Source organism: Micromonospora sp. L32 (assembly GCF_052068055.1).
Taxonomy (GTDB): Bacteria; Actinomycetota; Actinomycetes; order Mycobacteriales; family Micromonosporaceae; genus Micromonospora; species Micromonospora purpureochromogenes.
Window position 1 is genome coordinate 564,214 of the sequence record NZ_JBQHDD010000004.1, and the last position, 55,103, is coordinate 619,316.

The 55,103-nt window shown below is 73.0% G+C and carries 56 protein-coding genes (2 of these 56 only partly in view); 17 read left to right on the top strand and 39 right to left on the bottom strand.

The genetic code is table 11. The annotated features are described in order from the left end of the window. On the bottom strand, positions 1–134 hold the beginning of the coding sequence (hemW, locus tag ACTMTB_RS14535) for a radical SAM family heme chaperone HemW (RefSeq protein ID WP_441145812.1). Its footprint begins 1,090 nt before the window's first position; 134 of the gene's 1,224 nt are visible here — the first part of the coding sequence; the start codon lies at positions 132–134; the stop codon falls past the left edge of the window. A 19-nt stretch (positions 135–153) separates the two neighbouring features. Here hemW and ACTMTB_RS14540 point away from each other — a divergent pair, with 19 nt between their 5' ends. Together ACTMTB_RS14540 and ACTMTB_RS14545 are read left to right on the top strand one after the other, a co-directional pair. Further along, complete coding sequence (locus ACTMTB_RS14540) at positions 154–963, top strand: enoyl-CoA hydratase-related protein (protein ID WP_441145814.1); 810 nt, start codon at positions 154–156, stop codon at positions 961–963. Positions 964–1,070: 107 nt separating this feature from the next. Further along, positions 1,071–1,934 (top strand): hypothetical protein, encoded by an 864-nt coding sequence (locus tag ACTMTB_RS14545; RefSeq protein ID WP_441145943.1) that lies wholly within the window; start codon positions 1,071–1,073, stop codon positions 1,932–1,934. A gap of 4 nt (positions 1,935–1,938) precedes the next feature. Here the strand turns inward: ACTMTB_RS14545 and ACTMTB_RS14550 are convergent, their stop codons facing one another. From ACTMTB_RS14550 to ACTMTB_RS14590, 9 genes are all read right to left on the bottom strand, one after another. After that, a complete protein-coding gene (locus ACTMTB_RS14550) occupies positions 1,939–2,583 on the bottom strand; it encodes an MOSC domain-containing protein (RefSeq protein ID WP_441145816.1) in 645 nt (214 codons plus the stop codon). A 100-nt stretch (positions 2,584–2,683) separates the two neighbouring features. Continuing rightward, a complete protein-coding gene (locus ACTMTB_RS14555; RefSeq protein ID WP_280838126.1) occupies positions 2,684–3,517 on the bottom strand; it encodes a carbohydrate ABC transporter permease in 834 nt (277 codons plus the stop codon). Between the two features lie 11 nt (positions 3,518–3,528). Then, positions 3,529–4,515, bottom strand: coding sequence for a carbohydrate ABC transporter permease (locus tag ACTMTB_RS14560; RefSeq protein ID WP_441145818.1), 987 nt, complete (start codon positions 4,513–4,515; stop codon positions 3,529–3,531). Continuing rightward, positions 4,512–5,801, bottom strand: coding sequence for a sugar ABC transporter substrate-binding protein (locus ACTMTB_RS14565; RefSeq protein WP_441145820.1), 1,290 nt, complete (start codon positions 5,799–5,801; stop codon positions 4,512–4,514). Before ACTMTB_RS14565 ends, ACTMTB_RS14560 begins: the two co-directional genes overlap by 4 nt. Before the next feature lie 195 nt (positions 5,802–5,996). Next, complete coding sequence (locus tag ACTMTB_RS14570) at positions 5,997–6,284, bottom strand: GlsB/YeaQ/YmgE family stress response membrane protein (protein ID WP_210778207.1); 288 nt, start codon at positions 6,282–6,284, stop codon at positions 5,997–5,999. 253 nt (positions 6,285–6,537) lie between these two features. Further along, positions 6,538–6,825: a GlsB/YeaQ/YmgE family stress response membrane protein gene (locus ACTMTB_RS14575; RefSeq protein WP_210778207.1), complete on the bottom strand. Its 288-nt coding sequence runs from the start codon at positions 6,823–6,825 to the stop codon at positions 6,538–6,540. Between the two features lie 294 nt (positions 6,826–7,119). Further along, positions 7,120–8,997 (bottom strand): translation elongation factor 4, encoded by a 1,878-nt coding sequence (gene lepA / locus ACTMTB_RS14580; RefSeq protein ID WP_441145823.1) that lies wholly within the window; start codon positions 8,995–8,997, stop codon positions 7,120–7,122. A gap of 377 nt (positions 8,998–9,374) precedes the next feature. Beyond that, a complete protein-coding gene (locus tag ACTMTB_RS14585) occupies positions 9,375–9,911 on the bottom strand; it encodes a DUF4240 domain-containing protein (protein ID WP_441145825.1) in 537 nt (178 codons plus the stop codon). Beyond that, positions 9,908–10,513, bottom strand: a complete 606-nt coding sequence (locus ACTMTB_RS14590) for a DUF4240 domain-containing protein (RefSeq protein ID WP_441145945.1) — start codon at positions 10,511–10,513, stop codon at positions 9,908–9,910. The genes ACTMTB_RS14585 and ACTMTB_RS14590 overlap by 4 nt, the downstream gene beginning before the upstream one ends. A gap of 87 nt (positions 10,514–10,600) precedes the next feature. On the opposite strand from ACTMTB_RS14590, the gene ACTMTB_RS14595 reads away from it, so the two are divergent. Then, positions 10,601–11,617, top strand: a complete 1,017-nt coding sequence (locus tag ACTMTB_RS14595) for a phosphotransferase (RefSeq protein WP_441145827.1) — start codon at positions 10,601–10,603, stop codon at positions 11,615–11,617. A 113-nt stretch (positions 11,618–11,730) separates the two neighbouring features. Then, positions 11,731–11,997 (top strand): 30S ribosomal protein S20, encoded by a 267-nt coding sequence (gene rpsT, locus ACTMTB_RS14600; protein WP_154942482.1) that lies wholly within the window; start codon positions 11,731–11,733, stop codon positions 11,995–11,997. Positions 11,998–12,531: 534 nt separating this feature from the next. Here the strand turns inward: rpsT and ACTMTB_RS14605 are convergent. The 4 genes from ACTMTB_RS14605 to ACTMTB_RS14620 form a co-directional block, all read right to left on the bottom strand. After that, positions 12,532–13,005 carry a hypothetical protein gene (locus ACTMTB_RS14605; RefSeq protein WP_441145829.1) on the bottom strand — a complete coding sequence of 158 codons (474 nt, stop codon included), beginning with the start codon at positions 13,003–13,005 and terminating at the stop codon, positions 12,532–12,534. Continuing rightward, positions 13,002–13,982: a DNA polymerase III subunit delta gene (gene holA / locus ACTMTB_RS14610; protein ID WP_346539767.1), complete on the bottom strand. Its 981-nt coding sequence runs from the start codon at positions 13,980–13,982 to the stop codon at positions 13,002–13,004. Before holA ends, ACTMTB_RS14605 begins: the two co-directional genes overlap by 4 nt. Positions 13,983–14,123: 141 nt before the next feature. Further along, complete coding sequence (locus ACTMTB_RS14615; RefSeq protein ID WP_441145948.1) at positions 14,124–16,532, bottom strand: ComEC/Rec2 family competence protein; 2,409 nt, start codon at positions 16,530–16,532, stop codon at positions 14,124–14,126. A gap of 98 nt (positions 16,533–16,630) precedes the next feature. Further along, complete coding sequence (locus tag ACTMTB_RS14620; protein ID WP_441145831.1) at positions 16,631–17,581, bottom strand: helix-hairpin-helix domain-containing protein; 951 nt, start codon at positions 17,579–17,581, stop codon at positions 16,631–16,633. A gap of 322 nt (positions 17,582–17,903) precedes the next feature. Between ACTMTB_RS14620 and ACTMTB_RS14625 the strand changes: the two genes are divergently transcribed. Continuing rightward, the gene (locus ACTMTB_RS14625) at positions 17,904–18,386 is read left to right on the top strand and encodes a hypothetical protein (RefSeq protein WP_441145833.1); all 483 of its coding nucleotides are present in this window, start codon (positions 17,904–17,906) and stop codon (positions 18,384–18,386) included. Between the two features lie 263 nt (positions 18,387–18,649). Continuing rightward, a complete protein-coding gene (locus ACTMTB_RS14630; RefSeq protein WP_441145835.1) occupies positions 18,650–19,186 on the top strand; it encodes a hypothetical protein in 537 nt (178 codons plus the stop codon). A gap of 190 nt (positions 19,187–19,376) precedes the next feature. Here ACTMTB_RS14630 and ACTMTB_RS14635 read toward each other — a convergent pair whose 3' ends face one another. Further along, positions 19,377–19,571 (bottom strand): DUF397 domain-containing protein, encoded by a 195-nt coding sequence (locus ACTMTB_RS14635; RefSeq protein WP_441145837.1) that lies wholly within the window; start codon positions 19,569–19,571, stop codon positions 19,377–19,379. Continuing rightward, positions 19,568–20,335, bottom strand: coding sequence for a DUF5753 domain-containing protein (locus ACTMTB_RS14640; RefSeq protein WP_441145839.1), 768 nt, complete (start codon positions 20,333–20,335; stop codon positions 19,568–19,570). The genes ACTMTB_RS14635 and ACTMTB_RS14640 overlap by 4 nt, the downstream gene beginning before the upstream one ends. Positions 20,336–20,527: 192 nt before the next feature. Between ACTMTB_RS14640 and ACTMTB_RS14645 the strand changes: the two genes are divergently transcribed. Continuing rightward, positions 20,528–20,896 (top strand): hypothetical protein, encoded by a 369-nt coding sequence (locus tag ACTMTB_RS14645; protein WP_441145841.1) that lies wholly within the window; start codon positions 20,528–20,530, stop codon positions 20,894–20,896. A gap of 54 nt (positions 20,897–20,950) precedes the next feature. Here ACTMTB_RS14645 and ACTMTB_RS14650 read toward each other — a convergent pair whose 3' ends face one another. From ACTMTB_RS14650 to pepN, 6 genes are all read right to left on the bottom strand, one after another. Next, positions 20,951–21,712 carry an SDR family NAD(P)-dependent oxidoreductase gene (locus ACTMTB_RS14650; RefSeq protein WP_441145843.1) on the bottom strand — a complete coding sequence of 254 codons (762 nt, stop codon included), beginning with the start codon at positions 21,710–21,712 and terminating at the stop codon, positions 20,951–20,953. A 17-nt stretch (positions 21,713–21,729) separates the two neighbouring features. Continuing rightward, positions 21,730–22,578, bottom strand: coding sequence for a DegV family protein (locus ACTMTB_RS14655; RefSeq protein ID WP_441145845.1), 849 nt, complete (start codon positions 22,576–22,578; stop codon positions 21,730–21,732). Positions 22,579–22,638: 60 nt separating this feature from the next. Beyond that, positions 22,639–23,268: a histidine phosphatase family protein gene (locus ACTMTB_RS14660; protein ID WP_441145847.1), complete on the bottom strand. Its 630-nt coding sequence runs from the start codon at positions 23,266–23,268 to the stop codon at positions 22,639–22,641. Then, positions 23,265–23,675 carry a ribosome silencing factor gene (gene rsfS / locus ACTMTB_RS14665; RefSeq protein ID WP_441145849.1) on the bottom strand — a complete coding sequence of 137 codons (411 nt, stop codon included), beginning with the start codon at positions 23,673–23,675 and terminating at the stop codon, positions 23,265–23,267. Before rsfS ends, ACTMTB_RS14660 begins: the two co-directional genes overlap by 4 nt. Before the next feature lie 110 nt (positions 23,676–23,785). Beyond that, positions 23,786–24,382, bottom strand: coding sequence for a nicotinate-nucleotide adenylyltransferase (nadD, locus tag ACTMTB_RS14670; protein WP_088960764.1), 597 nt, complete (start codon positions 24,380–24,382; stop codon positions 23,786–23,788). 71 nt (positions 24,383–24,453) lie between these two features. Further along, positions 24,454–26,970 carry an aminopeptidase N gene (gene pepN, locus ACTMTB_RS14675; RefSeq protein WP_441145851.1) on the bottom strand — a complete coding sequence of 839 codons (2,517 nt, stop codon included), beginning with the start codon at positions 26,968–26,970 and terminating at the stop codon, positions 24,454–24,456. Positions 26,971–27,036: 66 nt separating this feature from the next. On the opposite strand from pepN, the gene ACTMTB_RS14680 reads away from it, so the two are divergent. Next, positions 27,037–27,255 carry a DUF397 domain-containing protein gene (locus ACTMTB_RS14680; RefSeq protein ID WP_067312494.1) on the top strand — a complete coding sequence of 73 codons (219 nt, stop codon included), beginning with the start codon at positions 27,037–27,039 and terminating at the stop codon, positions 27,253–27,255. Between the two features lie 104 nt (positions 27,256–27,359). On the opposite strand, the gene ACTMTB_RS14685 is transcribed toward ACTMTB_RS14680, so the two are convergent. Further along, complete coding sequence (locus ACTMTB_RS14685; RefSeq protein ID WP_280841050.1) at positions 27,360–27,761, bottom strand: hypothetical protein; 402 nt, start codon at positions 27,759–27,761, stop codon at positions 27,360–27,362. Positions 27,762–27,987: 226 nt separating this feature from the next. Between ACTMTB_RS14685 and ACTMTB_RS14690 the strand changes: the two genes are divergently transcribed. After that, on the top strand, positions 27,988–29,235 hold the full coding sequence (locus tag ACTMTB_RS14690; protein WP_441145854.1) for a cytochrome P450: 1,248 nt from the start codon (positions 27,988–27,990) through the stop codon (positions 29,233–29,235). Positions 29,236–29,268: 33 nt separating this feature from the next. Here the strand turns inward: ACTMTB_RS14690 and ACTMTB_RS14695 are convergent, their stop codons facing one another. Then, complete coding sequence (locus ACTMTB_RS14695) at positions 29,269–30,447, bottom strand: zinc-dependent alcohol dehydrogenase (protein ID WP_334570183.1); 1,179 nt, start codon at positions 30,445–30,447, stop codon at positions 29,269–29,271. Further along, positions 30,444–31,085, bottom strand: coding sequence for an SRPBCC family protein (locus tag ACTMTB_RS14700; RefSeq protein WP_441145857.1), 642 nt, complete (start codon positions 31,083–31,085; stop codon positions 30,444–30,446). The genes ACTMTB_RS14695 and ACTMTB_RS14700 overlap by 4 nt, the downstream gene beginning before the upstream one ends. Positions 31,086–31,222: 137 nt before the next feature. Here ACTMTB_RS14700 and ACTMTB_RS14705 point away from each other — a divergent pair, with 137 nt between their 5' ends. Together ACTMTB_RS14705 and ACTMTB_RS14710 are read left to right on the top strand one after the other, a co-directional pair. After that, the gene (locus tag ACTMTB_RS14705) at positions 31,223–31,963 is read left to right on the top strand and encodes a class I SAM-dependent DNA methyltransferase (protein WP_441145859.1); all 741 of its coding nucleotides are present in this window, start codon (positions 31,223–31,225) and stop codon (positions 31,961–31,963) included. After that, the gene (locus tag ACTMTB_RS14710) at positions 31,960–33,069 is read left to right on the top strand and encodes a glycosyltransferase (protein WP_441145861.1); all 1,110 of its coding nucleotides are present in this window, start codon (positions 31,960–31,962) and stop codon (positions 33,067–33,069) included. Before ACTMTB_RS14705 ends, ACTMTB_RS14710 begins: the two co-directional genes overlap by 4 nt. A 121-nt stretch (positions 33,070–33,190) precedes the next feature. On the opposite strand, the gene ACTMTB_RS14715 is transcribed toward ACTMTB_RS14710, so the two are convergent. The 3 genes from ACTMTB_RS14715 to ACTMTB_RS14725 are packed head-to-tail and all read right to left on the bottom strand — an operon-like array spanning position 33,191 to position 35,146. Continuing rightward, on the bottom strand, positions 33,191–33,874 hold the full coding sequence (locus ACTMTB_RS14715) for a DUF3618 domain-containing protein (RefSeq protein WP_441145863.1): 684 nt from the start codon (positions 33,872–33,874) through the stop codon (positions 33,191–33,193). Continuing rightward, on the bottom strand, positions 33,871–34,335 hold the full coding sequence (locus ACTMTB_RS14720; RefSeq protein WP_441145865.1) for a phage holin family protein: 465 nt from the start codon (positions 34,333–34,335) through the stop codon (positions 33,871–33,873). The genes ACTMTB_RS14715 and ACTMTB_RS14720 overlap by 4 nt, the downstream gene beginning before the upstream one ends. A 31-nt stretch (positions 34,336–34,366) precedes the next feature. Beyond that, complete coding sequence (locus tag ACTMTB_RS14725) at positions 34,367–35,146, bottom strand: hypothetical protein (RefSeq protein WP_441145867.1); 780 nt, start codon at positions 35,144–35,146, stop codon at positions 34,367–34,369. A gap of 196 nt (positions 35,147–35,342) precedes the next feature. On the opposite strand from ACTMTB_RS14725, the gene ACTMTB_RS14730 reads away from it, so the two are divergent. Continuing rightward, positions 35,343–35,825 carry a DUF4383 domain-containing protein gene (locus tag ACTMTB_RS14730; protein ID WP_441145869.1) on the top strand — a complete coding sequence of 161 codons (483 nt, stop codon included), beginning with the start codon at positions 35,343–35,345 and terminating at the stop codon, positions 35,823–35,825. 91 nt (positions 35,826–35,916) lie between these two features. Next, positions 35,917–36,576, top strand: a complete 660-nt coding sequence (locus ACTMTB_RS14735; RefSeq protein WP_280841040.1) for a DUF6766 family protein — start codon at positions 35,917–35,919, stop codon at positions 36,574–36,576. 7 nt (positions 36,577–36,583) lie between these two features. Here the strand turns inward: ACTMTB_RS14735 and ACTMTB_RS14740 are convergent, their stop codons facing one another. The 8 genes from ACTMTB_RS14740 to ACTMTB_RS14775 all read right to left on the bottom strand — a co-directional run bounded on the left by ACTMTB_RS14740 (position 36,584) and on the right by ACTMTB_RS14775 (position 46,119). Beyond that, positions 36,584–37,033 carry a GNAT family N-acetyltransferase gene (locus tag ACTMTB_RS14740; RefSeq protein WP_441145871.1) on the bottom strand — a complete coding sequence of 150 codons (450 nt, stop codon included), beginning with the start codon at positions 37,031–37,033 and terminating at the stop codon, positions 36,584–36,586. Positions 37,034–37,103: 70 nt separating this feature from the next. Beyond that, positions 37,104–38,579: a GTPase ObgE gene (gene obgE, locus ACTMTB_RS14745; protein ID WP_441145873.1), complete on the bottom strand. Its 1,476-nt coding sequence runs from the start codon at positions 38,577–38,579 to the stop codon at positions 37,104–37,106. Positions 38,580–38,669: 90 nt separating this feature from the next. Then, positions 38,670–38,924, bottom strand: a complete 255-nt coding sequence (gene rpmA, locus ACTMTB_RS14750) for a 50S ribosomal protein L27 (RefSeq protein ID WP_088975624.1) — start codon at positions 38,922–38,924, stop codon at positions 38,670–38,672. A gap of 11 nt (positions 38,925–38,935) precedes the next feature. Continuing rightward, complete coding sequence (gene rplU, locus ACTMTB_RS14755) at positions 38,936–39,250, bottom strand: 50S ribosomal protein L21 (protein WP_088960746.1); 315 nt, start codon at positions 39,248–39,250, stop codon at positions 38,936–38,938. Positions 39,251–39,417: 167 nt separating this feature from the next. Beyond that, on the bottom strand, positions 39,418–39,918 hold the full coding sequence (locus tag ACTMTB_RS14760; protein WP_441145876.1) for a hypothetical protein: 501 nt from the start codon (positions 39,916–39,918) through the stop codon (positions 39,418–39,420). 120 nt (positions 39,919–40,038) lie between these two features. Further along, a complete protein-coding gene (locus tag ACTMTB_RS14765; RefSeq protein WP_441145878.1) occupies positions 40,039–43,098 on the bottom strand; it encodes an Rne/Rng family ribonuclease in 3,060 nt (1,019 codons plus the stop codon). A gap of 131 nt (positions 43,099–43,229) precedes the next feature. Next, the gene (locus ACTMTB_RS14770) at positions 43,230–43,949 is read right to left on the bottom strand and encodes a TIGR03936 family radical SAM-associated protein (protein ID WP_441145950.1); all 720 of its coding nucleotides are present in this window, start codon (positions 43,947–43,949) and stop codon (positions 43,230–43,232) included. Positions 43,950–44,133: 184 nt separating this feature from the next. Next, complete coding sequence (locus ACTMTB_RS14775; protein WP_441145880.1) at positions 44,134–46,119, bottom strand: TIGR03960 family B12-binding radical SAM protein; 1,986 nt, start codon at positions 46,117–46,119, stop codon at positions 44,134–44,136. Between the two features lie 357 nt (positions 46,120–46,476). Between ACTMTB_RS14775 and ACTMTB_RS14780 the strand changes: the two genes are divergently transcribed. Further along, positions 46,477–48,060 carry a hypothetical protein gene (locus tag ACTMTB_RS14780; protein ID WP_441145882.1) on the top strand — a complete coding sequence of 528 codons (1,584 nt, stop codon included), beginning with the start codon at positions 46,477–46,479 and terminating at the stop codon, positions 48,058–48,060. 52 nt (positions 48,061–48,112) lie between these two features. Here ACTMTB_RS14780 and ACTMTB_RS14785 read toward each other — a convergent pair whose 3' ends face one another. After that, positions 48,113–48,811, bottom strand: coding sequence for a lysophospholipid acyltransferase family protein (locus ACTMTB_RS14785; RefSeq protein WP_154942445.1), 699 nt, complete (start codon positions 48,809–48,811; stop codon positions 48,113–48,115). A 171-nt stretch (positions 48,812–48,982) separates the two neighbouring features. Beyond that, the gene (ileS, locus tag ACTMTB_RS14790; protein ID WP_441145884.1) at positions 48,983–52,129 is read right to left on the bottom strand and encodes an isoleucine--tRNA ligase; all 3,147 of its coding nucleotides are present in this window, start codon (positions 52,127–52,129) and stop codon (positions 48,983–48,985) included. A 392-nt stretch (positions 52,130–52,521) separates the two neighbouring features. Between ileS and ACTMTB_RS14795 the strand changes: the two genes are divergently transcribed. After that, entirely contained in the window at positions 52,522–52,962 is a 441-nt protein-coding gene (locus ACTMTB_RS14795; RefSeq protein ID WP_154942443.1) for a carboxymuconolactone decarboxylase family protein, read from the top strand. Then, positions 52,959–53,840: an RNA polymerase sigma factor SigJ gene (sigJ, locus tag ACTMTB_RS14800; RefSeq protein ID WP_441145886.1), complete on the top strand. Its 882-nt coding sequence runs from the start codon at positions 52,959–52,961 to the stop codon at positions 53,838–53,840. The genes ACTMTB_RS14795 and sigJ overlap by 4 nt, the downstream gene beginning before the upstream one ends. 50 nt (positions 53,841–53,890) lie before the next feature. Here the strand turns inward: sigJ and ndk are convergent, their stop codons facing one another. Further along, the gene (gene ndk, locus ACTMTB_RS14805) at positions 53,891–54,316 is read right to left on the bottom strand and encodes a nucleoside-diphosphate kinase (RefSeq protein WP_441145888.1); all 426 of its coding nucleotides are present in this window, start codon (positions 54,314–54,316) and stop codon (positions 53,891–53,893) included. Between the two features lie 142 nt (positions 54,317–54,458). Between ndk and ACTMTB_RS14810 the strand changes: the two genes are divergently transcribed. Beyond that, positions 54,459–55,103 carry the 5' portion of a VOC family protein gene (locus ACTMTB_RS14810; protein WP_441145890.1) on the top strand. Its footprint extends 627 nt past the window's final position, so the window shows 645 of its 1,272 coding nt (coding positions 1–645); the start codon lies at positions 54,459–54,461; the stop codon falls past the right edge of the window.

A 55,103-nucleotide genomic window follows, 5' to 3' on the forward strand; every position in this document is an offset into this window, starting at 1 on the left:
TAGCCGCAGCGGCTGGCACAGAACGGCACGTGGACGTACACGCCGAAGCCGCGCGCGCCGACCGCGCTCAGGGCGGTGGCGGGCAGCGACCCGTCGACGGGGACGGTCTCGCCTTCTGGAAGGACGCCGGGCATGGCCACTAGTGTGCCCGGCATGACCTCTCCCGACCGCCTCGTGCGGGTCGCCACGGCCCGTGGGGTGACCACCCTCACCCTGGACAGCCCGCACAACCGCAACGCGCTCTCCACGGCCCTGATGACCGAGCTGCTGGCCGGGATCGCCGCGGCGGTCGCCGACGACGCCGTACGGGTGATCGTGCTGGACCACACCGGGCCGGTCTTCTGCTCCGGCGCGGACCTGAAGGAGACGGCCGCCGCGTACGCCAGCGGGAGCGTGCCGGCCGGGATGCTCGGCGACGTGCTGGCGGCGGTCTGGGAGTGCCCGAAGCCGGTGCTGGCGAAGGTGGCCGGGCCGGCGCGGGCCGGCGGGCTGGGCCTGATCGCGGCGGCGGACCTGGCGGTCTGCGCCGAGGAGGCGACGTTCGCCTTCACCGAGGTGCGGATCGGGGTGATCCCGGCGGTCATCTCCGCCACGGTGCTGCCCCGGCTGCACCCGCGCGCGGCGGCCGAGCTGTACCTGACCGGGGACACCTTCGACGGCCGGCGGGCCGCCGAGATCGGCCTGGTGACCGCGGCGGTGCCGGCGGACGGGCTGGACGCGGCGGTGGAGCGCTACTGCGCCTCGCTGGTGCGCGGCGCGCCGGGGGCGCTGGCCGGGGCGAAGGGCCTGCTGCGCCGCCCGGCCCCCACCGACCTGCGCGGCGAGATCGCCGAGCTGTCCGCCCTCTCCACCGGCTACTTCCTCTCCGAGGAGGGCCGCGAAGGCGTGCTCGCCTTCCGCGAGAAAAGATTGGCTCGATGGGTGGCCGCTCTGGACGGTGGTCCGGCAGACGGGGCGCGGTAGCACCGGTTCGGGGCCTTTCTTTCGTTTGCTCCCGGAAAGGTGAACCGGTCGGCCGACCCGGCTCGCCTTTTCGGGCACGTACGCTGGGGATGACCGTGAAACAGGAGGTGCGGGTGCGAAGTCGGGCAATTGTCGCAGTCGGTGTCGTCTTCGCGGTCGTCGCTCTCCTCGGGGTCTGGGTCGTCGTCCGTCAGCTTGGCGGCCAACTCCGGCTCCCCGTGGCCAGCCGCAGCTGCACCGTCAAGGCCGACGGCACGGTGCTGCTCGACGCCGACCAGATGGCGAACGCGGCGACGATCGCGGCGATCGGTATCCAGCGGCAGATGCCCGAGCGGGCGGTGGTGGTCGCGCTGGCCACCGCGTACCAGGAGTCGGGCCTGCGCAACCTCTCCGGCGGCGACCGGGACTCGATCGGCCTGTTCCAGCAGCGGCCGAGCCAGGGCTGGGGCAGCCCGCAGCAGATCCGCGACCAGCGCTACGCGGCCAACCGCTTCTACGCCGCGCTGAAGAAGGTGCGCGGCTGGGAGGAGATGCGGGTCACCGACGCGGCCCAGGCGGTCCAGCGGTCGGCCTTCCCGACGGCGTACCAGAAGTGGGCGGACGAGTCCGAGGTGCTGACCCGCGCCCTGCTCGGCGAGGCGACCGGCGCGGTGGCCTGCACGGTGAGCCGGACGCCGGTGATGCGGGGCGAGGCGGCCGCGGCGGCGCTGACCCGCGGTCTGACCCTGGACTGGGGGCTGCCGGGCACCGGCACGGTGGCCGCGCTGAGCGGGCTCACCGTGCCCGCCGCCGACCGTCGCGACGGCTGGCGGTACGCCCACTGGCTGGTGTCGCACGCGCCCGACCACGGGGTGAAGCGGGTGCGCTTCGCCGGCCTGGAGTGGACCGCCGAGGACGGCACCTGGGCCAAGGTCTCCGACGGCCGCCCGGCCGACGGCCAGGTGCTGGCGGAGGTCTTCGCCGAGGGCTGACGGGTCAGGGGCGGGTGCCGGCCACCCGGCGACGGACCTTCTTCAGGACCGGCTCCGGCAGCTCGGCGGCGTCCAGCAGCCGGGGCAGCAGTTCCGGTTCGAGGTTCATCGCCCGGAACACCTCGCCGATGGTGACCCCGTGCGCGGGCCGGTCCACCACCTCGACCGGGTCGCCCGCGCCGACCTCCCCCTCGCGCAGCACCCGCAGGTACGCCCCGGGCGCCGCCCGCACCGTGAACCGCTTGATCAGGTCGGGTACGCCCCAGAAACCGGCGAAGGTGGTGCAGGGGGTACGCGGCTTGGTCACCTGGAGCACCGCCGAGCCGATCGCCCACAGCTCGCCGATGACCGCCCCGGTCACGTCCACCGCCGAGGTGGTCAGGTTCTCGCCGAACCCGCCGGGCGGGACGCTGCGCCCCAGCTCCGCCGACCACCACTCGGCGTCCTCCCCCGCGTACGCGTAGACCGCCTGGTCGGGGCCGCCGTGGTGGGCCCGCTCGCCGATGAAGTCTCCGGCCACCCCGTCGGCGCGCAGCAGCACCGGACCGTCGACCGGTCGCTTGTCGATGCCGGTGCGGCCGCTCGCGTCGCCCGCCCACTCCGCCTCGGTCACCACGCCGAGGTTCACCGCCGCCAGCCTGCCCGTCATGGCGCAGAGCCTAGCCGTGGACGCCGGGGCCGGGGCACCCGCCGATCCGCCGTCGGCTCAGCCCTTGACGGCGCCGGCCGGCCCTCGACGGGCGCGCAGCTCAGCCCTTGACGGCGCCGGCGACCAGCCCGGAGACCATCCGGCGCTGCACCAGCAGGAAGAAGACGATCACCGGCAGGGTGAACAGCGTCGAGGCGGCCATCACGGATCCCCACGCGGTGTCGTCCCGGCCGAAGAAGAAGGTCATCGCCACCGGCAGGGTGTACTTGTCCTGGTCGTTGACGAAGGTCAACGCGAAGATCAGCTCGTTCCAGGCGGTGATGAAGGAGAAGATGCTGGTCGCGACCAAGCCCGGCGCCACCAACGGGAAGAGGATCCGGCGGAAGATCTGGGCCCGGCTGGCCCCGTCGATCGCCGCGGCCTCCTCCAGCTCCTTGGGCACCGCGGCCACGAAGCCGCGCAGCATCCAGACCGCGAACGGCAGCGAGAAGCCGAGGTAGGTCAGGATCAGGCTGGGCAGGGTGTTGTAGAGACCGAGCCGCTGGATCATCAGGAACAGCGGGATGACCAGCGCCTCCAGCGGGATCATCTGCACCACCAGCAGCATGATCAGGAAGCTGGTCCGGAGCGTGAAGCGGAACCGGGCCACCGCGGTGGCCGCGAGCAGCGCGACCAGGCCGCTGAGCAGCACCGTGCTCACCGCCACCAGAGCGCTGTTGAGGAAGAAGTCGGCGAACGTCACGCCCGGGATCAGGTTGCCGGTGAGGATCTCCCGGTAATGCTCCAGGGTCGGTTCGGCCGGCACCGGCCGGGGCGTCGACGAGAAGATCTCCCGGTTGGGCTTCAGCGACGTGGCGACCATCCAGTAGACGGGGAAGGCGGCGAAGAGCGCCACCAGCAGGCCCGCGCCGTTGAGGGCGACCCGCTTCACCATCGCGCCGCGCCTCACGCGTCCTCCTCCTGCTTGAGCACCATGCGGACGTAGAGACCGGTCACCACCAGCAGGATCAGGGTGAGGATGACCGCGATCGCGGAGCCCACGCCGTACTTGGGCGGCGGCGAGAATGCCTCGGCGTACGAGTAGATGGAGAGCATGAACGTCGGCCGGTCCTGGGTGCCGCCGGCCAGCACGAACTGCTGGGTGAAGACCTTGAAGTCCCAGATGGTGCTGAGCACGATCAGGATCCCGAAGACCGGCCGCAGCAACGGGAAGGTGATCTTCCAGAACACCTTCCACGGCCCGGCCCCGTCGACCCGGGCCGCCTCGTGCAGCTCGCTCGGCACGCTCTTGAGCCCGGCGAGCACGCTCACCGCGATGAACGGGAACGAGTGCCAGACCACCACCAGGGTGAGGATGGCGAAGAAGAGCAGCGGCGAGTTGAACCAGCCGTACCCGGTCCAGTCGCTGCGGCCGAAGAGCGCGGTCGACAGCCCGTCGGGCAACTTGTTGAACAGCCAGGTGACCAGCCCGCTGGTGTCGTCGAAGATCCACTTCCAGACGATCGTGCCGGTCAGTGCCGGGGTGGCCCAGGCGAGCATGACGCAGCTCGCCACGAAGGTGGCCATCCGCCGGCCGAGCCGGTGGAGCAGCAGCCCGACCAGGGTGCCGAGGATCATCGTCAGCACCACGTTCGCGGCGGCGAAGAGCACCGTGTTGCGCAGCACCGTACGGAAGAACGGGTCACCGAGGATCTGGGTGTAGTTGCCCAGCCCCACCCACGGCCACTCGCGGTCGCCGCGCAGCTGCCGGACGCTGTCCAGCTTGTAGAACGACATCGCCACCACCTGGCCGAGCGGCCAGAGCAGCAGCACCCCGATGACCACCAGGCAGGGCAGCAGGAGCAGGTACGGCAGGCGGTCCACGCGGGGCCGCCGCCGTGCGGAGGTCTTCCGCACGGCGGCAGTCCCGGTGTTCTTGGTCAGTAAGCTCACTTCTTGTTCAAAATGCCTTCCATCTCGGCGGCGGCGTCAGCGGTGGCCTGCTCGACCGTCTTCTGCCCCTTCATGACCGAGCTGTTCATCGCCTGGGTCACCGTCTTGGTGCGGCTGACCTCCACCCACTTCGGGGTCAGCGGGGTGACCTTCGTGTTCTGCATGGTGGTGGCGAACGCGGCCATGACCTTGTCGTTGGCGTACTCACCGCCACTGACCAGGTCGGAGTAGACCGGGAAGAAGTTCAGGCTGCTGGCGAAGGTCTTCGCGTTCTTCTTGTTCAGCAGGACGGTGAGGTAGTCCCACGCCAGGTCCTGCTTCTTGCTGTCCTTCCAGAGGGCGACGTCCGAGCCGCCGGCGAACGCCGGGGCCGGCTTGCCGTCCGGGCCGGGGATCGGGAAGGTGCCCCAGACCTTCTCGATGTCGGGGTTGTCCTTCTTGATGGCGGCGCCCTGCCAGCTACCGGCGAAGGCCATCGCCGCCTTGCCGGTGGCGAACTGGGTGCGGGCGTCGATCTCGTTCCAGCCGGCGGCGGCCGGCGGGGCGACCTTGTGCACGGTGACCAGGTCGGTCCAGAACTTGACCGCCTTCTGCGCCTCGGGGGTGGTGTAACCGGACTTCCAGGTGCCGCCCTGGTTGGTGGCGATCTCGCCGCCGGCGCCCCAGAGGAACGAGTAGAAGGGCAGCTCGGAGTTGCCCGGCAGCGCGATGCCGTAGGTGTTCGGCTTCTTGGCCTGCACGGTCTTGGCGGCGGCGACCAGCTCGTCCCAGTTGGTCGGCGTCTTCACGCCGGCCTCGGCGAACCAGTCGGTGCGGTAGTAGATGCCGCGGACGCCGGCGTACCACGGGACGCCGTACTGCTTGCCGTCGAGCTGGGCGTTCTTCACCAGGTCCGGCAGGATGTCCTTGCTCTCCGCCCAGCCGGACATCTTCCCGGTGATGTCGGCGAGCGCCTCCTGGGCCGCCCAGCCCTGGGTCTCGGTGTTGCCCAGCTCGGTGACGTCCGGCCCCTCACCGCCGGCGAGCGCCGCCTGGAACTTCTTCGGCGCCTCCAGCCAGGGGATGTACTGGACGACCACGTCGGTGTCGGGGTGCTTCTGCCGGAACTCGGTCTCGACGCCGTCGAGGAACTTCGTCTGGGCGTCGCTGCCCTCGCCCATCATCCAGACCGTGAGCTTGCTCTTGTCGGCCGCTTCGTCGTCGCCAGAGCCCCCGCAACCGGCGAGCACCATCGCGGCCGAGGCCACGACGGCGGTGACCGGAGCCAGCCGCTTCCACCTGTTCACGCCACTTCTCCCTCGCGCCGTCTGGCAGTAACCTTCTCTGCCGCACCCTAGTAGGAAAAATTCCTTTACGACAGGGGCGGGTTCCGGGCGAGGCGACGGTACCGCAGCCGGCGGGTCGGGGAGCAGACCCGTTCCGGGTACGCGGACGGGCGCCCGACCTCAGGTCGGGCGCCCGTCGAAGAGCGTTGTCGCTGCTTACCGGTGGGTGACGCTGCGGCGGCGACCCACGCCGGCCACCAGGGCCACGGCGATGGCGGCGAGCACGACCTGCACCAGCAACTCCATCCAGTCGATGCCGGCGGTCTCGGTCGCGATGCCCATGGCCCGCGCCAGCACGGTGCCCAGCAGGGCCGCGCCGATACCGATCAGCATGTGCAGCCAGATCGGCATGTTCTGACGGCCCGGCACGACCAGGCGGCCCAGCGCGCCGACGATGAGACCGACGACGATGGCGGTGATGATGCCCCAGACGGTGAGCTCCACGACCGTCCTCCTTCGGTAGGTATGGCACACGATGTGTGATTCTTGGCGTGATCGATAGGTTCCCGATCCCGCGATTCCCCAAACCGACTCCGGGGACGACCTGGTCGAGGCTCGCCGTGACCTGCACTTTCGTGGCGGCCGTCGCTGGGGAGTGGAGGTGAGCGGGCGGTCGGCCGGGATTCCGGGCGCGGACGCGAGCGGGCGCCCGCCCCCGAGGGGTACGGGCGCCCGCTGAGCGTGCGCTGTGCTGGATCTACCGGTGGGTGACGCTGCGGCGACGACCCACGCCGGCCACCAGGGCCACGGCGATGGCGGCCAGCACGACCTGCACCAGCAGTTCCATCCAGTCGATGCCGGCGGTCTCGGTCGCGATGCCCATGGCCCGCGCCAGCACGGTGCCCAGCAGGGCCGCGCCGATACCGATCAGCATGTGCAGCCAGATCGGCATGTTCTGACGGCCCGGCACGACCAGGCGGCCAAGAGCGCCGACGATGAGACCAACAACGATCGCGGTGATGATGCCCCAAACGGTGAGCTCCACGGTCGCCCTCCTTCTGAAGATTGAGTCACACGGTGTGTGTGGTTCCTGTCGTGACCGCTAGATTCCCGACCGTCCGAAAATCCAAACCGACTCAGCGAAACGGCTGTCGCCCCCGGTCGATACGCAACCCCCGCGTCGATTGCCGAGCAGCACGGCAAACCCGCAGCTCAGGCCGCATCGGTCGACACCGGGCGGGGCCGCGGCGGCCACCGGAAATTTCCCGGGTACGACCCGGCGGCACGCACGCGAAACGGCCGGCACCCCCGCGGGGGGATGCCGGCCGTCAGCGTGGCGCTACTTCTTGCCGGGCGCCTTGGCGTCACCGGAGTCGGAGGAGAGGGCGGCGATGAAGGCCTCCTGGGGGACCTCCACCCGGCCGACCATCTTCATCCGCTTCTTGCCTTCCTTCTGCTTCTCCAGCAGCTTGCGCTTACGGCTGATGTCACCGCCGTAGCACTTGGCGAGCACGTCCTTGCGGATCGCCCGGATGGTCTCCCGCGCGATCACCCGGCTGCCGATGGCGGCCTGGATCGGCACCTCGAACTGCTGGCGCGGGATCAGGTTGCGCAGCTTGGCCGCGATGGTGACCCCGTAGTTGTACGCCTTGTCCTTGTGCACGATCGCGCTGAACGCGTCCACCGGCTCGCCGTGCAGCAGGATGTCGACCTTGACCAGGTCGGACGCCTGCTCGCCGGAGGGCTCGTAGTCCAACGAGGCGTAGCCCTTGGTGCGGCTCTTCAACTGGTCGAAGAAGTCGAAGATGATCTCCGCGAGCGGCAGCGTGTAGCGCAGTTCCACCCGGTCGGCGGAGAGGTAGTCCATGCCGAGCAGGCTGCCCCGGCGGCCCTGGCAGAGCTCCATCACCGCGCCGACGTAGTCGTTCGGGGTCAGCACGGTGGCGCGCACGACCGGCTCGTACACCTCGGCGATCTTGCCGGTGGGGTACTCGCTCGGGTTGGTCACCACGATCTCCTGGCCGTCCTCGGTGATGGCCCGGTAGACCACGTTCGGCGCGGTGGAGATCAGGTCGAGGTTGTACTCCCGCTCCAGCCGCTCCTGGATGATCTCCATGTGCAGCAGGCCGAGGAAGCCGCAGCGGAAGCCGAAGCCGAGCGCCCCCGAGGTCTCCGGCTCGTAGTCGAGCGCGGCGTCGTTGAGCTTGAGCTTGTCCAGCGCCTCACGCAGGTTGGGGTAGTCCGAGCCGTCGATCGGGTAGAGGCCGGAGTAGACCATCGGCTTCGGGTCCTTGTAACCGCCCAGCGCCTCGGTCGCCGGCCGCGAGTTGATGGTGACCGTGTCACCGACCCGGGACTGGCGGACGTCCTTCACACCGGTGATCAGGTAACCCACCTCGCCGACGCCCAGGGCGTCGGCCTTCACCATCTCCGGCGAGATGACGCCGATCTCCAGCAGCTCGTGCACCGCGGCGGTGGACATCATCTTGATCCGGTCGCGGGCGCTGATCCGCCCGTCGATCACCCGGACGTAGGTGACCACGCCCCGGTAGACGTCGTACACCGAGTCGAAGATCATCGCCCGGGCGGGCGCGTCGGCGTTGCCGACCGGCGGCTTGAACTGCCGGACGATCTCGTCGAGCAGGTACGGCACGCCCTCGCCGGTCTTGCCGGAGACCTTGATGCAGTCCGCCGGGTCGCCACCGATCAGGTGGGCCAGTTCCTCGGCGTACTTCTCCGGCTGGGCGGCCGGCAGGTCGATCTTGTTGAGCACCGGGATGATGTGCAGGTCGTTCTCGAGCGCCAGGTAGAGGTTGGCCAGCGTCTGCGCCTCGATACCCTGCGCGGCGTCGACCAGCAGGACGGCGCCCTCGCAGGCGGCCAGCGAGCGGGACACCTCGTAGGTGAAGTCGACGTGGCCCGGGGTGTCGATCATGTTGAGCACGGCGTGCTCGCCGGTCCGGTCGCCCTCCCGGATGGTCCACGGCATGCGGACGGCCTGGCTCTTGATGGTGATGCCGCGCTCGCGCTCGATGTCCATCCGGTCGAGGTACTGCGCGCGCATCTGCCGGGGGTCGACCACGCCGGTGAGCTGCAACATCCGGTCGGCCAGGGTCGACTTCCCGTGGTCGATGTGGGCGATGATGCAGAAGTTCCGGATGCGCGCCGGGTCGGTGGAACCAGGAGCGTTCGCGCCGGGATCGAGCTTCGGTGGCACAGCGGTCCGTTCTGGTCGGCTGACGTGAGCGGGCCGGCGCGCCGCCGGCCCCCTCTATGCTCCCACGTCGCTCGGGACGCGGTCCGATCACACCTGGGTGCCGCGGCTCACCGCCGGGCGGCCCACCCCCCGGCCTTCCCCGGCTGGGCCGGGTCACTCCTCCCACGGCCCGGCCGGCCCGTGCCGGCGCTCGACCCGGCCGCCTCCGAACCCCCCTGTGGAAAACCCCCTCCCCTCCTCTCCGCCCTCGCCCCGCCCCTCCCGCGATCTTGCACTTATGGCCCTCGATGTGCGCCTTATGACCGAAAAGTCAGGGCAGAAAGTGCAAGATCGCGGGAGGGGCGGGGTGGGGCGGGGCGGGGCGGGGGGCCAGCGGGTCACTCCTCCGGCGGCTCGACGAAGAGCGCGGCCAGCCGGGGCAGCCGGCGCCGAGCCTCGTCCTCGTCGTCGAAGTCCCAGAAGTCGTTGAGGTCGGGCACCGCGACCGGGTCCCGCTCCGCCGGCAGCTCGGTCGCGGTCGCTTTCCGGTACGCCTCCCACGGCACCGTGAGCATGTCCTCGCACTCGAACTCCTCGCCGCTGAGCGCGGCGGCCCGCACCCGGGGCAGCTCCGCCAGGGAGTCCGGGTCGCCCACCGCCCGGGCGAACACCGCCCGGCCCTGCGTCATCAGCCAGCCCCGGAAGTACTCGAAACCGTCGTCCGAGGCGCCCCCGTTGATCAGGTAGGCCGCGCCCCAGAGGTCGACCCGGTAGGAGGCGGACAGCACCCGCTGCTGGTGGCGCGCGTACCCGACGATGTCCTCCGGGTCCCGCTCGGCCAGCAGGGCGACCGCGCGGGCGGCGACCGCGTCGCCCTCTCCCCCGGCGCCGGCCCGCGCCTCGTCGATCAGCTGCCAGAAGTCGTCGGTCCTCATGGCCTGGCAGTCTCCCAGACCCGCTCCCGGGCACGATCCGGCAGCGGGAACATGGCGGCGAGTCGCGGGTACCGGCGGGCCAGTTCGGCCCGGTCGCCGAGATCCCACCGCTCGTCGACGCGGTCGGGCGAAGAGCTCAGCTCCCGCCCCCGGGCCTCGACGGCCTCGTCCAGGCCCTCCTCCTCGCCGGTGACCCGCTCGTACGCCTCGTCCGCGACGTAGTCCAGGCACTCCCACTCCGGCCACTCGTCCTCCGCCCACTCGCGCGGGTGCCGCCCGGCCAGGCGACGTACCTGCGGGAGGTCGGCGAGCGCGTCCGGGTCGTCGGCGACCCGCTCGAAGGCCGCCCGGCCGAGCCCGACCAGCCAGGCCTGGAAGTAGTGGAAGCCGTCGTCGGGGCAGAGGCCACCGCAGATCAGCAGCGCCGCGCCCCAGTGCCGCCAGGTGTCGACCCGGCCCCGCAGCTCGTCGAGCCGGACGGCGAAGTCCACCGCCTCGCCGGCGGGCCGCTCCGCCAGGCGGTCGGTGAGCCAGGCCAGCCGCTCGTCGGGGATGGCAGTGACGGCGGCGGACCGCTCGATCAACGCCCAGAACTCGTCCATGCGCACGGGGCGGATGCTGCCAGCGCGGTACGACAGGAAGCCGGGACGGGCCGCGCGGCTGGGCGGGGGCACACCGGCACGGGCAGCATGGTGGGCGTGCCCGCGCTCCCGGTGCCGTACCACGCCACCGCCGTCCGGCCGGACTGGTCGGCGCTGCCCGCCGGGCTGCGCGCCGCGGTGGCGGACCGGCTCGGCGCGCCGGTGATGTCGGCGCGTACCGCGACAGCGGGCTTCACCGGCGGGTTCGCCGCCCTGCTGACCGGCGCGGACGGCCGCCGGATCTTCGTCAAGGCCGCCGACCTGACCCACCAGCGGCACCTGGCCGACTGGTACGCCCGGGAGTCGGCAGTCCTCGCCCGACTCCCGGCCGGCCTGCCGGTCCCCCGCCCACGCTGGGCGCTGACCGCGTCCGGCTGGTACGCGCTCGCCCTGGACGCCGTCGACGGCCGCACGCCCCGGCTGCCCTGGGACCGGACCGAGCTGGACGCCGTCCTCGCCGGGTACGCCGAGCTGGCCGCCGCGCTGGCCGACCCGCCCGCCGCGCTGGTCGCCCTCGACCTGCCCCGCCTGGCCGACCTGGCCCGCGACGACATCCTGTGGTGGGGCGAGGTGGCCGCCGGGCGCGAACCGGCGCCACCGATGCCGGCCGCCGCGCACGGCCGCCTGCCCGAGCTGGTCGCGCTGGAGTCCCGGCTGCCCGGGTACGCCGCCGCCGGCCGCGGCCTGGTCCACGGCGACCTGCGGGTGGACAACGTGCTGCTCGACGCCGGCGGGCGGGCCTGGTTCTGCGACTGGAACTGGGTCTGCCACGGCCCCGCCTGGTTCGACCTGGCCGGCTTGCTGATCACCGGGTACGCCGACGGGCTGCCCGTGGACGCGATCTTCGCCGGCCATCCGGCCACAGCCGGCGCCCCGCCGGACGCCCTCGACGTGACGCTGGCCGCACTGGCCGGCTACTACCTCACCTCCGCCGCCGCCGGCCCACCACCGGCCCCACCTGTCCCGCACCCCGCACCGGCGGTCTCTCCGCACCTGGGCGCGCACCAGCGGTTCAGCGGGGAGCAGGCGCTGCGCTGGCTGGCCGTTCGGCAGGGCTGGAGCTGAGTCGTTTTGGCTCGTCCCGGCCGACCTGGTAACCTGGCTCTTCGCGCAGCGATGACGCCTGCTTGTCGCGCGCAGAAGCAGACCAAACCGAGCTATCAAGACGAGGCTGTCGCGTGGCGAACATCAAGTCCCAGATCAAGCGCAACCGGCAGAACGAGAAGCGCCGGCTGCGTAACAAGTCGGTCAAGTCGTCGCTGAAGACCGCCATCCGGAAGTTCAACGAGGCTGCGGAGGCCGGTGACGCCGAGAAGGCCACCGTTCTCATGCGTGATGCGGCCCGCAAGCTGGACCAGGCCGCCAGCAAGGGCGTCATCCACGCCAACCAGGCGGCGAACCGGAAGTCGGCGATCGCGAAGCGCGTCGGCTCGCTCTCGGCCTGACCGAGCGACCTCAGACCTGACCTGAAGCCCCGGGCTATGCCCGGGGCTTCAGGCTGTCCGCCCTCCGGCACCTCACGCGCCCTGGCCTGCGTCCGCCCGCCGGGCTGGGTGTTGGCGCCGCGCTCGGGCGTCGGTGCCGCGTGGACTCTTCCCACCGCCGTCACGCCTCGATTGACCTCGCCTGATCCACTCCGTTTGCGGCGTGTCGCGCCATCCCCGCACTCGGACACCGCAACACGCCGCAACCGGAGACAATCACAGCCGCCCACCGCTCCGTGCGCGTCGGCGTCCCCTGCCCGCACCGGGTGACGCGGCATTGGTCCACTCCGTTTGCGGCGTGTCGCGGTATCGCCGCGCTCGGACACCGCGACACGCCGCAACCGGAGACGATCACAGGTGCCCACCACTCCGTGCGCCTCGGTGCCCTCTCGCCCGCACCGGGTGACGCGACGTTCACCAGCCGACTGCGCCGCGAGTGGGCGGGCGGCCGGCAGCGACCACGGCAGAGATGCCGCGCAGACGGGGTCGATCAGGTCAGGGTCGGTCGGCGGGGTGGCCGTCCGGGCCGGCGGGCCGGCGCAGCTCCGGCGACCAGTGCGCCTGCTGCCGCTGCCACACCGGAGCGCGCGGGGGCTCGGTGGCGACCACCATGCCGGGCAGGGTGCGGGGCACCCGCGCCCGCCCGATGACCGGCTCCATCTGCCGCCGGAACCGGTCCCGTTCCTGCTCCGGCACGAGCGCCGCCGAGCGGACGACCCGCTCGGCCACCATGTCGTTGAGCTTGACCATCAGGGCCACGGCGGCGGGCAGCACCACCACCGCCCACCAACTCACCAGCTCGGCCAGGGCGAGCAGCACGGCGAGCGCCACCGCGCCTTCGAAGAAGAGGAAGCAGAGCACCCCACCCGGGTTGACGACGCGCAGCCCGAGCGCCCGGGCGTAGAGCGGGCGGTACCGCTCGTCCTCGCCGGGCACGGTGCTCCACGCCGTCCGGGTGGGGCCGGTCACCGGGCGCCGCCTCGCCGGGCGGCCGCGACGGAGAAGACCGCCTTCTCCAGCGCGTACGCCCGGTCGTCCGCGCCGCCCTTGACCGCCGCGTTGCACTCGGCGGCGGCCCGCATCGCCTCGACCAGGCCCTCCGGGGTCCAGCCCCGGGCCCGTTGCTGCGCGTTCTTGATCTTCCAGGCGGGCATGCCGAGGGTGCTGGCGAGCTGGTACGGGTCGCCCCGGCCGGCGGCGGCGACCCGGGCCACGGTGCGCACCCCGTCGGCGAGGGCATCGGCGATCGGCACCGGGTCGACCCCGACGTGCAGGGCCCAGCGCAGTGCCTCCAGCGCCCCCGGGACGTCGCCGATCATGGTCGCGTCGGCGACCGTGAAGCCGGTCACCTCGACCCGGCCCCGGTAGTACCGGGCCACCGTGTCGGCGCCGATCCGCCCGTCGGTGTCGGCGATCAGCTGGGAGCAGGCTGCGGCCAGGTCCCGCAGGTCCCCGCCGACGGCGGCGATCAGCGCCTCGGCGGCGTCCTCGGTGCACTTCCCGCCGCTGCGGCGGATCTCGTCCCGGACGAACGCCACCCGCTCCCGGTGACCCTTGAGCTTCATCGCGGGCACCACGGTGGCGCCGGCCGCCTTGAGCCCGTCGGCGAACGCCTTGCCCTTCGCCCCGCCCAGGTGCAGCACCACCAGCTGCACGTCCGGGTCGGGGTTCTTCGCGTACGCGAGCAGCGCGGTCGCGAGATCCTTCCGGGCGTCCTGGCCGGCCCGGAGCACCAGCACCCGCCGCCCCCCGAAGAGCGAAGGGCTGAGCATCTCGGCGATCTCGCCGACCGTCAGCGACCCGGCCTGGTACTCGCGGACGTCCACGTCGGGGTCGACGCTGCGGACCTTCGCCACCGCTTCCGTCACCGCGCGCGTGGCGAGCAGCTCCTCGTCGCCGAGGACGAGCAGAATGGGAGGGAGGCTGGCGGCGGTCACGCCGCCCATCTTGGCACGGTCCACCGGGGGATCGTGCCTGGTCATCGGCGGCTGTGACGGCGGACCCCGCACTCAGCGCAAATCCAGACATTTACGTTAATGCGGGCCCACCCCCACAATGCGCCTCGATCCGGCGATCCCTCGATGCGGTCACCGTCGTCCCGGCGCGACGCCCCGCGTCACCACCGCCAGTCCGTGCCGGCCGGTCACCACCGCCACGTCCCCGTCCGTGTCGGTACGCAGCACCCGGACGCCACCCCGGGCCAGCCGGGCCAGCACGGTTGGGCTGGGGTGCCCGTAGTCGTTGTCGACACCGACCTCGACCAGCGCGACGGCGGGCCGGACCGCGTCGAGGAACGCCGGATCCTGGTACGCGCTGCCGTGGTGGGCGACCTTGAGCACCTCGGCCCGCAGGCCGTCGGGCGGCACCCGGTCCAGCAGGGCGCGCTGCTCCTCGGTCTCGGCGTCCCCGGCGAGCAGGATGCGCACCCCGGCCACGGTGGCGCGCAGCACCAGGGAGTTGTTGTTCGGGTCGGACCGGGTCCCGTGCAGCGGGTACGGCGGACCCAACGCGACCAGCTCCACATCGCCCGCCCGGTACGACCAGCCGGCCGCAGCGGCTCCGAGTACGGCGGCGCCGGCCGCCGCGCCGGCGACCAGGGCCCGCCCGGCCGCCGGCTCGGCGAGCCCCGGAGTGCGTACCTCGACCACGCGCCGCCCCCGGAAGACCCCGGCGACACCGCCCACGTGGTCGGCGTGGAAGTGGCTCACCACCAGCAGCGTCACCTCCCGTACGCCGAGCCGGCGCAGGCACCCGTCCACGACGGACGGTTCCGGGCCGGCGTCGACCACCACGGCCCGCCCGGCCGCCACTGGCAGCACCAACGCGTCGCCCTGGCCCACCGCGCAGCCGACGATCACCCAGCCGGCCGGCGGCCACCCGCTGGCGAGGATCCGGACGGGCAGGGTCCCGAGGATCACCGCGGCGATACCGACCGCCACCAGCCGGCGCACCACCGGCCGCCGGGTGGCGAGCAGCAGCGCCACGGTCAGACCGGCCAGCAGCAGCGCACCCGGCACCCCGCCGGGCCACGGCAGCGTGCCCGCCGGCAACCGCGCGCCGACCCGGGCGACGGTCACCAGCCACCAGGCCGGCCAGCTCGCCAGCCAGGCGGCGAACTCGGCGCCGGCCGGCCAGATCGGCGAGACGGCGGCGGCCAGCACCCCGAGCACCGTGGCGGGCGCGATAGCGGGCACCACCAGCAGGTTCGCCGGCACCGCGACCAGGCTGACCGTGCCGGAGATGCCGGCCACCACCGGTCCGCAGGCGAGCTGCGCCGCCGCCGGTACGGCCAGCGCCTCGGCCAGCCCCGCCGGTACGCCCCGCCGCCGCAACGCGTCCCGCCACCTCGGCGCCAGCAGCAGCAGCCCGCCGGTGGCCAGCACGGAGAGCGCGAAGCCGGCGTCCCCGGCCAGTTCGGGGTCCACCAAAATCAGGACAGCCACCGCGGCGCTCAGCGCGGGCAGCGCCGCCCGGGGCCGCCCGGCGGCCAGCGCGGCCAGCCCGATCGCCCCCATGGTCGCGGCCCGTACCACGCTCGGCGAGGGACGGACCAGGATCACGAAGCCGACCAGGGCCAGCCCGCAGAGCACGGCCGCCACGCCCGGGCCGGCCCGGGCCCAGCGGACCAGCAGCAGTACCGCACCCACCACGATCGCCACATTGGAGCCGGAGACGGCGTTGAGGTGTGTCATTCCGGTGGCCCGGAAGTCCTCCTCCACGGTGGCCGGCAACTGGCTGGTGTCCCCCACCACCAGCCCAGGAAGCAGGCCGCCCTGGTCGTCCGGGAGCGGGGCGCAGGCCCGTTGCAGGCCAACGCGGAGCGTACCGGCGGCCCGCTGGAGCCACGGCGGTGGACCGTGCGTCACCGGCGGGCCCGGCACGATCAGCACGGCGGCGGTCAGGTCTCCCCCGCGCGGCGGGGTCAGCCGCCCCTCGGCGGTGAGCCGCTGCCCCGGCAGCCGCCCGCGCCAGGCTGAGTCGGTGGCCAGCACCAGTACCCGTACCGGGGCGCTGACCCGCCGGCCGTCGGCAGCGGCGAGGCGGATCAGCTCGGCGGTCACCAGCAGGGTCGCCGGCCGACCGGGAGCGCCCCGGATCGGGCGGGGATCGTCGCGGAGCACCAGCTCGGCGGTGACCCGGACCCGGTCGTCGGCCAGGGCGCGCAGCGGGGCGGCGTCCCGGACGTGCAGGCGGGCGGCGGTGGCGCTGGCGCCGCAGACCACCCCGATCAGCACCGCGACGACGATCCAGCCGTACCGGCGGACGGGCCTGGCCGGACGGCCGAGCACGCCGAGCAGATGGGCGGTGACCAGGACGGCGAGACCGGCGGCGGTGGCGGCGAGCAGCGCCGCCGACGGCGCGGTGAGGTGCAGGCAGGCCAGCGCCGCGAGCCACGCGGCCACCGCCAGGCCGGCGAGCCGCAGGTCCGGCGGCTCGCCGGACGACTCCACCCCGAGGGACGAGCCACCGCCCCGATCCGGCCGACCACCCACCACACCGGACACCGACCCATCGCCACGGACCGGCCCAGCCGCCGCCACCTGGCCGTGCGCAGGTCCACGAATCTGCTTCGCCCCGCCTTCCGCCGTCGGCCTCACACCGTCACCAGGTCCTTGAGCTGCTCGTAGCGGGCGTCGCCGATGCCGTCGACCTGGCGCAGGTCACCGACCGAGCGGAAGCCGCCGTGCTGGTCCCGGTGGGTCAGGATGCGCTGGGCGAGCACCGGACCGACCCCGGGCAGCCCGTCGAGCTGCGCCAACGTCGCGGTGTTGAGGTTGACCAGCCCGCCCGGTACAGCCGGGCCACCGGCGGCCGGGGGCGCGGCGGCGCCGGGCTGGCCGGGCGGCGCGGCGACCCCGACCAGGATCAGCTCCCCGTCGGCCACCTTGCGGGCCGGGTTGAGCAGGGCCACGTCCACACCGGGGAGCGCACCGCCGGCCGCCTGCACCGCGTCGGCCACCCGCGCGCCGGCCGGCACCCGGACCAGGCCGGGGCGGCGTACCTTGCCGGCGACCGCGACGACCAGCTCGCCGGTGCCGGTCGCGGTGGCCTCGGGTGCGGTGGAGACCTCGGGTGCGGACACCGACGCCACCGGGCGGACCGGTTCGGCCTGCGGCCGGGACCGCCAGGCCCAGAAGCCGGCCCCGAGCACCACGAGCACCGCTACGGCGGCGAGCGCCCGCACGCCACGTCGCCCGGGGTCGAAGGCACCCGGCCCGGGCAACCGCGACGCCGGGGCGACGGTGGGAACGTGCTCGTCGGGTAGCGGCACCCCGTAGTCGGCCTCGTCAACGGCCGCCAAGGGAGTCGATGTCGTCGGGGCGGAACGTCGCGGCCGGCCGGACGGAGACGACGCGGCGAGGTCGGCGGACGGGCCGAGCGGGGATGCGGAAGCCGAATCGGCGGCCGGACCGGACTGGGACACCGGAGCCGGTTCGGCGGGTGGCGGGGCGGGCGGGAGGTGCGACGCCTCGCCCCCGGACGGCACCGCCCGGACCAGCCGGAACAGCCGCTGCCGCACCATCGTCTCCTCGTCGTGTGACACGCGGCGAGGCTAGGGAGGAAAGGACCGGCGCCACCGGCCGACGGTCACCACCTGTGGACGAGGCAGAGCCCTGTGGACAACGGCCTGATCATGCGAGGCCGTGCTATGTGAAGCCCGCGGATCAGCAGGCCCCCGGTCGAGGCCCAACACCGCCCGTACCGTCGCCCGGCCGGCATCCGCGCGCCGACCCTGGGCGACGACTAAGGCTGGCGTCAGCGAGTCGACCGCCCGCCGCTACATGCCCAGGAACAAGCCCGAGGTGGCGTCACCATCCGGTGCTCTACCTGCCCAGATCCTGTTGACCGCGTGAGAGGATCTTGCTGTGAGTGAAGACGAGCCGAAGAAGCTCAACCTGACCATTGAGGACTGGTTGGCGATTCGCCACATGCTCACCTGCCCGGAGAGGACCGAGATGGACCCCGTCACCAAGCAAGCCTGGCAGATCATCCAAGCTGCGCCGGCCTTCGGCGCTGCCCTCGTGCGTCGGGTGCGGGACGCCATCTTCCCCGGGCAGCTTGACGTTACGTACGAGGGTCAGACGTGGATCGTGGTGGTGGAGTACCCCGCCGTGCCGGTCGAGCCGTACGAGGAGCCTGACGGCCCGATGCCTGACGAGCGCAGGGGTCGGATGATCAGCGCCACCATCGACGGCACCAGCAGGACGAGAATGACCGCCGAGGTCGTGGCTGACGACAACGCGGTGGCCGAGCGGATCGCCCTCGGTGTCGTCCGATGGCGGGCGCACATTCTCCGGCTGCCCGAGCCCGATCGGGTACACGTCATGGACAACGAGCCCCCAGCGTAGGCGGGATACCCGAAGTGGCACCGCGGGCCCGACTCTCTCCATCACGAGGGGTCGGGCCTTTGCCGTATCCGGCTCTTCTGGCTGGTGAGCACGGCTCACCCGGGGTCCGGCGCCGCCCGTCCCACCTCAACCGGTCCGCCGCAGCAGGACCCGAGCCCCCGCCCAGACGGAATCTGTTGGCGAATCCGTCCCGCCGCCAGCGTCTCTGGCTCCGGACCCGAGTCGATCTACGGTAGCCTCCCGGCATGGGTTCAATCCGGTCGATGGCCAAGCGGCTCGGCCTGTTGTGGATCGTCGCAGTGCTACTCCTTGTTCTGTTTGCGCACGGAGCACGTGCCGAGTATCTGCCGATCGAGGCGCTCACCGCCGGCGTCTGGGCGGCGCTCCTCGGCATGGGCACATTCCTGGCGAACTGGCTGACGAGGTGGGGGCACGCCACAGGTGCCGTCGTGCTGCTGGGCGTCGCGACCCTGGTTGCCTGCGATGTGGCGGTCGTCGTCGACAGTGCGTTGATCTACCACGTGGCCGGTTACTGGACGCTCAACGATGGTGTCGGCCTGCCGTACTCATACGCGCCGCTGTGGTACCCGGCCTCGCTGCTGCCGTCGTCGGTGGACATCTTTGGCGTCGATCGAACGACTATCACCGCAGGCGATTCCGAGTGGCAGACGGAGCACATCGCTCCTGTGGCCGTGGTGCTGACCATCGCATCAGCCGTCTTCATCGCTCCCGTGGTGCGGGCGCTGTTCAGAAGCCGGCAGGCCGGCCCGGAACTTCGGCCTGGACCGGCCAATTCATAACTCTGTCGACGGTCACCCGAGAACCGCCGGGTGTGCCATGCGGGGCGGCGGATCTCCGCGTCGTCGCCCGCGTGAAACTGCCCGCCCCGGCCAATTGAGACCCGGCCCGGAGGTCAGCACACGGGGATCCGGGTAACGCAAAGCCCCGGCACCCATCAGTGGTGGCCGGGGCTCGCCGTCCGCATCCGAGTCAGCCCACAGGGCCGACCGACTTCGCCAGGTTCACGAAGCTCTGCCAGGATGCCGGCCCGAAGCTCAGCGTGCCGCCATCGCGGTCCTTCGTGTCCCGGACGAGGACGACGCCCGGAAGGTTGTCGGCGACCTCGACGCACGCGCCGCCGTTGTTGCCGCTCTTCGTGCTCTTGCGCCACTGCGCGCCGGTCATGTCCATGATGCTGCCGCCTTCTTGATGAGGTCGAGGGACTGGGCCCGAGGTAGAGCCTCACCCACAATGCGCGCCCACCGTCGTTCGAGGGTAGCAATTTCCGGCCCCTGCTCGATGATCTGCGCACGGGCCTGGCCGTCCACATGCGCCACCCGTAGCCCGTCGGGCAGGTCGGCCAGGATGAACGGTCCGCCGAGCCCGGCGTACATGCCGACGTTTCTCGGCACGACGTGGATCTGCACGGAGGGCAGCGTGGCGCACTCGATCAGGTAGCCGAGCTGGTCGGCCATGAGCGCAGCGTCTCCATAGGCTGAGCGGTACAACACCGTCTCGTCGACGACGGCGATGAGCAGGGGCGGGCGCTCACGTCGCAGGACGGCCTGCCGGCTGATGCGCGCGGCGACGAGTTGGTCCACCTCGTCGGCGGTCAGCGCCTCGCCGGCCAGCGTTGCTTGCGCGTAAGCCTGGGTCTGGAACAGGCCGGGCACCCACGCCAACTCGAACCACCGCAGCGCGACCGCCTCGCGCTCGATGTCCGTCCAGGGTCGGAACCATGCCGGCTCACGTCGTTTGAGTACGTCCGGCCAAAGGTCCTCCATCTCGCGCCCAAGGATCGCGGCGACCTGGGCTCGGTGGCGCGTCTGTGGGATCCGTCCCGGGTTCGCCCACTTGGCTGCCGTCTTCGGGTCGACCCCGATCTGAGCAGCGAGGCTGTCAGCCGTCTCGCCCGCCGCCGACATCGCTTCGATGACCGCGTGATTCATCCACAGCCTCCCCGGAACGATCCGAACGTCTGAAAAGGATAGTGCAACGCAGTGTATTCATCCCAACACGAGCGGCAAGGCTGGTCGAAACGGCGTGGTCGGTGGAGGCGAAGCCCGGCGACCGCGTTCGTGGGGGTCGCCTCGGAGGGGATGGCGAGGCGGCCCCGCCCGACCTCGACCGCGGAGAGCGATGTGCCGGAAGAGAAGAAGTCGGGGCGGCCGCCCCACAACCGCATCCCGGAGTCGCGCTGGTCCAGCCGGGCGACGCCGCCGGTCGGATCGCGGCCCGCGCCGACGTTCCGGACCGGCGACCTGCTGCACCTGACCCGCGCCGCGAGCGTGCAGTTCAGCCGACCGATCGTGGTGCGGGTGATCCGCGAGCTGACCGACCGGCATCCGTACCACGGCTGGTCGTGGATCGAGGGTTACGAGCTGAACGCGCGCGGCACGGCGGTGGCGAAGCGGGAGCTGTTCGTGCTGCTGAACGGCGTGCGCTGGCTGTCCAGAGCCCCGGCCAGGCGCGCTGCTCCGCCGGGTCGCGCTGCTCCGCGTGACCGGTGACGGCGGACACTCAGGCGCGGTGCACGACGTCGGCCGGGGCCGGCCCGGCGAGGGTCAGCGGGCCTCCGGGTCCAGCCCCAGCACCGCCCGCCCCCCGTCGACCGGCAGGGTCACCCCGTTCACGAAGGTCGCCGACAGCAGGTACGCCACCGCCTCCGCCACCTCGTCGACGCGACCGGCCCGGCCGACCGGATGCAGCCGGGCCAGCTCCGCCTCAATCCACTCCACCTCGGCGGGCTCCCGTTCGGCCAGGAACGCGGCATGCCGCTCGGTGTGGATCGAGCCGAGCGCGACGGCGTTGGTGCGCACTCCCCGGAGCCCGTACTCCACGGCCAGCGCCCGGGTCAGCCCCTCGACCGCCGCCTTGGCGGTGGCGTACGGCAGGCAGCCCGGCACCGGCCGGCGGGCCTGGTGCGAGGAGACGTTGACGATCGCGCCTCCGGTGCCGGCGGCGAGGAACCGCCGCACCGCCGTCGTCGCGCCGACCAGGGCCGGGCGCACGTTCAGTCCGATGAGGTCCCACACCTGCGCCGGCGGCGCGGAGTGCACCGAGGCGTCCCGGAACACCGCCGCGTTGTTGACCCAGCCGACCAGCGGCGCGGCCCGCTCGGCCAGGTCGGCGGCGTGTGCGGCGACGGCTTCGTCCGCCGCGTCGCCGACCACCGGCACCAGCCGGTCGGCGGCGTGGTGCGCCGGCAGCCACGCCAGGGCGTCCGGGTCCCGCTCGACGACGACCACCGTGCCTCCGGAGTCGAGCAGCCGTTCCGTCACGGCACGGCCGACACCCCGGCCACCGCCGGTCACCACGTAAGACATCGTCCACCCACCCGAGATCAGGGCCGGCGGTGCACGACCACGCTGGCCAGGCCCGGCCCGGCGTGGGCGGCGACCACCGCGCCGGCCTCGGAGACGTACGTGTCGTGCAGCCGGTCGCCGAGCCGCTCGGTGAGCGCTTCGAGGAGCTGTTCGGCTCGCTGCGGCGCGGCGAGGTGGTGCACCCCGAGGTCCACCTCGGCGTCGCCGGCCGCCTCGACCGCCAGGTCGACCAGGCGGGCCACGCCCCGGCTGGCGGTGCGCACCTTGTCCCGGACCACGATCGCGCCGTCCGGCATGTGCATGATCGGCTTGACCGAGAGGGCGGTGCCGAGCAGCGCCTCGGCGGCGTTGATCCGGCCGCCCCGGCGGAGGAACTCCAGCGTGTCGACGTAGAAGTAGATGGTGGTGCGGTCGACGGTGGCCTGGGCGGCCTGCCGTACCTCGGAAAGGTCGGCGCCGGCCGCGGCGGCGGTGGCGGCGGCGAGCACCGGGAAGCCGAGGCCCATGCCGGTGGCGCGGCTGTCGACCACCTCGACCCGGTCGCCCAGCCCGGCGGCGGCCAACCGGGCCGCCTCGACGGTGCCGGAGAGTTCCGCCGACAGGTGCACCGACACCACGCCGTCCGCGCCGGCGTCCAGCAGTTCCCGGTACGTCCGCGCGAACTGCTCCGGGGCCGGGCGGGAGGTGCTGACCGAGACCCGCCGGCCGCCGAGCACCCGGGTGGCGTCGGCGGGGAAGGTCTCGATCCCCTCCAGCCCCTCCGCGCCGTTGAGCACGACGGTCAGGGGCACCACGGTGAGCCGGTGCGCCCGCACCAGCTCGGGCGGGAGGTAGGCGGTGGAGTCGGTGACGACCGCGACGGGCATGCCCGGCACGCTAGCCGATGTCGCGACCGAGTGCCCGGGCCGGATGACCAGGAAGCTGCCTCAGACCGCTTCGCCGGGTGTCGGCCGGGCGATCAGCCCGACATTGTGGGCGCGCAGGTGCCAACCCCGGACGTCGTCGTGGCGCAGCTCGGTCCAGTGGCAGTTGGCCAGGGAGCCGATGGTGCGCAGCACGGTGTGGTCCCAGCCGAGCAGGTGACCGACGCCCTGCCGGGCCGCGCCGCCGTGGGTGGCCACCACGATGGTGCCGCCGGATCCGAGGTCGGCCGCGTCCTGGAGCGCCGACCCGACCCGCTTGCCGAGGTCGTCGAGGGTCTCGATCTCCGCGCCCGGGTCCGGGTCGCCGGCCCGCCAGCGCGCGTACTCCTCGGGGAAGCGGGCAGCGGCGTCGGTGAGGGCCAGTCCCTGCCAGCGGCCGAAGTGGCGCTCGCGCAGCCGGGCGTCGGCGCGTACCGGAAGGCCGGTGAGCGCGGCGAGCGCGGCGGCGGTGGCGGTGGCCCGGCTGAGGTCGGAGGCGACGATGGCGTCCGGACGCAGGGCCGCGAGCAGCGGCGCGGCGGTGCGCGCCTGCTCGTGGCCCAGGTCGTTCAGCGCCACGTCGGTCTGCCCCTGGACGCGGCTGGCGGCGTTCCAGTCGGTGTTTCCGTGCCGCCAGACGATCAGGCGGGTCATTCCGCGCTGGAGGTGCCGGTGGAGGCGTCCGCCTCGACCAGGTCCCGATCCACGAACGGGATCTGGGGGCAGTCCTTCCAGAGCCGGTCGAGGGCGTAGAACTCGCGCTCCTCGGTGTGCTGCACGTGCACGACGATGTCGACGTAGTCGAGCAGCACCCAGCGGCCGCCCCGCTCGCCCTCGCGGCGCACCGGCTTGGCCTTCTCCGGCAGCTCGAGCAGCCGCTCCTCGATGGCGTCGACGATGGCCAGCACCTGACGCTCGTTGGGGGCCGCGGCGAGGACGAACGCGTCGGTGATGGCGAGCTGGTCGCCCACGTCGATGATGACGATGTCCTGCGCCTTCTTGTCGGCCGCGGCCTGGGCGGCGGCCATCGCCAGCTCGTGAGCGCGTTCGGAAACTGTCACCGTTCTCCTTCGATCAACCGTACGACCCTCCAAGCGTCTCATACCCGGGGGCGCGACGACTTGTCAGTTCTGGTCGATTATCCGGACAGACGCTCACATACCAGGGCGGTTCACCGCTGGTAGAGCCGGCGTTTCGCGATGTACTGCACCACACCGTCCGGCAGCAGGTACCAGACCGGCTCCCCCCGGGCCACCCGCTCGCGGCAGTCGGTGGAGGAGATCGCCATCGCCGGGACCTGCACCAGGCTCACCGTGTCGGCGGGCAGGTGCTTGTCGGTGAGCTCGAACCCGGGGCGGGTCACGCCGATGAAGTGGGCCAGCTCGAAGATCTCGTCCAGGTCCTTCCAGGAGAGGATCTTGTCCAGCGCGTCCGCGCCGGTGATGAAGTAGAGCTGCACCTTCGGGCCGTACTCGGCGTGCAGGTCGCGCAGGGTGTCGACGGTGTAGGTGGGGCCACTGCGGTCGATGTCCACCCGGCTGACCTGGAAGCGGGGGTTGGAGGCGGTGGCGATCACCGTCATCAGGTAGCGGTCCTCGGCGGGGCTGACCGGCTCGTCCGCCTTCTGCCACGGCTGACCGGTCGGGACGAAGACCACCTCGTCCAGGCCGAACCGGTCGGCCACCTCGCTCGCCGCCACCAGGTGCCCGTGGTGGATCGGGTCGAAGGTGCCGCCCATGATGCCGATCCGCCGGATGTCTTCCTCCACCCGACGATCGTAGGCCGGGGACGGCCGGCGGCCCGTCGGGGCCGCCGGACCGTCCCAACCTCCGGCTTGACTCAGGCCGACGCGGCGGCCACCGCCGTCCGCGCGACCAGCGCGCGGCGCAGGTCGTCGTCCAGGTCGGTGACCCAGCGGCGCAGCCCGGGCGTCAGGTCGTCGCGGGCCAGCAGCGCCGCGGCCAGCTCCCGGGTGGGCTGCGCCACGGCGTACCGGGGGAACGCCAGGGTGGTCACCCGGTCGGCCGTCCAGGCGGTACGCAGCCGCGCGGCCGCCGGCATGTCGGCGAAGTACCGCTCGACGTACGGCGCCGTCAGCTCGGCCTGCTCGGGCTGCCAGAAGCCCTCGGCGGTCGCCTCGACCAGCCGGTTGGACAGTTCGGTGCTGCTGGTCACGATCTCCCAGGCGACCCGCTTGGCCTCGGCGTCCGGCAGCGCCGCCCGGCAGCACGCGGCCCGTTCCGCCCCGGTGGCGCTGCGGTCGGCGGCCGCCTGCGCGGCGATCTCCGGCTCGCCCGCCGCACCCAGCACCACCAGCCGCAGCAGCAGCGCCCAGCGCAGGTCGGTGTCCACCGCCAGCCCTTCCGGCACCCCGTCCCCGGCCAGCCACCCGGCGAGCAGCCCGGTGTCGGTGCTGGCGGCGATCAGGCCCCGCGCGGCGGCGAGCTGCAACGAGCCGCCGGCCGGCGCCCCGGCGAGCAGCGCGGCGCACGCCCCGGCGACCCGCAGCAGCGCGGCGTCGCGGGCCAGCGGGTCGAGGTAGCGGTCGATCAGGCCGCGGCTCAGCGTGAGCACGTCCTCGGCGATGATCACCTCGGTCTCGGCGGGCAGCGCCGCGGCGATCAGCGCGACCACGGCGGCGACCGGGCGCTCCCCGTCCCGGGCGGCGTCCAGCGCCTCACCCCAGAGCAGCGCCCGGGCGAGCGGGTCAGCCAGCCCCGGCAGCACCAGCGGCACCGCGTCGACGGAGGCGGCGTCGAGGCGGATCTTGGCGAAGGTCAGGTCGCCGTCGTTGGGCAGCAGCAGGCCGGTGGCGGGCTCGCCGATCAGCGCGGTCAGCTCGGTGCGGCCCTTGTCGGTGTCCGGGTCGAGGTCCACCTCGACGCGGCGCACCGTGCCGTCGGGGGCGTACCGGCCCACGCCGACCCGGTGCGGGCGCAGCACGGGGTGGGCGTCCGGGGCGGTCTGCACCAGGGCGGCGTCGACCCAGCGACCGTCGGCGTCCACCGCCGTCTCCATCCGCAGCGTGTTGACCTGGGGGCGGCGCAGCCAGCGCTCCGCCCAGTCGGTGAGGTCCCGGCCGCTGGCCGAGCTGAGGCTGGCCAGCAGGTCGGCCAGGGTGGCGTTGCCGAACCGGTGGGCGGCGAAGTGGGCGTTCAGGCCGGCCAGGAAGGCCTCGTCGCCCAGCCAGGCGACCAGCTGCCGGAGCACGCTGGCGCCCTTGGCGTACGAGATGCCGTCGAAGTTGAGCAGGCCCTGGGCGGCGTCGCGGACCTCCTGCGGAGCCACCGGGTGGGTGGAGGGACGTTGGTCGGCGGTGTACCCCCACGCCTTGCGGCGCATCGCGAAGGTCGTCCAGGCCCGGTCGAAGCGGGTCGCCTCGGCGGTCACCCGGGTGCCCAGGTACTCCGCGAACGACTCGTTGAGCCACAGGTCGTCCCACCACCGCATGGTCACCAGGTCGCCGAACCACATGTGCGCCATCTCGTGGGCGATGGTGGTGGCCCGCAGCTCCCGCTGGGTGTCGGTGACCGCCGACCGGAAGACGTAGTCGTCGCGGAGGGTGACCAGACCCGGGTTCTCCATCGCGCCGGCGTTGAACTCCGGCACGAACGCCTGGTCGTACTTGGCGAACGGATAGCGCTCGGCGAAGAGCTGGTGGAAGCGGTCGAGGCACTGCCGGGTGACGGTGAGGATCTCGTCGATGTCGGCGTCCAGGTGCTCAGCCAGGGAACGCCGGCAGTAGACACCGAGCGGGATGCCGTCGTGCTCGGCGCGGCGCACGTGCCAGGGGCCGGCGATCAGCGAGACGAAGTACGTGGCCAGCGGCGCGGTCGGGGCGAACTCCCAGCGCCCCGGCCAGGGGTTGGCGGCGAGCTGCCCGTTGGCGGCGACCGTCCACTCCGGCGGGGCGGTGACCGACAGGGTCACCGGCGCCTTCAGGTCGGGCTGGTCGAAGGCGGCGAAGAGCCGCTGCACGTCGTCCAGGAAGGACATCGCGTAGAGGTAGGTCTCGCCGTCGGCCGGGTCGACGAAGCGGTGCATCCCCTCGCCGGTGTTCGAGTACGCCATCTCGGCGGTGACCGTCAGCGTGTTCTCCCCGGCCAGCCCGGTCAGCGGCAGCCGGTTGTCGGCCAGCGCCTCCGGGTCGAGGTCCCGGTCGTTGAGGCGCGCCCCGAGCAGTCGGGCGGGTTTGACCTCGACGAAGGTGTCGGCTCCGGGGGTGGCCCGGAACCGGATGGTGGCGGTGGAGCGGAACCGCTCGCCGCCGCCGGTCAGGTCGAGGTCCACGTCGTAGGACTCGACGGTGATCAGCGCGCGACGCGCGGTCGCCTCTACACGGGTCAGGCTCGGCATCCGCTTATCCTGCCCGACGGGGAACCGGACGGGCTCCCCATGACGCGTGGTGATGGAGGACGAACAATGGGTCAGCACCCCAAGGGCGATTTCGACCTGTCCCGGGCGGTCTGGCAGCGAGCCGAGGGCGACACCTCCGACAGCGCGGTCGAGGTGGCCTTCGTCGACGACCTGATCGGCATGCGCAACTCCGCCGAGCCGGACGGGCCGGTGCTGGTCTTCACCCAGGCCGAGTGGGACGCCTTCGTCGCGGGCGCGCAGGACGGCGAGTTCGACCTGGACTGAGCGCCGCGCGCCGCGGGGCCGGGGCACGCCCGGTCGACGTCGGGCCGGCGGCCCGGCGGTGTCGCCCGCCATCGGGACACCGCCGGTCGCCGGCCCGCCGCGGCTCACCCATCACCCTCGCCCCAGCCGAGGCCACCTGGGCCTGCGGCGTGGTGGAAGCCGGGATGACCGGCCACGTCGGCGCAGCGCTCGCCGTCCGGCCCCGGCGCGCCGCAGAAGAGCCGCTCGGCCCGGTGCCAGGCGTCGGCCGGTGAGAGGGCTGCCGCGCCGAGCACCAGCTCCGGACGGAGCAGGCTCAACGCCTCGGCGTACGCGACGGCGAGGTCGCGGGCGTGCTCCGGCCCGTCCGCCTCGAAGCCGAGGTGGGCGGTGAAGCGCCGGGGCGGCCGGGGCGCCCGCCGGGCGGCGGTGATCAGCGGTGGACCGTCGGCTCCGCCGGACCGGCCGCTCCCGAACGCCTCGACCACCCGCCGCTGCCGCCAGTACGGCGGCCTGTTGTCCCGCATCGGCCCTCCCCGTCGTCACGCCGGCCGTACACCGTGGCCGGCCCGGAGACGAGGAAACCAGGTTTCCGGCGTCCTGGGAGGGGCCAGCGGACGGCTCCTCGACTGGCCCACACCCCCGGAGGTGTCCCCGACGCCGGTCCGGGTGGGATTCAGCGGCCCCGACCTGGGTAACGCCATCCGGTCGACCAGTGCGGCCGGCCGCTGTCACCCGCGTCAGGAGAGTCCGATGGTCACCACTCCCGTCGACCGCAGCCCGGAGGGCTCCCTGGCGTTCCTGCGCGAGGGATACCGGTACATCGGCTCCCGCTGCGACCGCTACGGCAGCGACATCTTCCAGACCCGGCTGCTGCTGGAACGGACGATCTGCCTGCGCGGCCGGCCGGCGGCGGTGCTCTTCTACGACCCGGAGCGGTTCCAGCGCGAGGGCGCGATGCCCATGCGGGGCCAGTGGACGCTGACCGGCCGGGGCGGCGTACAGGGGTTGGACGGATCGGCGCACACCGACCGCAAGGCCATGCTGTTGTCGATCATGACGCCCGGCGCGGTCCGGCAGCTCGGGCAGCTCTTCGCCGACGAGTGGACCACCCGCATCCCGGTCTGGGAGCAGTCCGGTCGGGTAGTCCTCTACGACGAGGTCGCCCGGATGCTGACCCGGGCGGTCTGCGCCTGGGCGGGCATCCCGCTGGCCTCGAGCCAGGTCGCCCGCCGCACCGACGAGCTGCACGCGATGATCGACGCTCCGGCGGCGCTCGGGCCCCGGCACTGGCGCGGACTGCTCGGCCGCCGCCGGGGCCAACGGTGGGCCGGCGACGTGGTGGAGCGGGCCCGGGTCGGCACGCTGCCCGCGCCCGAGGGCAGCGCGCTGCGGGCGATCGCCGAGCACCGGGACGCCCAGGGCCGGCTGCTGCCCCGCCGGGTCGCCGCGGTGGAGCTGCTCAACGTGCTGCGCCCCACCGTCGCCATCGACCGGTACGTGGTCTTCGCCGCCCTGGCCCTGCACGACCACCCGACCTGGCGGGAGCGGGTCCGGGCCGGCGACGAGGCCACCGAGTGCTTCGTGCAGGAGGTCCGCCGCTACTACCCGTTCTTCCCGGTGGTCGCCGCCCGGGTCCGGCGCTCCTTCGACTGGCAGGGCCACCACTTCCCGCGCGGCCGGCGGGTGCTGCTCGACCTGTACGGCACCAACCACCACCCCGACCTCTGGCCGGAACCGGAACGGTTCCGTCCGGAACGCTTCGCCGGCTGGCGCGACGACCCGTACGGCTTCGTGCCGCAGGGCGGCGGCGAGCACCTGGGCGGACACCGCTGCGCCGGCGAGTGGATCACCATTGAGCTGATGAAGCGGGCGGTCACGATGCTGACCACCGCCATGCGGTACGAGGTGCCACCGCAGAACCTGGCGCTGAACCTGGGCCGGATGCCGACCCTGCCGCCCAGCGGCTTCGTCATCGACGACGTGCGCCGCACCGGCTGAGCCCCGGCCCGGCGCGACGCACGCGCCCGCCGGTCAGGCCATCGCCGGGTGCAGGACGCTGCGCAGGCAGGCGTCCTGCTTCTTCTCGAAGATCTCGTAGCCGCGCACGCCCTCCTCCAACGACATCGGGTGGGTGGCCAGGTAGCCCGGGTCGATCTCGCCGGCGGCGAGGCGGTCCAGCAGCATCGGGATGTAGCGCTGGGCGTGCATCTGCCCCATCCGCAGCACCAGGGCCTTGTTCATCGCCGCGCCGAGAGGGAACTTGTCGACCAGCCCGCCGTAGACGCCGACGATGCTCACCGTGCCGCCCTTGCGGCAGGCCATGATCGCCTGGCGGACGGAGGTCGGCCGGTCGGTGCTCAGCCGGGCGCTCTGCTTGGCCTTGTCGTAGGCGTACGCCGGGCCGACGTCGTGCGCCTCCATGCCGACCGCCTCGATGCAGGCGTCCGGCCCCCGGCCGGCGGTCATCTCCCGCAGCGCCTCCAGCACGTCGGTCTCGGCGTAGTTGATCGTCTCCACCCCGAGCCGGTCGGCGGCCGTGGCGAGCCGCTCCGGCAGCCGGTCGATGACGATGACCCGCCCGGCGCCGAGCAGCTGGGCGGCGCGGGCGGCCATCTGGCCCACCCCGCCGGCACCCCAGACCGCCACCACCTCGCCGCCGGAGAGCCCGCAGAAGTCGGCCGCCATCCAGCCGGTGGGCATGGCGTCGGAGGCGAAGACGACCGCGTCGTCGGGCACCCCGTCGGGGACCTTGAACGCGCCGATGTCACCGAACGGCACGCGGATGTACTCGGCGTGGCTGCCGGAGTAGCCGCCGGCGGCGTGCGAGTAGCCGAGGATGCCGGCCGGCGAGTGGCCCCACAGCTTCTCCGGCACGACCGGCTGCGGGTTGGAGTTGTCGCAGAGCGAGAACTGTTCGGTGCGGCAGTACCAGCAGCCGCCACAGGCCACCACCGAGCCGACCACGACCCGGTCGCCGACGCGCAGCCGGCGCACGCCCGGCCCGGTCTCCACCACCTCGCCCATGAACTCGTGGCCGAGGATGTCGCCCTCCCGCATGGCCGGCAGGAAGCCGTTGATCAGGTGCAGGTCGGAGCCACAGACGCTGCTGGCCCGGACCTTGACGATGATGTCCCCCTCGGCCCGGACGCGCGGCTCGGGCACGTCCCGGACCGCCAGCTTGCCGACCCCTTCCCAGCACAGCGCCCTCACGCCCGTCCTCCCGTCGTCAGCCGCTCGCGGACCTGGTCGGTCGCGGCCTCCTGCGCGGGGCTGCGCCCGGAGGGGTCGCGCCGGGTGTCGATCACCTGGCCGGCCTCGATCAGCGACTTGATCCGCCGCAGCGCGTCGCGCAGCGCCAGGTCGGGTTCGTCGCCGCGGGCCAGGCCCAGCAGCCGGCCCAGCGGGCCGCCGGCGCGGTAGCGCAGCTCGGCCCGGATCTCGGTGCCCCGGTCCTGGGGCGCGGGGGTCAGGTCCACGTGTCCCTGCTGCGGCACCGGGCCGTCGGTGACCCGCCAGCTGAGCCGGCCGGGACCGTCGACGGTGATCTCGGCCCGCCATTCGGTGCCGCCACCGGCGGGGTCGCTGGCGACGCAGCGCCACCGGTTCTCTTCGAACTGTTCGAGGGTGGCCCACTCGGCCAGGGCCCGGTCCAGTCGTTCCCGATCGGTCCAGAAGCCGATGACGGCGTCCATCGGCCGGTCCACGGTGATCCCCCGGCGCACCACGTACCAGCCGCCCTGCCGCTCCGGCTGGTGCCGGCGGCGCCGCCGGGCCACCAGCCGGCCGACCCCGACCGCGGTCGCCGTGGTGGCGCCGAGCAGCACCCACCTCGTTCCGTTGCTGGTCATCACGTCTCCTCCGCCCGAGCGCCCGGAGATGGCGCCCGCATCCCGGTGCGCTACCCGACGTGAACGCGTCGAAACGCCCCGTTTGATCGGTCGGGTTCCGGGCATGCCGTCACGAACACCGTTTCCGGGAGGCAGCGTTGCCCTTCGACGCGAGCGAGTACGGCCGTCACATCCCCGCGGACGTCTACGACCTGACCTTCGCCCACCTCTCCCCCGACGCGGCCGTGGACCGCCTGGCGGCGCTCGCCGACGGCGGCCCGGTCTGCGAGTTCGGCATCGGCACCGGCCGGCTGGCCCTGCCGCTGCGCGAGCGGGGGCTCACCGTGGTCGGGATCGACGGGTCGGCGGAGATGGCGGCCCGGCTGCGGGCCAAGCCGGGCGGCGAGCGGATCGAGGTGTCCATCGGCGACTTCACGCAGGCTCGGGTTCCGGGCCAGTACGCCCTGGTGCTGCTCGCGTTCAACACGATCTTCGCGCTGCCCGACCAGGACGCCCAGGTCGCCTGCTTCCGCAACGCCGCCGCGCACCTGCGGCCCGGGGGCCGGTTCGTGGTGGAGGCCTGGGTGCCCGACCCCGGCGCGTTCCGGGGCGGCACGGCGCTGCGCCCGGTGCACGTCGCGCAGGACGCGGTGCTGCTGGAGGCGGCCCGGTTGCACCCCGCCGAGCAGCGGATGACCACCACCAAGATCCGACTCGGCAACGACGGGGTGCGGCTGCTGCCCGCCAACCACCGCTACGCCTGGCCGGCCGAGCTGGACCTGATGGCCCGGCTGGCCGGGATGAGCCGGGAACACCGGTGGGTCGACTGGTCCGGCGGCCCCTTCACCGACGACAGCCGGGAGCACGTGTCCGTGTACCGGTGCCCGGAGTCGGCGTGAGCGCCCCGGCCCGGCGCCGGCCGGTCGCCGGTCCGGCGGTGGCCGCCCCCGAGCCGTCGGCCGTCGCCGCCGGTCCGGTCCCGGCCCACCCGGCGGACCCGCCCGCGGTCCGCGCGCCGCGGCGCGGCGTCCGCCCGGATCGGCTCCCCGTCGAGTACGTCCTGCCGCTGCGCTGGTCCGACGACGCCGACCTGGCCGAGCTGACCGGGTACCTGCGGTCGATCGCCGCGCTGGTCGACGTGACCGTGGTGGACGGCTCCCCGCCGGAGGTCTTCGCCCGGCACGCCGCCGCGTGGCGCGGCATCCTCCGGCACGTGGTCCCCGACCCGGCGGTGCGCGGGGTGAACGGCAAGGTCCGCGGCGTGCTCACCGGCGTCGCGATGGCCCGGCACGAGCATGTGGTGATCGCCGACGACGACGTCCGGTACGACGAGCCGGGGCTGCGCGCCGTGCACCGGCTGCTCGACACCGCCGACCTGGTCCGGCCGCAGAACTACTTCGACCCGCTGCCCTGGCACGCCTGGTGGGACACCGGTCGGACCCTGCTCAACCGGGCGCTCGCTGCCGACCACCCGGGCACCCTGGCGGTGCGCCGGAGCACCTTCCGCGCCATGGGGGGCTACGACCCGGACGTGCTCTTCGAGAACCTGGAGCTGATCCGCACGGTGCGGGCGTACGGCGGGACCGAGGCGGCGCCGGCCGGGCTCTACGTACGCCGGCTGCCGCCGACCGCGGCGCACTTCCGGGGCCAGCGGGTCCGCCAGGCGTACGACGACCTGGCCCAGCCGGTGCGGCTGCTGACCTCGCTGGCGGTGCTGCCCGGCGTGCTGGCCGCGCTGGCCGCCCGACGGCCCGGTGCGCTGCTGGTGGCCGGCGCCGCGACGGTCGCCCTGGCCGAGCGGGGCCGGCGGCGGGCCGGTGGCGGCGCGGTCTTCCCGCCGACCACCGCGCTGGCCGCCCCGCTGTGGCTGCTGGAGCGCGGCACCTGTGCCTGGCTCGCCCTGGCCCGGCGGGTCCTGCGCGGCGGCGTCCGGTACGCCGACGGCCGGGTACGCCGCGCCGCCCACTTCGAACACACCCTCCGCCGCCGCGTCACCGCGCGCTGATCCCCGGCGCCCACACTGCCGAGGACGCCGAGCGGGTCCGGACGTCACACACCTCGCGGCCACGTCCCGGCGGAAGCCGGGAGTGGCCGCGAGCTGCGGTGTACGACGTAGGTGCCTCGGGTCAGTACCGCACCTGTTCGCGGGACTGCTGCGCCTGGTCCTTGACGTCCTGGGCGGCCGACTTGCTGTCGTCCTTGACGGCGTGGACGGCGTCCTGGGCGGTGGACTTCACCGACTCGGTGGCCCGCTGCGCGGGCTCGCGCAGCTCCTCCTTGATCTCGCCGGCGACCTCGCCCAGCTTCTCCTTCACCACCCCGCTGTGCTCGGTGGCCTTCTCCTTGACCTGGGCGGCCAGTTCCTGCTCCCGGAGGGTGGCCGGGATCAGCGAGGACACCAGCATGCCGACGCCGAAGGCGATCAGGCCGGCGGCCACCGGGTTGCCCTCGGACTTCTGCCGGATCACCTGCGGCGCCCGCTGGGCGGCGTCACCGACGGTCGAGGCGGCCGAGTGGGCCTTGTCGCCGACGGTCGAGGCGGCGGAGTGGGCCTTGTCGCTGACGGTGGAGGCCGCCGAGGAGGTGCGGTCGCCGACCGAGTGGGCGGCGTGGCCGGTGCTGTGGCCGAGGTCGGAAGCGCTACCCATAACCTTTTCCCTCACATTCTGCAGCGCGCTGCGCACGCGCTGCTTACGGTCGTCGACGATGCGGCCGGGGCTGACCTTGTACGCCAGCGCGTCCACGTCGGAGCTCAGGCTGTTGCGGGTCGCCTCGATCTCCCGGCGGATCTGGTCGGGATCGGTGCTCATCGGGTGACTCCCTCCGGGTGCGGCTTCAGCGCGTCGGGGATGCGCTGCACGCTGTCGTTGGTCTGCTTGAGGCCGCGAATGCGCTCGGCGTTCTTCTTGGCCATGGAGTAGAGGACGGCGGCGATGACCGCCCAGATCACGGCGACGATCAGCGCGGCCAGGCCCGAATCCATCACGTTGTCCAGGGCCTGCCACAGCGCGACGGACAGGAACAGGGCCACCATGTAGCCGCCGAAGCCGGCACCGCCGAAGAGGCCAGCGGCCTTGCCGGCCTTCTTCCCCTCCTGGCGGATCTCGGCCTTGGCCAGGTCCACCTCCTGCCGCATCAGGGTGGACAGGTCGGTGGTGACCTGACGCATCAGCTCACCGAGGGAACTGCCCCTGACCTCGTCCGCGGTGTGCGGCGCACCCGCGGGGTGGTACCCGGAGTCCAGTCCGGACCCCTGCGTCGGCATGCTCATGCCGCCGCCTCCCTTCGGATGACTCGTACGCTCACGGACGCGGGTTGCCGGTGCCGCTGGACGGCACGCCCGGCAGCGGGTCGGTCTGGGTCACCGGGGGCAGCGGCTGGCCGGTGCCGCCCGCCGGGTCGGCGTAGCTGGTGGTGCCGCCGTTGTCCGGGTAGGCCGTGCCGGAGTAGCCCGGGGTCGGGTCGAGGTAGCCGCCGTTCGGCACCGCGCGCTGCACGGGCGGCGTCGGGATGACCGCGGTACGGTCCGGGTCGGCGTAGCCGCCGCCGTACAGGCCGTGGCTGCCGGTCTGGTCGTCGCCGGCGGAGGTGATGCCCTTGGTCAGCCGGCCGGCGAGCACGCCCAGCAGGGCCGCCCCGACCAGGAAGGTGCCCGGGTTGCGGCGGGCGTAGGTCTTGACCTCGTTGAGCAGGTCACCCGGCTCGCGCTCCTCCAGCCAGCCGGCCACGCCGTGCACCCGGTCGGCCGCCTGGTGGGCCAGCTCGGTCACCGGACCGCCCGCGCCGCCGTTCTGCGCCATCGAGCGCATCTCGTCGGCCAGCGAGCGGAGCCCGCCGGCCGCCCGGCGCTGCTGCGCGCCCGTCTGGCTGGCGAGCTGGTTGCGGGCCTCGCCGTAGAGGTTGCGGGCCTGCCGCTTGGTCTCGTCGACCACCTCGCGACCCTGCTCCTTGGCGGTCTGCGCGACCGCGCCACCCGCGTTGGCGGCCTCGGCGCCGACCTGGCGGGCCTGGTCGCGGACGCCACCGCCGTTGCTCTGCTCGCTCTCGTAGGTGGAGGACGAGGATGACAGATCGTAAGTCATGGTTTTCCTTCCGCTCGGCACTTGTGCGGCTCTGCGCTCGGGGGATCGCCGACCGTCACATCGGCGCAAACTTTGACTACCCCCGGTCGTCGGGTCCATGCCTGAATCGCCATTTCTCTACGGTCCGTGTCCTGATGGCTACAGAATGGAGGATCGTCCGGCTGCGACCGGCAGCTGCTGCGTGGAGGTGACATCGATGGCACGAGACGCGCGCGGGCGTGGCACGGCCGGGCCGAAACCCCGGATCCAGCTGGTCGCGCTCGTGGTGGCCGTGATCTTCCTGCTGCTCGGGGTGCTCGGCTTCGTCCCGGGCGTCACCACCGGATACGGCGACCTGGCCTTCGCCGGTCACCACTCGCTCGCGAAGCTGCTGGGCCTGGTCCAGGTGTCGATCCTGCACAACCTGCTGCACCTGCTCTTCGGACTGGCCGGGCTGGTGCTGGCCCGCCAGGTCGGCGGCGCCCGGCTGTTCCTGGTCGGCGGGGGTGCCGCCTACCTGGGCCTCTGGATGTACGGTTTCCTGCTCGATCGGGACGCCGTGGCCAACTTCATCCCGCTCAACGGCGCCGCCAACTGGCTGCACCTGGGGCTCGGCTTCGGCATGCTCGCCCTCGGGCTGCTGCTCTCCAACGACGCGGGGACCGGCGGCCGGCTGGACAACCCGATCGACCGCCCCTGAGCCACGGCGCCCGGAGCGCCCGGCGTGTCCGAGTTTGATCCTTGCCGGATCCGGGCACCGAAGCGTCAGGCACAGGGACGAGGAGGTCGCGATGCCACGGTGGATCAGGAACAACGCGCTGAGCATCACCATGCTGGGCGCCTTCTTCGTCTTCCTGTCGCTGCAGAGCGTCTTCGGGTGGCAGACCCACAACGAGGAGCTCGCCGAGTACGGCGCCCAGCCGATCGGCTGGCCGGCGTACCTGGGCACGGGGCACTTCGCCGAGTCCGTCTTCGAGAACTGGGAGTCGGAGTTCCTCCAGATGGGCGGCTACGTGCTGCTCACCGCGTACCTGGTGCAGCGGGGGTCGGCCGAGTCGAAGCCGGAGGGCCAGACCGACCGCCCGGAGGACGACGAGCGCCGGGCCGGGCCGGACTCACCGTGGCCCGCCCGGGTCGGCGGCCTGCCGCTGATGGTCTACCGCAACAGCCTCTCGCTGGCCCTGCTGCTGATCTTCGCCGGCTCGTTCGTCGGCCACCTGCTCGGCGGCGTGGCCCAGTACAACGAGGAGCAGGCGCTGCAGAGCGGCGCCGCCCCGATCAGCGCCTGGCAGTTCCTCGGCACCAGCGACTTCTGGTTCCAGTCCATGCAGAACTGGCAGAGCGAGTTCCTGGCCGTCGGCGCGCTGATCCTGCTGAGCATCGTCCTGCGCCAGCACGCGTCGCCGGAGTCGAAGCCGGTCACCGTGGAGCACGCCCAGACCGGCGCCTGACCCACCCTCAGGCGGCGACCGGCAGGTGCTTGGCGAAGCAGACGCTGTACGGGTTGTCCACGTACTCGCCGTAGACCGGGATCGGCTCGTACCCGCACGAGGTGTAGAGCCCGATCGCCGCCGGCAGGTAGACCCCGGTCTCCAGGCAGACCACCGAGTGACCCCGCTGGAAGGCCAACTCCTCCAGCGCGGTCAGCAGCTGCCGGGCGATACCCCTGCCCCGGTACGCGGGACGGACGTACATCCGCTTGAGTTCCCCGGTGGCGGCGTCCAGCGACTGGACCCCGCCGCAGGCCACCGCCCGGCCGTCGACGACCACCGCGAGGTAGCGGATGTCGTCGTGCGTGACGGTGACCTGCCCGTCCAGTCCGCCGTCGGCCTCGCGCAGCTCACGCTGCTGGGCGACGACGAGGGCGTCGATCTCCGGGTCGGTGGAAGGACGGGACTCGATCAGCATCCGATCACGCTATGCCGGGTCGATTTCACGGAGGTTTCCGGCGAACGACCCGGACACGGACATGATCGAGCTATTCGAGGTCGTCGTCGTCCAGGTCGTCGGAGAGGTCCGCGTCCAGGCCGCCGGCCTCCAGCTCGTCGGCGGGGCGCTGCCGGCGCGCCTTGCGGGCGGCCAGCCGCTCCGCGGCCGAGGCCCGGGTCGACTTCTCCTCAAGCCGCACGTCCGTGCCCCGGTTGCCGGGTACGAAGTCGACGCCGGCGTAGAGGGTGGGCTGCCAGTCGAACTCCCGCTCGCCGATGCGCACCAGGTCGCCCGGCTTGGCGCCGACCTTGGCCAGCTTCTCCTCGACGCCGAGGCGGGCGAGCCGGTCGGCGAGGAAGCCGATCGCCTCGTCGTTGTCGAAGTTCGTCTGCCGGACCCAGCGCTCGGGCCGGACACCGCGCACCGTGAAGGAGCCGTCCTCCTCCACGTCGATGGTGAAGCCGGCGTCGTCCACCGCCTTCGGGCGGATGACGATCCGGGTCGGCTCGGCCGGCGGAGCCGCCTGGCGGCTCTGCTCGACCACCTCGGCCATCGCGAACATCAGCTCCTTGAGCCCCTCGCGGGTGGCCGTGGAGACCTCGAACACCCGGAAGCCGCGCGCCTCCAGGTCCGGCCGGACGATCTCGGCGAGATCCCGCCCGTCCGGTACGTCGATCTTGTTGAGGGCGACCAGCCGCGGCCGGTCGGCGAGGCCGCCGTACTGGGTGAGCTCGTCCTCGATGGCGTCGATGTCGGCGAGCGGGTCGCGGCCCGGCTCCAGCGTCGCGGTGTCGACCACGTGCACCAGCACGGCGCACCGCTCGACGTGGCGGAGGAACTCCAGCCCCAGCCCCCGGCCGGTGGCCGCGCCGGGGATCAGGCCCGGTACGTCGGCGACGGTGAAGGTGTGGTTGTCGACCCGGACCACGCCCAGGTTGGGCACCAGGGTGGTGAACGGGTAGTCGGCGATCTTCGGCTTGGCGGCGGAGATCACCGCGATCAGCGACGACTTGCCGGCGGACGGGAAGCCCACCAGACCGACGTCGGCGACGCTCTTGAGCTCCAGCACCACGTCCAGCCGGTCGCCCGGCTCGCCCAGCTCGGCGAAGCCGGGAGCCTTGCGCCGGGCGTTGGCCAGCGACGCGTTGCCGCGACCGCCGCGACCGCCCCGCGCCGCCTCGAAGGTGGTGCCCGCGCCGACCAGGTCGGCCAGCACCTCACCGTCGAGGGTCTGCACCACGGTGCCGTTCGGCACCTTGATCACCAGGTCGTGGCCGTTGGCGCCGTCCCGGTTCGAGCCGGCCCCGCCCTTGCCGTTCTCGGCCTTCAGGTGCGGGCGGAAGTGGAAGTCGAGCAGCGTGGTCACCTGCGGGTCGACCACCAGCGACACGCTGCCGCCGTGCCCGCCGTTGCCCCCGTCCGGGCCGCCGAACGGCTTGAACTTCTCCCGGTGGATCGAGGCACAGCCGTGCCCGCCGTCGCCGGCCTGCATGTGCAGGACGACCCGGTCAACGAACGTCGTCACGACGCCAATCCTTCCAGCGGGGTACGCCCCCGCGTGCGAAAAGACGAAGCGGGCCGGGACCCGAGGTCCACGGCCCGCAACGCCTGCGTATTACTGCTGCGGCACGATGCTGACGGTCTTGCGGCCGCGCTTGGTGCCGAACTGGACCGCACCGGCGGCCAGCGCGAAGAGCGTGTCGTCTCCGCCGCGGCCGACCAGGTCACCGGGGTGGAACTTGGTGCCACGCTGACGGATGAGGATCTCACCCGCGCTGACGACCTGACCACCGAAGCGCTTCACGCCGAGTCGCTGGGCCGCGGAGTCACGACCGTTACGCGAGCTGGACGCACCCTTTTTGTGAGCCATTGGAGGACGACCTACTTCCCGCTGGAGATGCCGGTCACCTTGACCTGGGTCAGCGGCTGGCGGTGACCCTGGCGCTTGTGGTAGCCGGTCTTGTTCTTGAACTTGTGGATCCGGATCTTCGGGCCCTTGGTGTGCGCGGCGATCTCGCCGGACACCGCGACCGAGGCAAGCTTCGCCGCGTCGGTCACCAGGTCGTCACCGTCGACGAGGAGCACCGCGGTGAGCTTCACCGCGTCGCCGGGGGCACCGGCGAGCTTCTCGACCTCGATCACGTCGCCCTCGGCGACCTTGTACTGCTTGCCGCCGGTCTTGACGATCGCGTACATCGGAGGCGGACTCCCTGTCGTTGAGGCTGCTGGCTGGTCGTTCCCACGGCGACTCGCCGGGTAGCAGTGACACCGGCGGCGCGGGCACGCGGGAACTCGGCACACCAAAGTGCGCCGCAGGCAAGCGTACGCCATGGACCGGGTGACACCCAAACCGGGCCCGCCGGTCAGCGCCCGCAGAGCTGGTCGAGGCGCTGCTGGAGGCGGTCGAGCTCGGTCTCGTCGATCGACTCGACGTCGGCGCCGAGCGTGCCGATCTCGGTGGCCAGGTCGGTGAGCAGGGTCTTCAACTGCGGGTCGGTGGCCTGGGCGGACTGCTCACGCAGCGCCGCCCGCCAGCCGGTCAGCGCCGACTCGGCCCGTTTCCGGGCGGTTTCCGCCCCGGTGCTGTCGTTCGCGCCGACTGCGGCGATCATCTTGCCCAGCTCCTCGACGTACGTCCGCACGGCCGCCGAGGAGGCCTGCTCGGCGGCGGCGCAGACCTGGGGCCCGTTGCCTCCCGCCGGGGCGACGCTGACCGGGGCGGACGGCAGCACGGTCGAGGTGGCGGACGGCCCGGTGGACGGGCCGGTGGTGGCCGGGGCGGCCTCGTCGGACCGGTCGCCGGAGCAGCCGGAGCCGGTCAGCAGGACGGCGGTCACCAGGGTGGCGGCGAGCAGGCGGCGCATTGTCTTCTCCTAGCCGGGGGTGACCGATCGTAGCCGGGGCCGGAGAACGCGACAGGGCCCCTCCCGCCGGCACTGTTGCCGCCGAGAGGGGCCCCGCGAAACGTCGGGCTGGTCAGCCCGTCACGGGCGGGTCCGCCGACGGGGGCCGCCGCGGCGGGACCGGCGCCGGCCGGTGCCGCCCTCGCCGCTCTCCTCCTCGGTGTCGCCCAGCGCGTCCGGGTCGTCCACCCCGGCCAGCCGGGCCGACTCGCCCTCCAGGCTGTCGGCGACCGCCGGCGCGGCCGGCGTCTCCGTCTCGTACCGGGACAGGTCGTAGCCCATCGTGTCGTGGTACTCGGCCTCCGCCTCGGCCACCCGGTCCACGTCGGCGGCCTCGGTGGTCTCCACCACCGTGCGCTCCGGCGCGGCGGCGGCCTTGCGCGAGCGCCGCCGCGACGGCCCGCCGGTCTGCTCGGTCGCCGGGGCGGCGGCCACCGAGGAGGCGACCGCCTTGACCTTCTCCCCCGCGCCGGCGCCGGCACGCGGCTTCTCCGGCACCGGCTCGGTGTGGATGATCAGGCCGCGGCCCTTGCAGCACTCGCAGGTCTCGCTGAACGCCTCCAGCAGGCCCGCGCCGATCCGCTTGCGGGTCATCTGCACCAGGCCGAGCGAGGTGATCTCGGTGACCTGGTGCTTGGTCCGGTCCCGGCCGAGGCACTCGGTCAGCCGGCGCAGCACCAGCTCGCGGTTCGACTCCAGCACCATGTCGATGAAGTCGATCACCACGATGCCGCCGAGGTCGCGCAGCCGGAGCTGGCGCACGATCTCCTCGGCCGCCTCCAGGTTGTTGCGGGTGACCGTCTCCTCCAGGTTGCCCCCGGAGCCGGTGTACTTGCCGGTGTTGACGTCGATGACGGTCATCGCCTCGGTGCGGTCGATGACCAGCGAGCCGCCGGAGGGGAGGAAGACCTTCCGGTCCAGCCCCTTGATGATCTGCTCGTCGATCCGGTACTCGGCGAAGATGTCGGTGGTGCCGACGTGCCGGCGCAGCCGGGCGACCAGGTCGGGCGAGACGTGCGACAGGTACGACTCGACCATGTCGTACGACTGCTCGCCCTCAATGACCAGCTCGCGGAAGTCCTCGTTGAACAGGTCCCGGACCACCCGGATGACCAGGTCCGGCTCCTCGTAGAGCAGCACCGGGGCGCCACCCTCGGCCGCCTTGGCCTGGATGTCCTCCCACTGCGCCTGCAGCCGCTTGACGTCGCGGGCCAACTCGTCCTCGCTGGCGCCCTCGGCGGCGGTCCGGACGATCACGCCCGCGCCGTCGGGGACCAGCTTCTTCAGCACGTCCCGCAGCCGCTTGCGCTCGTTGTCCGGCAGCTTCCGGCTGATCCCCGAGGCGTTGCCGTTCGGCACGTAGACCAGGTGCCGGCCGGAGAGCGCGATATGGCTGGTCAGCCGCGCGCCCTTGTGCCCGATCGGGTCCTTGGTGACCTGCACCAGCACCGAGTCGCCGGAGCGCAGCGCCTGCTCGATCGAGCGGGCCCGCCCCTCCAGTCCGCTCACGTCCCAGTTGACCTCACCGGCGTACAGGACGGCGTTGCGGCCGCGCCCGACGTCGACGAAGGCCGCCTCCATGCTGGGCAGGACGTTCTGCACCTTGCCGAGGTAGACGTTGCCGGCCATGGTGCCGGAGGAGTTGCGGGTGACGTAGTGCTCGACCAGCACGCCGTCCTCCAGGACCGCGATCTGGGTGCGGTCGCCGCGCTGGCGTACCGCCATCACCCGGTCGACCGCCTCCCGGCGGGCCAGGAACTCCGACTCGCTGAGGATCGGCGGCCGGGTACGGCGCTGCTCGCGGCCGTCCCGACGGCGCTGGCGCTTGGCCTCCAGCCGGGTCGAGCCGGAGACGCCCTGCACCTCGTCGACGGCCTTGCGGGGCTCGCGGATCTTGACCACGGTGGGCACGCCGTCCTCGGCGCCCGCCTCGACGTCCCCGGCACCCCGGCGGCGACGACGGCGCCGGCGGCGGGTCAGCCCGTCGCCCTCGCCCTCCTCTTCCTCCGGCTCCTCGGCCTCGCCGCCCTCGGCCTCGGCCTCGGCCTGGACGGCCTCCTCGGCCTCCTCCTCGTCGCTGTCCTCGGCGCCGCCCTTGCCGCGACCGCGGCCCCGGCGACCACGACGACGGCGACGGCGGGCCGCGGCGCTCTCGTCCTCGTCCTCTTCCTCGGCCTCGACGGCCTCCTCGGCCTCGCCGGTGGGCTCCTCCTCGACCTCGAGCACCTCGACCGGCTCGACCTCGCGGCGACCGCGGCGACGCCGGCGACCGGTCTCGGCCGGCTCCTCGACGGCCTCCTCGGCCGCCGCCGGGCCAGGCTCGACCACGCGGACGGCGGGCAGCTCCTCGGGCAGCGGGGCCATGAACAGCACGGTGGGCGCGGAGAGCGCGGCCCGCCGACGACGGGTCCGCGGCTCCGGCGCGACCTCCGCCGGCTCGGCGCCGGGCACCGCGACACCGGGCGGGACCTCGCCGGCCCGGCTCTCGACGCCGGAGGCGGCGACGGCCGGCTCGGCGGCACCCGGCCGGGCCTCCTCGGTGGCGGCCTCGGCGGCCTCGGCGGCCTCGGCCTCGTCGACCGCGGTGGGCTCGGTGGGCGCCGCCGCCTCGACGGCGGGCTCCTCCTCCTCGACCGGCTCGACCACCGGCGCGGCCTCCACGGCGGGCGTGGGGGCCTCGGCCGGGATCTCGGCGGCCGGCTCGGCGGCCGCCGGGGCGGCGGCCTTCTTGCGCCGGGTACGGGTGACCTTCACCGGCGGGACGACCTCCGCCGAGTGATCCTCGGCGCCGGTGGCTACCTCCGGCTCCTCGGCGGCCTTGGCGGGCGTCGCCTTGCGCCGGCGACGGGTGGTCTTGGGCGGGGTGTCCAGGTCACCGGCGACCGGGGCCAGTACCTCGCCCTGGTGCGCCTCGTCGGTGGCGGACGCGGCGGTCGCCGACGCCTCGGCGGGCGCCTCGACCTGCTCCGGCTGGTTCAGCGGGGCCGCCTTGCGCCGGGTGGTGCGCCGGCGCTTCGGCGCGGCCTCGGCGGCGCTGTCGGTGGCGGCGCCCTCGGCGCTGGTGCTGTTGGTGGTGTCGGCGGTCTGGCCGGCCGGCTGTGCGCCGGTCCGTTCGCCGCCCTCGGGCTCGTTCTCGAGCATGGACGTTCTCCAGTTCTGGCCGCCCCGGGCGCGGGTGAGCGCTGCCACGCAGGGTTGCCGCAAAAGTGTTTCCGCCGGCGCGCGAGGTGCGCGACCGCCGAAGTCTGGCTGCCTAGAGCACCGACCGTCGGTCAGTGCTCACCGATGGTTGCCCCGTCGCGGTCCGCGTCCAACGGATCCACGATCGCACCCTGCGCGGTCAGCGTGCCCTGCGCCAGCCGGATCACCCTCGGCGAAACCGGCGGCACCAGGTCGGCCACCACGCGGAGGCCGGAAAGGACGTCATCGGGCCGTACGGACGGGGTGACCTGCCGCACGACCAGTTCGAGTATCGCACACGCGGAGCCCGGTACCCCGGAAGGCGTCTCCGCGGGCGGCACCACATCGATACGCATGACGGCGGCCCGGGCGTCGAAGGTGCGCCGGCCCTGCTTGGTCATCCGCTCGACCTGGATCTCGTCGGCAGCGGTGAAGGCGGCGACGGCGCGGTGCAGCGCGGCCGGCTCGACCTCGGGCAGCTCGATGCGCCAGTGCGAGGCCTCGATCCGGTCGGCCAGGCTGCCGCTCGCGGCGATCACCGCGTCCAGCACGTCCAGCCCCGGCGAGAGCGCCGCGTCCAGCGCGGCGCGCAGCTGCTCCGGGTCGACCGGCTCGCGCAGGCCGATCTCGAGGTACTCCGCCTCGCTCGCCACACCGGTGGGGGCCGCGCTGGCGTAGGAGATCTTGGGGTGCGGCGTGAAGCCCTGGGAGAAGGCGATCGGGACGCCGGCCCGGCGCAACGCGCGCTCGAAGGCCCGGGCGAAGTCCCGGTGCGAGGTGAACCGGAGCGGGCCGCGCTTGGCGTACCGGATCCGGACGCGCTGGACGACCGGCGCCTGCCCGCCCTCCGGCTGTGGTTTCCTGCTGATCGTCGTGCTCCTCGGTGTCAGGACCGGTCGGTCATGAAGGTGCCACGGATGCCGGTGACAATAACTTCATGATCGCCGGGGCGGGGCGGGTGGCGCGCCCACGCGCGGTGCACCCGCCCCGGTACGGTCACTGCTGGGCGCCGGTGGGGACCTTCAGGCCGTTGACCGGGGTGAGCGGGAGCAGCTTACGGCCGGTGGGGCCGATCTGGATCTCGGTGTCCATCGACGGGCAGACGCCGCAGTCGAAGCACGGGGTCCAGCGGCAGTCGTCCTGCTCGTACTCGGAGAGCGAGTCCTGCCAGTCCTGCCAGAGCCAGTCCTTGTCCAGGCCGGAGTCGAGGTGGTCCCAGGGCAGGACCTCCAGCTCGTCGCGCTCCCGGGTGGTGTACCAGTCGAGGTCCACGCCGAAGGTCGGCAGTGCCTCGGCGGCGGCGTCCACCCAGCGCTGGTACGAGAAGTGCTCGCTCCAGCCGTCGAACCGGCCGCCGTTCTCCCAGACCTTGCGGATCACCGCGCCGACCCGGCGGTCACCGCGGCTGAGCAGGCCCTCGATCAGCGACGGCTCACCGTCGTGGTAGCGGTAGCCGATCGCCCGGCCCAGCGAGCGATCCGAGTTGATCGCCTGCTTGAGGATCTTGAGTCGGTGGTCGATCACCTCGGGACGCTCCATCGGCGCCCACTGGAACGGGGTGTGCGGCTTCGGCACGAAGCCGCCGATGGAGACGGTGCAGCGGATGTCCTTGGAACCGGTGGCGGCCCGGCCGGCCTTGATGACCTCGTGCGCCATGTCGGCGATCTCGAGGACGTCGTCGTCCGTCTCGGTGGGCAGGCCGCACATGAAGTACAGCTTCACCTGCCGCCAGCCGTTGGTGTACGCGGTGACGACGGTGCGGATCAGGTCTTCCTTCGACACCATCTTGTTGATGACCTTGCGGATCCGCTCCGACCCGCCCTCCGGGGCGAAGGTCAGGCCGGTACGCCGGCCGTTGCGGGACAACTCCTGGGCCAGGTCGATGTTGAACGCGTCCACCCGGGTCGACGGCAGCGACAGGGACACGTTGGTGCCCTCGTACTGCTGGGCGAGGCCGGAGCACATGTCGCCGATCTCGGAGTGGTCGGCGGAGGAGAGCGACAGCAGGCCCACCTCGTGGAAGCCGGAGAACTCCAGCCCGTCGCGGACCATCTGGCCGACGGTGGTGATCGAGCGCTCCCGCACCGGGCGGGTGATCATGCCGGCCTGGCAGAACCGGCAGCCCCGGGTGCAGCCCCGGAAGATCTCCACCGCGTACCGCTCGTGCACGGTCTCGGCGAGCGGCACGAGGGGCTTCTTCGGGTACGGCCAGGCGTCCAGGTCCATCGTCGTGCGCTTGTGCACCCGGAACGGCACGTCCGCCCGGTTCGGCACGATCCGCTGGATCCGGCCGTCGGGCAGGTAGTCCACGTCGTAGAAGCGCGGCACGTAGACGCTCTCGGTGCGGGCCAGCCGCAGCAGCAGCTCGTCGCGCCCGCCCGGGGAGCCCTCGGCCTTCCACTCCCGGACGATCGTGGTGATCTCCAGGACCGCCTCCTCGCCGTCACCCAGCACGGCGGCGTCGACGAAGTCGGCGATCGGTTCCGGGTTGAACGCGGCGTGCCCGCCGGCCAGGATCACCGGGTCGGCGTCGGTGCGGTCGGCGGCGAGCAGCGGGATGCCGGCCAGGTCGATCGCGGTGAGCAGGTTGGTGTAGCCCAGCTCGGTGGAGAACGACACGCCGAACACGTCGAAGTCGCGCACCGAGCGGTGCGCGTCGACGGTGAACTGCGGCACGCCGTGGGCGCGCATCAGCTTCTCCAGGTCCGGCCAGACCGCGTAGGTGCGCTCGGCGAGCACGTCGGGCAGCTCGTTGAGCACCTCGTAGAGGATCTGCACGCCCTGGTTGGGCAGGCCGACCTCGTACGCGTCGGGATACATCAGCGCCCAGCGCACGGTGGCCGCGTCCCAGTCCTTGACCACCGCGCCCAACTCGCCACCGACGTACTGGATGGGCTTGGTCACCTGGGGCAGCAGCGGCTCCAGCTGGGGCCAGACGGAATTGGCCGCGGCGGGGCGCGGCGTCGTGGACGGGGCACTCATGATGCCCAAGGGTACGCGCCCGTCAGCCGTCCACCGCGCCGCACCGTCCGCCACCCCCCGACGGAACCCACCCGCAGCGCACCCCCTGCCCCGGCCAGGTCAACACCCCCCGCGCCGGCTCCCCGCCGCCACCGCCCGATCCCCCAAGATCCAGTCGCATTCACCGAGACGACACGCCGTGCTCAGACTCGGAAAATGCGACCCGATCTTCGACCCCCCGCCGGAACGCCCGGCTCGGTCTGACCCGTTACGGCACCCTCACCGGGCGTCGCCCGAGGGCGACCGACGGTGGACGGGTTCGTCGCTGGTGGCATGCCGGTACTAACCTCGCAACCGGCGCGAGAGGAGATTGCCGCGATGCCGCAGCCGCAGCCGGGGGCGGACCGGCCGGCCGACGGGAGCCCCCCGGTCACCGACGTCGGCCGGGAGCCGGCCGTCGCCGAGGAGCCGACCCCCTCGCCCGCACCCGCCGACGCCGGGCCCCGCACGGGCCCGGAGGGCAGCCGTGAGCTGCCCGTCGACCGGGCCACCGCCCCGGGCGCCCCGGAGCGGACGGCGGCCGAGCCGGCCCCCGCGTCCCCGGGAGAGCCCACCGCGCCGACCTCACCGGCCCCACCCGTCGAGGGCCGGACGTCCGACGCCCCGGAATCAGCCCCGGCCGACGCCGCCCCCACGGACGACGCACCTCCGCCCACCCGGATCGACACCGCACCGCCCACCGGGCTCGACACCCCTGCGCCCGGCGCACCGGAGCCCACCCGGGTAGACACCGGCGCGCCTGCGGCCCCGCACCCCACCCGAGTCGACACCGGTCTGCCGGCCGCCACCCCGGACCCCACGCGAGTCGACACCGGTGCGCCCGTCACGCCCGAGCCGACCCGGGTCGAGCCGGAGCCGCCCGCGCCGCGCTGGACCGGTTCGGCGGCGGTCCCGCCCCCGCCGCCGCGCCGCCGCGTCTGGGGCGAGTCGGCGGAGCCCACGCCCGTCCCGCCCACCCCGGTCGAGCTGCCCGAGCACCGCACCCCGGTGGACCCGTGGGCCGGCGCGGACACCGGCTCCTGGGAACTGGAGCACCACCACCATCTCCCCGCGCTCCCGCCGACCCTGCCCTACCCCGCACCCCCGGTCACCCGGCCCTACGAGGCGACGCCGCCGGCCACCCGGCCCTACGAGGCCGCGCCCCTGCCGTCCCGCCCGTACCCGCCGCCCGCCACGCACCCGGTGTCGCCGCCGCCGGCCGCCCCGCCCCGGCCGGGACCGCCACCTCCCCCGCCGCCCGCGCCGGCCCCGCCACCGAAGCAGCGCCGGGGTCGCCGGCCGAAGGCGGTCGCCCCGCCACCGGGGTGGGAGGCGCCCCGCGGGTACGTCCCGGTGCCGGTCCGGCGTCGTCGGCGCTGGCCCTGGGTGCTGCTGCTGAGCCTGGTCTGCTGCTGCGGCTGCCCGGCCTGGTTCGGCAAGCCGATGTGGGAGCAGTACCCGGCCGACGCCGCGCTGCCCGGCCAGGTGGCCGACCTGACGCTGCGGCAGGACGCCGGCAGCCAGGCCACCGCCAAGCGGCTCAAGGCGGAGGTACGCGCGGCGAACCTGCTCTCCGAGGATGTCTTCGCCGGGGTCTACGGCACCGGCGACGGCAAGCGGGTCACCGTGTTCGGCGGCACCGGCTTCCGGTTCAACCCGGAGTCCGACGCGGATGACGAGATGACCCGGCTGACCGAGACCTACCGGCTCGCCGCCCCCCAGGCGGTCGAGACCGGGGTGCGCGGCCGGTACGAGCGGTGCGCCACCGGCCGGTCGGGCGGCGCCGACGTGGTGGTCTGCACCTCGGTCGACTACGGCAGCATCACCACCGCCGTCTTCACCCGGCTCTCCGTCGACGACAGCGCCCGCCTGCTGGACACCCTGCGGGAACAGATCGTCACGCCGGCGCCGGCGCAGCCCTGAGGTTCGCCGGGGAGTTGTCCCCGGCCGAGCAGCGCCCGCGGACGCCTCGGCGTCAGACGGCGCCGGGCTCCCCGGCCAGCGGCGGGTGGGCGCGCGGCGGGGCGTAGCGCGGCACGTACTCCTGGCCGGTGAGCTTCTGGATCTCGGCCATCAGCTCGTCGGTCATCGCCCGCAGCGAGGTCCGGTCGTCGGACCGGCCGGTGAAGTCCAGCGGCTTGCCGAACCGTACGGTGATCTTCGCGCGGCCGGGCCGGGGCACCCGGGCGCCGATCGGCTGGGCCTTGTCCGTGCCGATCATGCCGACCGGGATGATCGGCACGCCGGCCGCCACCGCCAGCCGGACCGTGCCGGTACGCCCCCGGTAGAGCCGCCCGTCGGGCGAGCGGGTTCCCTCCGGATAGACCGCGACCAGGTCGCCGCCCTGCAACGCGGGGATGGCGGCGTCGAACGCGGACAGCGCCGCGCGGCCGCCGGCCCGCTCGACCGGGATGGCGCCCAGGCCGGTGAGCACGAATTTGGAGAAGGCGCCCTTGGGCCCGGTGCCCTTGAAGTACTCCGACTTGGCCCAGAAGGCCAGGTGCCGCGGCACCACGGTGCCGAGGAAGAGCTCGTCGGCGACCGAGAGGTGGTTGCCCGCGAAGATCGCACCACCGGTCTCCGGGATGTGCTCCAACCCCTCCACGGTCGGACGGAAGGCCAACCGGAGCGCGGGCGCCACGGTGAGCTTGCCGATGGTGTAGAGCAGGGGCACTGGTCCTCCGGCGGTCGTACGTGAACAGGCGGTGTCACGGTAGCGGACGGGTACACGGAGCGCCGCGCGGGTGGCGGGCCGGCCGGCTGGTGAGCGGGCCTGTCGGGGCGCGGGCGGAGCCGGTGGCGGCGGCCCGGCGGAACACCGCCGGACCGCCGCCGCCGCACTACCTCATACCCGGCGGACGGCCACCGTCACGCGCTCGCCCTCGCCGACCTCGCCGGCGAAGCCGTCGACGCCCTCGGCGAAGTCGACCGTGTCGGCCAGCACCTCCCGGGCCACGAAGTCGGTGTACGCCGACACCGCCGCGCGTACCTCGTCGGAGGCCGACACCGACACCACGATCCGGTCCGAGACGTCCAGGTCGGCGTCCCGGCGGGCCTGCTGCACGACCCGGACCACGTCCCGGGCCAGGCCCTCGGCGGCCAGCTCCGGGGTGACCTCGGTGTCCAGCACGACCACGCCCTCGCCGCCGGGCAGCGGCGTGGAGTGCTCGGCGTCGGCGGCGACCAGCCGCAGCTCGTACTCGCCCTCGGCCAGGGTGACGCCGGCGGCGACCGGGGCGCCGTCGACCAGCTCCCACTCCCCCGCCTTGACCGCCTTGATCACCTGCTGCACCGCCTTGCCGACCCGCGGGCCGAGCGCGCGCGGCACCACGGTCAGCACCTGCTGGCAGTACGCGGACACCTCGTCGGAGAAGACGACCTCCTTCACGTTGACCTCGTCGGCGACCAGGTCGGCGAAGGGCCGCAGCTTCTCCGCGACCGGGGAGGCCACGGTCAGCTTCGACAGCGGCAGCCGTACCCGCAGGCCCTTGGCCTTGCGCAGCGACAGCGCCGCCGAGGCGACCGCGCGCACGTTGTCCATCGCGGACACCAGCTCGTGGTCGGCCGGGAACTCCTGCGCCGACGGCCAGTCGGTCAGGTGCACCGACCGCTCGCCGGTGAGGCCACGCCAGATCTCCTCGGCGGTCAGCGGCGCCAGCGGCGCCACCACCCGGCAGAGCGTCTCCAGCACCGTCCACAGGGTGTCGAACGCCTCGGCGTCGCCCGACCAGAACCGGTCCCGGGAGCGACGCACGTACCAGTTGGTCAGCGCGTCCAGGTAGGACCGGACGGTGGCGCAGGCGCCGGAGATGTCGTACGCCTCCATCTGCGCGCCGACCGTCTCGACCAGCTCGTTCGTCTTCGCCAGCACATACCGGTCCAGCAGGTGGGTGGAGTCGGTGCGGCGCCGCGCGGAGTAGCCGTCGGCGTTGGCGTAGAGCGAGAAGAAGTACCAGACGTTCCACAGCGGCAGCAGCACCTGCCGGACGGCGTCCCGGATGCCCGCCTCGGTGACCGGCATGTCACCGCCGCGCAGCACCGGCGAGGACATCAGCATCCAGCGCATCGCGTCCGAGCCGTACGCGTCGAAGACGTGGTAGACGTCCGGGTAGTTGCGCAGACTCTTGGACATCTTGCGCCCGTCCGAGCCGAGCAGGATGCCGTGGCTGAGGCAGTTGCGGAAGGCCGGCCGGTCGAACAGCGCGGTGGCCAGCACGTGCATGGTGTAGAACCAGCCGCGGGTCTGCCCGATGTACTCGACGATGAAGTCGCCCGGGTAGTGGTGCTCGAACCAGTCCGCGTTCTCGAACGGGTAGTGCACCTGGGCGAACGGCATCGAGCCGGACTCGAACCAGCAGTCCAGCACCTCCGGCACCCGGCGCATCATGGACTTCCCGGTCGGGTCGTCCGGGTTCGGGCGGACCAGCTCGTCCACCGCCGGCCGGTGCAGGTCGGTCAGGCGTACGCCGAAGTCCCGCTCGATGTCGGCCAGCGAGCCGTACACGTCCAGCCGCGGGTAGTTCGGGTCGTCGGACTTCCACACCGGGATCGGCGAGCCCCAGAACCGATTCCGGCTGATCGACCAGTCGCGGGCGTTGGCCAGCCACTTGCCGAACGAGCCGTCCTTGATGTGCCCCGGCGTCCAGTTGATCTGCTGGTTGAGCTCGACCATCCGGTCCTTGAACCTGGTCACCGCGACGAACCACGACGACACCGCCTTGTAGACCAGCGGGGTGTCGCAGCGCCAGCAGTGCGGGTACGAGTGGGTGTAGGTGTCCTGCTTGAGCACCACCCCCCGCTCCTTGAGTTCGCGGATCACCGGCTTGTTGACGTCGAACACCTGCTCGCCCTGGTACGGCGGCACCAGCGCGGTGAACCGGGTGTGGTCGTCCACGGTGACGACGGTCGGGATGCCGGCGGCGTTGCAGACGTTCTGGTCGTCCTCACCGAAGGCCGGGGCCAGGTGGACGATCCCGGTGCCGTCCTCGGTGGTGACGAAGTCCGCCCCGAGCACCTGGTACGCGTTCTCCCCGGCCTGCTCGACCAGGAAGTCGTAGAGCGGGACGTACCGGCGCCCGACCAGGTCCCGGCCGTACACCGTGCCGACCTGCTCGTAACCCTCCAGCTCCTTGGCGTACGCGGCCAGCCGCGCGGCACCCACGACGTAGCGGTCCCCGTCGCGCTCCAGCACCGCGTACTCGATGTCCGGGCCGACGGCGAGCGCCAGGTTGGACGGCAGGGTCCACGGCGTGGTGGTCCAGACGCCGAGCCGGACCGGCCCACGCACCAGCTCGGGGGCGGACTCGTCCGGGGTCAGCCCGAACCAGACCGAGAGGGTCGGGTCGTGCCGGTCCCGGTAGACGTCGTCCATCCGGGTCTCGGTGTTCGACAGCGGCGTCTCGCAGCGCCAGCAGTACGCCAGCACCCGGAAACCCTCGTAGACCAGACCCTTGTCGTGCAGGGTCTTGAAGGCCCACATGACGCTTTCCATGTAGTCCAGGTCGAGGGTCTTGTAGTCGTTGGCGAAGTCGACCCAGCGGGCCTGCCGGGTGACGTACCGCTCCCAGTCCTGGGTGAACTCCAGCACGGAGGTGCGGCAGGCCTCGTTGAACCGGGCCACGCCGAGATCGATGATCTCCGCCTTGCTGGTGATGCCGAGCTGCTTCTCGGCCACCACCTCGGCGGGCAGGCCGTGGCAGTCCCAGCCGAAGCGCCGCTCGACGTGCCGGCCGCGCATGGTCTGGTAGCGCGGCACCACGTCCTTGACGTACCCGGTGAACAGGTGGCCGTAGTGCGGCAGGCCGTTGGCGAACGGCGGGCCGTCGTAGAAGACGTACTCGTTCTTGCCGTCGGTGCCGGCCGGACGGGCCTCGACGCTGGCCTCGAAGGTCTTGTCGGCCGTCCAGTGCTCCAGGACCCGGCGCTCGACCGCGGGCAGGTCCGGGCTCGCCGGGACACCGGCGGCGGTCGGGTCGTGCATCGGATAGGCCATCGGGGGTCGCTCTCCTCGCGCAGCTCACTCATCTGTGGTCTGCGAGGACGAGCCTTCCGGGTACGCCTCGACGGCGTGCCCGAGCGGCCCGCGGTACCACCCCGCTTGGCGGTCGAGGTGCGACCGCCCGCTCGTTGGCCGGCTGTGACGGGCCGGACCCGTCCGGTTCTACTGGGCCGGTCACCCGGCTGTTCTTCCGGAGGCTCGCCGGTGATGGCCGGGTCATCGCCTTACGGTCGCCAAGCCTACTCGATCGGCGTCGAAGATCGCCCCCGAGTAATCCCACCGTCCCGGCCCGCGGCGACATGACCACCGTCACAGCGCAGGCCGTCACATCGCCGCCGCCGGGTTCCGTCGTACGGGTGAATTCGTACCTGCTGAGGGAGGCCGAGATGAGTCGGATCGACATGGCAAAGGTGGCGCCGGAGGCGTACCGGGCGGTGTTCGCGATGGAGAAGTACGCCCAGGCGAACGTCGACCACACCGTGCTGGAGCTGGTGAAGCTGCGGGCGTCGATGCTCAACGGCTGCTCGTTCTGCGTGGACATGCACAGCCGGGACGCGCTCGCCGCGGGCGAGGACAGCCGCCGGCTCTTCGCCGTCGCCGCCTGGCGGGAGGCGCCGTTCTTCGACGAGCGGGAGCGGACCGCGCTGGCGCTGACCGACGCGGTCACCCAGCTCGGCCAGCACGGCGTGCCGGACGAGGTGTGGGACGCCGCCGCCAAGGTGTGGTCGGAGAAGGAGCTGGCCGACCTGATCATCGCGATTGCGACAATCAACGTGTGGAACCGGATCAGCGTGACCAGCCAGACCCAGCCGCCGCTCGAGGTGTGACCACCAGCGGAGCGGCGCAGGCGGCCGGTGCGCTCACCGCGCACCGGCCGATGCTGCTCGGGCTGGCGTACCGGCTGCTGGGCAGCCTGCACGACGCGGAGGACGTGCTCCAGGAGGCGTACCTGCGCTGGCTCGACGTGGACCGGGAGTCGGTGGCCGAGCCGCGCCGGTACCTGTCCCGGGTGGTGACCCGGCTGGCCCTGGACCGGCTGCGCGCCCGCCAGGCGGCCCGGGAAACGTACGTCGGGCCGTGGCTGCCCGAGCCGGTGCCGACCGAGCCGTCCCCGTTCGGCCCGCTGGACAGCGCCGAGCTGCGGGACTCTGTGTCGATGGCGCTGCTGCACCTGCTGGAACGGCTCACCCCGCCGGAGCGCGCGGTCTACGTGCTGCACACCGCGTTCGCCGTGCCGTACGCCGAGATCGGCGACATCCTGGACCGGTCGGCGGCCGACTGCCGGCAGTTGCACCATCGGGCGGTCGCCCGGCTGGCCGAGGGCCGTCGGCGGTTCAACGCCGACCGGGCCGAGCAGCGGCGGCTGCTGGAGGCGTTCCTGGCCGCCGCCCGCGACGGCGACCTGCCCCGGCTCACTGAGCTGGTGGCGACCGACGCGGTGGCCTGGACCGACGGCGGCGGCGCGGCTCGGGCGGCGCGCAACCCGGTGCGCGGGGCGAACCGCATCGCCCGGTTCTTCGCCGGCATCTACGCCCGGCCGCGCGCCGTGACGGCGACGCCCGCCGAGCTGAACGGCCAGCCGGCGCTGCTGATCCGCTGGTCCGACGGGGCCCGCTACACGCTGACCGTAGCCACGGCCGACGGGCGGATCACCGGGTTCTATCTGGTTGGCAACCCGACGAAGCTGTCCCGGCTCCCCGCCTGAGACAGCGGACGGCCCCGACCACGGTCCGGGTTCGGAGCCGGCGGCGGCGTTCAGCCCAGCTCGGGGAACCAGAGGCCGATCTCGCGCTTGGCGCTGTCGGTGGAGTCCGAGGCGTGCACCAGGTTCTCCCGGTTGGACAGGGAGAGGTCGCCGCGGATGGTGCCGGCGGCGGCCTTCCGGCCGTCGGTGGCGCCGATCATGCCGCGCACCACCTCGATCACCTGGTCGCCGGAGAGCACCAGGGCGACCAGCGGCCCAGCGGTCATGAACGCCTTCAGCGGCGGGTAGAACGGCTTGTCCACGTGCTCGGCGTAGTGCTGGTCGGCGAAGTTTCCGTCCAGCGTCCGGGTTTCCATCGCGTCAATCCGCAGGCCCTTGCGCTCGAAGCGGGAGACGATCTCGCCGACCAGGCCGCGGCGGACCGCGTCGGGCTTGATCAGTACGAGCGTGCGCTCATCCGGGCTGCTGCTGGACACGCTGGGTTCCTCCTGTGCGCGGAAGACGGCCGGGCTGGGTACGGTCAGCCTAGCGACCCGGTCCCGGCGTCGGCGCGGCGGCTGCTCTTTCCAGCGGCCGCCGATCCCGCCTAGCCTGGTCCTGACCCCTGGGAGGTCCACTGTGGCGAATGGCGGGAACCGCACCATCGCGCCGGTACGCAAGCTCATCGCCGCCGTCCTCGGCACCGTGGCGACATTCGTGGTCCTGTTCGGGCTGGGCATGACCAGTTGGTCGATCGTGGCCCTCGGCGTGGCCCTGCTGGTGCTGGCGATCGCCCTGGCCACCGTCCGCGGCGGCGGGCGCACCTGGGTGATCGGCGTCGGGCACGTGCACAGCGCCTCCGAGCCACCCACCCAGTACGCCTTCGGCCGCTGCGAGCTGCAACTGGTGATCGACGCGCCGGGCCTGCCGCCCCGCTCCAAGAAGATCATCGAGCCGCGGGTGCCGGTGTCCAAGTGGCCCTCGCTGGGGCAGACGCTGCCGATCCGGGTGGCCCTGGACGACCAGCGGCACGTCCGGGTGCTCTGGGACGAAGTCCCCACCCACGCGGAGAACGTCGCCGCCGCCGACCTGCCGCCCGAGTACGCCGACACCGAGCCGGTCGACGAGGTGCTCATCGTCCAGGAGGCCCCGCCGTGGGCCGGCCGTACGCCCGACGACGACTTCCACGACGACCTGCGCGACGAGTTCCGCGACCCGCCCCCGGCCGACCCGCTGCGCCCCGAGCCGGTGGTGCTGCCCGACGAGCGTGAACCGGTGGTGGTG

Bases quoted from the DNA above. Each gene is read 5' to 3' on its own strand.
- rpmA (WP_088975624.1), bottom strand. From the start codon at position 38,924: ATGGCTCACAAAAAGGGTGCGTCCAGCTCGCGTAACGGTCGTGACTCC.
- ACTMTB_RS14555 (WP_280838126.1), bottom strand. From the start codon at position 3,517: ATGGTGAAGCGGGTCGCCCTCAACGGCGCGGGCCTGCTGGTGGCGCTC.
- ACTMTB_RS14630 (WP_441145835.1), top strand. From the start codon at position 18,650: ATGGCCAAGCGGCTCGGCCTGTTGTGGATCGTCGCAGTGCTACTCCTT.
- rplU (WP_088960746.1), bottom strand. From the start codon at position 39,250: ATGTACGCGATCGTCAAGACCGGCGGCAAGCAGTACAAGGTCGCCGAG.
- ACTMTB_RS14650 (WP_441145843.1), bottom strand. From the start codon at position 21,712: ATGTCTTACGTGGTGACCGGCGGTGGCCGGGGTGTCGGCCGTGCCGTG.
- ACTMTB_RS14655 (WP_441145845.1), bottom strand. From the start codon at position 22,578: ATGCCCGTCGCGGTCGTCACCGACTCCACCGCCTACCTCCCGCCCGAG.
- ACTMTB_RS14760 (WP_441145876.1), bottom strand. From the start codon at position 39,918: ATGCGCCGCCTGCTCGCCGCCACCCTGGTGACCGCCGTCCTGCTGACC.
- ACTMTB_RS14680 (WP_067312494.1), top strand. From the start codon at position 27,037: ATGGGTCAGCACCCCAAGGGCGATTTCGACCTGTCCCGGGCGGTCTGG.
- ACTMTB_RS14780 (WP_441145882.1), top strand. From the start codon at position 46,477: ATGCCGCAGCCGCAGCCGGGGGCGGACCGGCCGGCCGACGGGAGCCCC.
- ACTMTB_RS14585 (WP_441145825.1), bottom strand. From the start codon at position 9,911: ATGAGGACCGACGACTTCTGGCAGCTGATCGACGAGGCGCGGGCCGGC.
- ACTMTB_RS14660 (WP_441145847.1), bottom strand. From the start codon at position 23,268: ATGACCCGCCTGATCGTCTGGCGGCACGGAAACACCGACTGGAACGCC.
- ACTMTB_RS14730 (WP_441145869.1), top strand. From the start codon at position 35,343: ATGGCACGAGACGCGCGCGGGCGTGGCACGGCCGGGCCGAAACCCCGG.
- ACTMTB_RS14720 (WP_441145865.1), bottom strand. From the start codon at position 34,335: ATGAGCATGCCGACGCAGGGGTCCGGACTGGACTCCGGGTACCACCCC.
- ACTMTB_RS14685 (WP_280841050.1), bottom strand. From the start codon at position 27,761: ATGCGGGACAACAGGCCGCCGTACTGGCGGCAGCGGCGGGTGGTCGAG.
- ACTMTB_RS14690 (WP_441145854.1), top strand. From the start codon at position 27,988: ATGGTCACCACTCCCGTCGACCGCAGCCCGGAGGGCTCCCTGGCGTTC.
- ACTMTB_RS14765 (WP_441145878.1), bottom strand. From the start codon at position 43,098: ATGCTCGAGAACGAGCCCGAGGGCGGCGAACGGACCGGCGCACAGCCG.
- ileS (WP_441145884.1), bottom strand. From the start codon at position 52,129: ATGGCCTATCCGATGCACGACCCGACCGCCGCCGGTGTCCCGGCGAGC.
- ACTMTB_RS14595 (WP_441145827.1), top strand. From the start codon at position 10,601: ATGGTGGGCGTGCCCGCGCTCCCGGTGCCGTACCACGCCACCGCCGTC.
- ACTMTB_RS14640 (WP_441145839.1), bottom strand. From the start codon at position 20,335: ATGAATCACGCGGTCATCGAAGCGATGTCGGCGGCGGGCGAGACGGCT.
- ACTMTB_RS14635 (WP_441145837.1), bottom strand. From the start codon at position 19,571: ATGACCGGCGCGCAGTGGCGCAAGAGCACGAAGAGCGGCAACAACGGC.
- ACTMTB_RS14590 (WP_441145945.1), bottom strand. From the start codon at position 10,513: ATGGACGAGTTCTGGGCGTTGATCGAGCGGTCCGCCGCCGTCACTGCC.
- pepN (WP_441145851.1), bottom strand. From the start codon at position 26,970: ATGCCGAGCCTGACCCGTGTAGAGGCGACCGCGCGTCGCGCGCTGATC.
- holA (WP_346539767.1), bottom strand. From the start codon at position 13,982: ATGGGCGGCGTGACCGCCGCCAGCCTCCCTCCCATTCTGCTCGTCCTC.
- ACTMTB_RS14540 (WP_441145814.1), top strand. From the start codon at position 154: ATGACCTCTCCCGACCGCCTCGTGCGGGTCGCCACGGCCCGTGGGGTG.
- ACTMTB_RS14725 (WP_441145867.1), bottom strand. From the start codon at position 35,146: ATGACTTACGATCTGTCATCCTCGTCCTCCACCTACGAGAGCGAGCAG.
- ACTMTB_RS14740 (WP_441145871.1), bottom strand. From the start codon at position 37,033: ATGCTGATCGAGTCCCGTCCTTCCACCGACCCGGAGATCGACGCCCTC.
- ACTMTB_RS14550 (WP_441145816.1), bottom strand. From the start codon at position 2,583: ATGACGGGCAGGCTGGCGGCGGTGAACCTCGGCGTGGTGACCGAGGCG.
- ACTMTB_RS14735 (WP_280841040.1), top strand. From the start codon at position 35,917: ATGCCACGGTGGATCAGGAACAACGCGCTGAGCATCACCATGCTGGGC.
- ACTMTB_RS14715 (WP_441145863.1), bottom strand. From the start codon at position 33,874: ATGAGCACCGATCCCGACCAGATCCGCCGGGAGATCGAGGCGACCCGC.
- ACTMTB_RS14775 (WP_441145880.1), bottom strand. From the start codon at position 46,119: ATGAGTGCCCCGTCCACGACGCCGCGCCCCGCCGCGGCCAATTCCGTC.
- ACTMTB_RS14700 (WP_441145857.1), bottom strand. From the start codon at position 31,085: ATGACCAGCAACGGAACGAGGTGGGTGCTGCTCGGCGCCACCACGGCG.
- ACTMTB_RS14795 (WP_154942443.1), top strand. From the start codon at position 52,522: ATGAGTCGGATCGACATGGCAAAGGTGGCGCCGGAGGCGTACCGGGCG.